A 57671-nucleotide genomic window follows, 5' to 3' on the forward strand; every position below is an offset into this window, starting at 1 on the left:
CTCATTCTCTCCTTAACGGTGGCTCTAGTTTTTCTTGGACCACCGTTCTCATCTTTAGTTAGTCTAAACTACAGTAATATGTTTTGTTGACTTATTCTAACCGATAGTTTACAAAAATTAGATCCCCGATTTCTTCAAAAAGCGGGGATCTAATTTTTCTGTTTGACTCCAGATAGCACCTACCAGGAGTCAAATGCACTACTTCGCAGCTTGACGCTCTTTTGCCGCCTTAATCACTTCTTCAGCGATGTTATTCGGACAAGGAGCATAGTGCGAGAAGGACATTGAGAACTGTCCGCGCCCAGAGGTCATAGTACGCAAATCGCTAATGTAACCAAACATTTCGCTCAACGGTACATCTGCCTTGATCCGTGCTCCTGTCTGGCTTGTTTCCTGAGATTTCATCATCCCCCGGCGGCGGTTGAGGTCGCCGATCACGTCGCCCATGTAGTCATCTGGAGTGAATACATCGACATTCATAATCGGTTCGAGCAACTGAGGCCCTGCTTTAGGCAGAGACTGCCGATAGGCCGCTTTGGCAGCAATTTCAAAAGCCATTGCTGACGAGTCAACGGGGTGGAAACCGCCTTCTAGAAGCGTGAATTTCAAATCTAGGCAGGGGAATCCGGCCAAGACGCCTTTGTCGATGCAGCTTTCAAAGCCTTTTTCGACCGCTGGCCAATATTCTCTCGGCACGCTACCACCAGTCACTTTTGACTCAAACTGGAAGCCGCTTCCAACCTCACCAGGCTCGATCACATAGCCGATTTTGGCAAATTGACCGGAACCACCTGATTGCTTTTTGTGGGTGTATTCGTCTTCGAGGCGCTTGGTAATCGACTCGCGGTAGGCTACCTGTGGTTCGCCGACTTCTACTTCGATGCCGTGGGTGCGCTTGAGAATGTCTACTTTGATGTCGAGGTGTAACTCGCCCATCCCCTTGAGAATCATTTCGCCGCTTTCTTGATCCGTCACCATGTGGAAGGATGGGTCTTCTTGTACCATCTTGGTGAGGGCTGCTCCCATTTTTTCTTCGCCGCCTTTTTGTTTCGGTTTGACCGAAATCGAAATAACGGGATCGGGGAATACCATCGGCTCTAGGGTGGCGGGATTTTTGGGGTCGCAGATGGTGTGTCCGGTGCGGACGTTTTTCATCCCGACGATCGCCACGATGTCCCCGGCTTGGGCCGATTCAATTTCTTCGCGAGAGTTGGCGTGCATTTCCACCAAACGGCTGATGCGCTCGGTCTTGCCTGTGGCGGTGTTGAGTACGGTGTCGCCCTTGGACAGAGTACCGGAGTACAAGCGCGTGAAGGTTAGAGCACCGTAACGATCGTCCATGATCTTAAACGCGAGTGCCCGCAATGGTCGGTTGGGATCGACGATCGCAAACTCGCCGGTTTCCTCGCCATCGAGATCGACTTCTGGCTGCGGTGTGACTTCCATCGGGTTTGGCAGGTAGTCAACTACGGCATCTAGAACCAACTGCACGCCTTTGTTTTTAAACGATGAGCCGCAGTAGGTGGGGAAAAATGCCCGATCGCGAGTACCTTTGCGAATGCAGCGCTTGAGGTCGTCGATGCTCGGCTCGTTGCCTTCGAGATATTGTTCCATCAGAGTGTCGTCTTGCTCGACGGCCAGTTCGATCAACTGTTCGCGCCAAGTTTCGACATCATCGACCATATCGGCGGGGACATCTTTAATTTGATAGTTCATCGGATCGCCGGAATCATCCCAGATCCAGGCTTTGCGGGTCAGCAAATCGACTACGCCGCAAAACTTTTCTTCTATACCGATCGGCAATACCATCACCATCGGTTTAGCTCCGAGGATTTTATCAACTTGCTTGACAACGCGGTAAAAATCTGCACCGGTGCGATCGAGCTTGTTGATGTAGATGACGCGAGCCACTTTGGAATCATTAGCGTAGCGCCAGTTGGTTTCAGATTGCGGTTCAACTCCACCCGAACCGCAGAATACACCAATGCCACCATCGAGAACCTTCAAAGAACGGTAAACCTCGATCGTAAAATCGACGTGTCCCGGAGTATCAATGATGTTGAGCTGATGCTCGTTCCAGAAGCAGGTGGTAGCAGCGGACTGAATCGTAATCCCGCGCTCTTGCTCCTGTTCCATGAAGTCAGTAGTCGCCGCGCCTTCGTGAACTTCACCAATTTTGTGGATTTTACCTGTCAGTTTCAGGATTCTTTCTGTTGTGGTGGTCTTGCCAGCATCTACGTGGGCGAAGATGCCGATATTTCGATAACGAGTGAGATCTTTCATAATTACTGTTGAGATTAAATGCGACGAACCGTCGGCGACCACCTGCAAGCGTGACAAGCGAGGAATCAATGTTGCCCGGTAAGGCCAGTACAGGCCGGATTTCCTTTTCCCTGTTTCTGGCAGGACTATCTTAATTTTGACACTTTCTCGTCATTCCTGCGAAGGATTCTTGCTTCAATAAGTGCTGCAAGCCTGACAACTCATTAAAATAACCCAGACAAAGGGCAAAATCTTCTCAGAAATTAGGTTCGGTTGAGGAACTCATTGAGCAAATAGTCCTGGACGCACGGGTGGTCAGAAACCGGGTTTTTCTACCAAAATATTAGATAAGATTGCATAAATCTTTGATTAATACGGAACCGCAGATGTAAGGCAGATTACGCAGATAAACGCAGATAATTTCAAGATAGCTATAAAAAAACCAAATTGCTGCGTCCAGGAATATCTAAGTCAAAATCGACCCGCTCATCATCCGCTGATATCTCCGCTCCAACTCATCCCGCACCACCGGCCACTGATTCAAACTTTCATCATTCTCAATTACCATTTGAGCTGCGGCCCTCGCCAACTCCAAAACTTCCTGATCCTCCACCAAACTCGCCAAAGCAAAATCTGGCAAACCTGACTGCCGAGTTCCCAAAACCTGGCCCGGCCCGCGCAGTCTCATGTCCATTTCTGCAATAAAAAAGCCATCTTGAGATTGTTCTAAAACCTTCATTCTTTGCATAGCTTCCGCTGTTTTGGAACCAGGCATTAACAAACAATAAGAACGATTGCTGCCTCGACCGACTCTACCCCGCAACTGGTGTAGTTGCGACAGTCCAAAACGCTCGGAATTTTCAATCAGCATTACCGTGGCATTCGGCACGTCCACCCCTACTTCGACCACAGTAGTAGATACTAAAATATCGGTTTCTTTGTCCCGAAACTTAGAAATTGCTTCATCTTTGTCGGCACTGCTCATTCTACCGTGCAGCAAACCCACCTTAAACTCAGGAAATACACTTTTTTCAAGTTTCTCTTTTTCCTCAATTGCTGATCGCACGTCCAACTTTTCCGACTCTTCCACCAGCGGCAGCACCACATAAACTTGACGCCCGCTAGCCACTTCCCGCCGAATCAAATCGTAAGCTTGGATGCGTTCTTTGGCAGACAGTACAGTTGTTTGAATCGCCTGCCTGCCGGGGGGAAGTTCATCAATTTGACTCACATCTAAATCCCCGTGCAGCGTCAGTGCCAGCGTCCGGGGAATGGGAGTTGCCGTCATCGTCAAAACGTGGGGAGCTTCGCCTTTTTGCTGCAATTTAGCGCGCTGCTGCACACCGAATCTGTGCTGTTCATCAATTACCGCCAAACCCAATTTATGGAAATTCACCGTATCTTGAATCAGCGCGTGAGTTCCCACTAAAACAGGCAATTCTCCGGTTTCTAATTGGTTGTGAATTTCGCGGCGCTTGGCTACTTTTGTGGAACCAGTTAACAGTTCAACAGACAAGTGCATCAAGTTAAACCAACCTACCAATTTGCGATAGTGCTGTTCTGCTAAAACTTCTGTCGGTGCCATTAAAGCGGCTTGATAGCCGGATTGAATTGCTGCTAGCATTGCCACGACGGCTACTACGGTTTTGCCGGCGCCGACATCGCCTTGCACCAATCTGTTCATCGGTTGGGACGAAGCTAAATCGTTGAGGATGTCGTTAATTACTCTTTCCTGAGCATTAGTCAACGCAAAAGGCAAGATTTCATAAAAATGTTCGATCAATTTACCGCTAGGAATGATGACTGCGCTAGCTTGAGCTTTCCTTTGGGTTTGGCGGCGCTTTAAAAGTCCTAATTGCAGGTAGAAAAATTCGTCAAAAACTAAGCGGCGGCGGGCGGCGGCCAAACAATCTCGATCGAGGGGAAAGTGAATATTAGTCACGGCATCCGCTAAACCCATTAAACCGTAACGCTCGCGCAAATCCTCTGGTAGCGATTCGGGCAACATTTTCGCCGCCGGCATTGCAGCCAAAATCGATCGCCTCACCGAACCAGCATCCACCCCCTCCGTCAGCGGATAAACTGGTATCAGGCGGCCGACTTTCATTGATTCGATCGCACCGCCGGAGTCGTCTAATACTTCTAACTCAGGATTTTCTAAAGTAATTCCATATTTACCCTGCTTCACCAACCCGGAAGCTGCTAGCACCGCACCAGTACAATACTCGCGCTTTTTGAATTCTTGCCAGCCGCGATTGCTGTAGCGAGGGCCTGCAAAAAAACGACTTATTTTTATTTCTCCGGTGCGGTCTTTTAAAATTACTTCTAATATGGTTAACTTCTTATTCTTCGGACTAGAAAAGCAATTGCAGCGCTTTACTTCGGCGATTAAAGTGACTGTTTCCCCGGCTATTAGCTCGCGAATTTGTACTTGCTTTGCATAGTCGATGTGGTTGCGTGGATAGTAGTAAAGCAAGTCATATACAGTGTATAAACCCAGTTTTACCAGGCGGTTGCCGTTGGCGGGGCCAATGCCGGTGACGCGGGTTAACTGTTGGTCGAGAGTCAGGCTTGGTGGGGCGGGTGCTGTATTCAGGGGTGCAGTTCGGGGAACGGAAAGTGCTGGGGCGCTAGGTTCAGAAGCGTTAGCGTTTGCGGGTCTGACTTGTCCTGCGGGTTCTTCCTGGTGGCGAGTTTCTTGTTCCCAAACTTGCTCCATTTGCCTGAGAAAACTGACCGTAATGGCGATCAAATGTTGGCGCTGTTCGAGATCTTTCTGAGGGTAGATGTCAAATTCAGCGGCTAGTTGTCTGGATCGATCGCGCGCAGAAGCGGCCACAGAACCTGCAAGTTGTCTCAAACTCAGGCCCAGAAACTCGCTGAAGCGGTATTGACTGCCTTGGATGTCGTTAAATCCGCGATCGGCTTCTACTGAAAGAGCTTTTTGCAATCGCTGCCATTCTGGTTGGTTATTAGTCATCAGTCATTAGTAATTAGTCATCAGTCATTAGTAATTAGTCATTAGTCATTAGTCATTAGTTATTAATCATAGCTCAAGAATTCCAGACAACTGACAACTGACAACTGTCAACTGACAACTGTCAATTGACAACTGACTAATCTTCAAACCAACTCGATCGCCAAGCCGACTCAGCCTCCACCACAGCGAGCTCCCGCTGCTTTTTCTGATAATCGCGGCCCAGCGAGTTCAACTTTACAGACAGGTTACGAATTTGCTGTCGCCAAGCCGAGGTTCCCGCATCGGCAAACTCTATTTCCGACAGTCGCAGTTTAATCGCTGTAATGTGCAGCGCCCTACTACCAAAGGTTGCTGCCAATTTTCGCGATGCTGGTGAGGCGTCGGTTTCAATGATTAAGTTTAATAAGTTAGGAGGCCCAGCAACACTATCGCCGGAGGATTCAGCACCAGAAGCAGCTTCTAGAACGGGTTCTGGCAATTGACTCGGCAAGATTCCCGACTGTTGCAGCAAGCGGTTGGTGTCGCGAGAAAGCAGCTTGAGTATATGAACGATCGACTTTTCAATACTATTTTGCCAGCGTGCCAAACTTTCTGGGGAATTGGCACTTGGCAATTGATAATTTGCCAATGAAAATAGATAGTTAATCGCCGAAACTTGGTTTTTTTCCTTTTCGTCTTCTTCCTTTTCGTCTTCTTCCTTTTCGTCTTCTTCGTCTTCCTCTTTTTCCTCTTCCTCTTCGTCTTTGTCGAAGTCGTCTTCGTCTTCCTCTTCGTCTTCGTCTTCCTCTTCCTCTATTTCTTCCTCTGTTTCTGATTCACTCACCAGCGATCGCAATTTTTCCTCCGACGCCGCAGCCAAAGCCCTTACAGACTGCTGCATTTTTTGCCGCCCATCGAAGGACAACTTGAGAAACGAATCCGGTACTGCTTGAGTGCAAAGGTGATAGCAAGCCAAAATTAACTGCTGCCGCACCGCTTGTCCCAACGCATTTAAATAACCTTCATAGGTATTGCTATACTCCAACTTCAAGGCTGCTAAAGCCTCTTCGAGTCCTGCCAAATCTTGCTCTATTCGCTCTCTTGGTCGCACCATATCTCTCGTATAAAATTAAAATAGGACTTACGCAGGTTTTAAATCCTTACGCTATCTGTAGTAAGGTGTGCACTGCAGGCCCTACAAATATAGTCTGTCCATAAGTCTTGTAAAAATTAAAAATTAAAAATGCAAAAAATTGATTTTTCACATTTTTAATTTTTAATTCTAAATCTTAATTTGGGATTATTGAGCACCCATTTGGGCTGCCACTTCATCGGCAAAGTTAGCTTCTACCTTTTCAATGCCTTCGCCCAAGACAAAACGCACGAAGCGGCGCACTTGGACATTTTCTCCAATTTGGGCGATCGTTTGTTTCACCAACTCTTCCACCGAGATATTCTGATCTTTAATAAAAGGCTGATCCATCAAAGATAACTCTTTCATGCGCTTTTCAATCCGCCCTAGAACAATCTTTTCTTTGATATTGTCCGGCTTGTTGCCCAAGTCATCTTTGCCCATTTCAATTGCCTTTTCTCTTTCGACAACTTCGGCGGGGATATCTTCAACTTTCACGTATTCCACATTCGGGCAAGCTGCAATTTGCATCGCAATATCCCGCACCAACTTTTGGAATTCTTCGCGACGTGCCACAAAATCTGTTTCGCAGTTAACTTCCACCAGCACGCCGACGCGGCCGCCCGTGTGAATGTAGCTGCCTACAAGCCCTTCTGAGGCAACTCGTCCACCTTTTTTACCTGCCGAAGCCAGACCTTTTTTCCGCAGCCACTCAATGGATGTTTCCATATTGCCTTCGTTTTCAACGAGGGCTTTTTTGCAGTCCATCATGCCCGCGCCAGTTTTTTCGCGCAGTTCTTTAACAAGTTTTGCAGATATGTCCGCCATCTTCTTTAAGTTCCCAATCAAAATTAGTTATTAGTCATTAGTCATCAGTCATTAGTCATCAGTCATTAGTCACTAATTTTAATGTTAATGATTAGACCAGAGTGAAGAAATACCCAGTCGATATTAGTACCGACTTTGTAGGTGTAGGGCCAGAATTAATTCTGGCCCTGACACAATGAATGCTTTTGCCAGAGCTCTACTAATGACTTAGACTCGTGCTATGTACAATTAAAAATTAAAAATATCCAACTAAAAATAATAATTATTTTTAATTTTCAATCTTTAATTTTTAATTTCCTGGTGTCAGATTCCGAGGGCCATACTAGCTCTCGGTTTCTTCGCCCTCGGCCTCAGCGGCGTCGTCGGGATCTACATAATCGGGGTCATCCAATTCTTCGATTTCGACATCATATTCAGCGCCTTCGTAGCCACCTTCGTAGTCGTAGTCTTCCTCAGAGTCGCCGCCCTGCTGACCGTGACGACCTTCGTAGATGGCATCAGCCAACTTGCCGACAATCAGCTTGATCGATCGAATAGCATCGTCGTTAGCCGGAATCGCAATGTCAACCAAATCCGGGTCGCAGTTGGTGTCCAACAGAGAGACGATCGGAATTCCCAACTTTTGGCATTCCAACACCGCATTATACTCGCGGCGTTGGTCTACCAGCACCACTCCGTCGGGAATCTTCCGCATAGATTTAATCCCGCCCAGATATTTCTGGAGTTTGGTCATTTCTCGGCGCAGCACCGAAGCTTCTTTTTTCGGCAGCAAATCTAGGGCGCCGATTTCCTCGCGGCGCTCCAAATCCTTGAGGCGCTCCACGCGGGACTTAATCGTGGTCCAGTTGGTGAGCATTCCCCCCAGCCAGCGCTGGTTGACGTAATAAGCACCGCAGCGTTGAGCTTCTTGGGCTACAATCCCGGCAGCTTGGCGCTTCGTACCAACGAACAAAAACTTTTTACCTTTTTCCGAGGCCACTCTCATGTACTCGTAGGCGTCTTCCATAAGCTGAGCGGTTTGCACGAGGTCGATGATGTGAACCCCGTTGCGCTCTGTGAAAATGTAGGGAGCCATTTTCGGGTTCCACCGGCGGGTTTGGTGTCCGAAGTGAACCCCTGACTCTAACATTTGAGCCAAACTGACTACTGGCATTGTATTTTTAACTCCTGATTCGGGTTAATCCTCCACCCGGTCGTATTTCTGAAGGTTTGCGCCCTCGAAACACCCGAAAACCCGGATGTGCGAATTTAAACAACTTTTCTAGTTTATCACAGCGCGCGCTACTTTTTCTGACAATCTGATATCCGTAGGGTTGGCGTGGCACCCGGATGTGAGATTTAATGGGCGGGTTGGGTGCGGGGTGTGCACGATGCGGTTAGAGTTACTCGCAAGCGCTTCTTAAAAACGAAAAATCTAGGTGGGAGGTGGCCAAAGCCTTTGTTCGCTTGTGAGAGAATGGCGTTGTTGGTGCGCCTCTTGTGCCTTCTACCTTCGATCGAGCTGGTATCCATTTTTTTCGCTCGCCAATTCTGTCGGCTTTACTGCTGTGCCCTCTCGATCCGCAAAAATCCCAAAGCTAAAAATGCCATGCCCATCCCCATTCTCGTCCTGCTTGAAGTTCTAATTGTCATCGCACTTTCGAGACTTGTCGGTTTAGGATTTCGATCTATTAAACAACCTCAAGTCATTGGAGAAATTGTAGCAGGAATTATGCTCGGGCCTTCTCTGTTTGGCTTAGTTGCACCCGATCTAGCAACAGCACTTTTTCCAGCCGAAGCCGTTCCCTTCCTCAACGTGCTGTCTGAGGTGGGGCTGATATTTTTCATGTTCTTGGTTGGTTTGGAACTGAATCCGAAGTATCTCAAAAGCAATTTAGATATCGCGATTTTAACTTCCCACGTCAGCATTTTAGTGCCGTTTTCTCTGGGAAGCTTGCTAGCGCTGCTGCTGTATCCCATCGTTTCAAATAATAGCGTTTCCTTTACTGCCTTTGCTTTGTTTTTAGGCGCTGCGATGTCAATTACTGCTTTTCCGGTGCTGGCAAGAATTATTACAGAGCACAACTTGCAGAATACAAAATTGGGGACGCTTGCCTTGACTTGCGCTGCGGTAGATGACGTAACGGCGTGGTGTTTGTTAGCGGTGGCGATCGCCGTTACTCGAACTAACTCCATGATCGGCGCTTTGCCGACCATTTTTGCATCTTTAATTTACATCGCTTTCATGCTGATTGTAGTCCGCTGGTTGTTGCAGCACATTTCCCAGCACTACAACCGCACCGGCAGATTAACACAGTTAGTGCTGTCGGGAATTTACATGGGAGTTGTAGCTTCTGCCTTAATTACTGAATTGATCGGCATTCATTTAATTTTCGGTGCATTTTTGCTGGGTGTCGCCATGCCGAAAAATGCGGGATTAACCCGAGAACTAGCTGAGAAAACCGAAGATTTTGTCCTGATATTTCTGCTGCCAGTCTTTTTTGCTTACAGCGGTTTGCGTACTCAAATCGGCCTGCTCAATAGTCCCGAATTGTGGCTGCTGTGCGCCGCAGTTTTGGGAGTGGCAATTGTCGGCAAATACGTCGGCACTTACGTTGCTGCCAGAGTTTGTGGCATCAGCAACCGCGAAGCTTCAGCGCTGGGATGGCTGATGAATACTCGTGGTTTGACTGAACTAATTGTGCTGAATATCGGTCTTTCCTTGGGCGTAATTTCGCCGCTGCTATTTACGATGTTAGTCATCATGGCTTTAGTCACAACTTTTATGACTTCGCCTCTGTTGGAGTGGACTTATCCCAAACGGTTAATTCGGTTAGATATTTCAGAAGTTAGCTCTGAGGATTCAGAATTAGAAGATTCACCAATTGCCCGTAGCAGGGAAGAAACAGGTCAAAAATTGCTGCCCACTTATCGAATTTTATTACCAGTTGCCAATCCCAGCACGCAGAAAGGTTTACTGCAACTAGCGGTAGCGCTGGCGCAGCCGGCCGCTGGTATGGGTGGTGACGATTTACAGTCGGCGGCGGTTCATCCTCTGAGTTTGATAGAATTAAATGAGGACTATGCCTTTAAAAGTACCCCTGCGGAAGCCGATCGCATTATTCAAGAGCGCCGCTCGCAATTATCACAATTGATCGAGAGTTTGGAACTCCCGGAGGCGCGCAAATTTGTACATCCTATCATTCGGATTACTAATGATGTAGCGCGGGAAACGGCACAAATTGCGGAGCTCGATCGCGCGGATTTGATTTTAGTAGGATGGCACAGGCCTACTTTTAGCAGCAACCGTTTGGGAGGACGTGTCGGTCAAATTCTCAGCAACGCAAAGGTGGATGTAGCAATTTTTGTTGATAGAGGCCGAGAAAGGTTGAATAACTTGTTAGTACCTTACGCGGCAAACATTCACGATGATTTGGGGTTAGAATTGGCGCTGAGATTGTTAGTTAATAGCGAGGAACGCCGTTTGACGGTGCTGCGGGTGGCGGTTGACGGGGAAGCTGGAAACGAGCTGAGTTATGATTTTCAGCGAGTGATGGATCAGTTGCCGGTTGAGGTGCGATCGCGCATTGAAACTCCGATTGTGGAGGCTGCTGAGCCAATTCAAGCAGTGATTGCGGCTTCTGCTAATGCTGATTTGACGATTGCGGGTACGAGTCGGGAGTGGGGAATTGAGCGCCAAACTTTGGGACAGTATACTGATGAATTGGCTGTGCAGTGTCATTCTTCGCTGCTGATTGCCCGGTGCTACGTTAAAGTGCGATCGCACTTGGCGTCGGTACTTCCTCAAAGGTAGTCAGTTGATGGTTGACTGTTGACTGTTGACTGTTGGCAGTTGTTATTGGTTATTTGTGAGTTAGTACCAATGCCCAATGCCCAATGCCCAATGCCCAATGCCCAATTATTAATTACCAAGATGATGAATCATTTAAGGCTCAAATCGCTGACATTTTACGGGATTACGATCGGCTTAGTTGCGCTGCTGTTTAAAGTAGTGAGTGCTTACGGCGAAACAAATTTAAAGGCAGCCCCGGCAATTGCGGGAAATTATCGCTTCGATGCTAAAAGTTTGCCCGAATGTCTGAAATCTGATTCCTTGGTATTGACAATCGAGCAATCGGGTGTTTATCTGAGCGGTAATTTGCGATCGGGCAGCAGAGAGGGCAGGGAAAAAACAGCCGAGGAGAAACCTTCTCTATTTGGTAAGTGGGAAACTCAAGGATTGAACTTGTCGGGTGCGGTTCCTAATTTAGCCGGTTGCAGCGACTCCACAGCAACCGGTCAAAACAGTTCTGTTAAAATGCGCGGAATTGTCGAGCAAGAAAGCCTCAGGGGAAAAATTAGTCTTACCGCTGGGGCAGCGGCTAGTGATTTTACGGCTCAAAGAGCAGCAGTGGCGAAACCCCAGAAGGCGGAACATTGATCGATCCCGATAGGAAATAAGAGATGGGAAATGGGTAATTCTTTGTCGCTTTCCGACTCTCCCCTTCTCCCCTCATGAAGCAAGGAATCACAAAGCGGCGGCGGGGTGGGGGAGTGGGCGATCGAAGTCCCGCCACCGGAACTCGCCCGCGACGGTCGGTTGCTGCTAAATTGAAAATATACCTAAAAGTTAATGATAAAAATAAAGTATCCCAGAGAAGTTCTTGGTTGAGAATTTGTCTTGCTCAAGACCCCCCGTGCCCGTATAGTTTGTTTGGAATGGATGTTGCCGTGATATTAATGCCGTCAGAAACTTCGCTTACCCAGTCAAACCCGTTAATTTTAGACAGTTTGCCAGACTTATCGCCCTCCGATGGGGGATGTCCCCGCCGAGCCAGATTGCAAATTGACTTGATGTTGCTGGCGATCGAAGCCTTGTATCTCGGAGGTGCCGAAGAAATGCTGGCCGTGTCAAAGGACCTGGAATTGGAATCAATTATCAAAAATCGGGTTGCCCTTTGGCTGATGCGTAATACTAACCCGCTAAGACGCTACACCCAGCGCCGCTCGCTTACCATTGTGGAGGCAAAAGCGCTGGTGGCGATCGCCTGCAATATGGCGCGTAAGTTAACCGCGACAATTCGGCAGTTGCTGCTAGACTCGCAGCAGTTGCGATCGAGAAATATCCCCCTCAACCAGCACTTGCCACTGGCGGAGTATTTAGAACGCTTTCGAGCTCACTTTCGATCACGCATGAACCCCAAGCGATCGCTAGTTGCAGCTTACGATTCCGACGACAAGCTCAACGAACTAGCTTTGAACTTGTTGAGCAAACTGCTATTTTGTACAGGCACAGCCGGAATGCAGCGCTTCTGGGTTAGCCTGTTTGATGGAGAACTTGAATAAAAAATGACTATTAGGCGTCAGTACAGTCTGCCAAATTGCACCCTGGTTCTAGAAGGGTTAAGCGATGGATCGGCAGCCAGCCAGTTAGATATACGGCCGGTGCTTTCCATACTAATGAGCGCTGAATGCTATGTGAAAGATCTCGGCGAGCCCCTGACGGGGGGACGGGAATTTTTTGAAAGCTTGGTGAGGGCCGTCAGCAGCTACGCTCAAGAATTTATGAGCGGAGTGCATTATCCCGATCGCTACGGCCCGAATGTGGGTATGGTGCAGTTACACAGAATTGACGGGAATTTGCACCGGTTGACCGTTCTACCCGCCTCCACAGGCAGCGCAACCCAAATCGATCAAAAAACAGAACAGTCGGCAAAATTTGATTTGACGACGGTACAGCTATTTGACTTGGTAGAGGCGATAGATCAGTTTTTTGCCGACACGCAGACGCTGCCGGAATTGTCACTGCAATTAACCCCAATTTCCAAGCGTTACGTCAAGTCTGCCGAACCTTTGGCGAAGCGGAGTTTGCCTGCTGTCGTGGGGGTGTCGAGTTTGGCTTTGGCGGCGATGGCGTTTTTCTTGGTGCCAGTGCCCGAAGTCCAGCGTCCGCGAGATCCGGTGCGGCAGCCCAATCCAGTGGGCCAGAATCAGGGAACGCCGAATCCGGGCGGATCTGGCTCGCCGAATCCCAATCCCAGGCCTGCGCCTGACGGTTTGCTGCCTGCGGATAAAACTCCGAACGCTGAATCGAGTTCGCCGACTCCGAGCCCCGCGCCGCAGTCGGACGCTTCACCTAGCGCCACACCGCAGTCGAACACTTCGCCGGAAAGCACGCCCAGTCCTGTTGCTACAGGTTTGGCAAGCCCTGATTTAGCAGCCGTGCCAATTACCGATCCAGGGCAAATTGAGCTGTTGAGGGGCAAACTTTCCCAGCAAATTGGCGGAGTTGTGAAGAATCAGCCTCCGGTTGATGCGGAGTTGGTTTATCGGGTGAGTGTGGCCCAAGACGGGGCAATTGTCGGTTACAAGTCCGAGAATTCGGCAGCAGTTGATCGATCCGAAACGCCGTTGTCGGAGTTGCTTTACAAGCCGGTTGGCAGCAGGCCGCCTGCGGAACCGCTGGCTGATTTCCGAGTAGTTTTTGCACAAGACGGCACTGTTCAAGTCACTCCTTGGTAATGGTTGATTGTTGACTGTTAACGGTTGATTGTTGACTGTTAACGGTTAACGGTTAACGGTTGACTGATACCAAATCCCGCTTAAATACTCCCTCAATCTCTTAGTCTGCGGAGGCAGACTTGGTTTTTCTAGTAGCGATTTCAAGATCCGAATCATCTACAAACCGATTGCTGATTCAAAGGCCTGTTGGTGCGATCGGCTCAATGTCGGGGTCAAATCCTCCGACTTGATTTGTGCGAATTATCCACAAAAATGCTCCCTGTTTTAAGAAAATTTTGGCTATTTCATCTTGGGTGCGCCTGGGCAGCATTGTTCGGTAACTAATAGCAGCTTTTATCAGGTTCACTATACCGACAAAAAAGGTTTTTTTCAGTTCCGCATCAATCCCCGCCAACCTTGCATTTTTCCGCCAATCTGGACGGACAATGCCGAGGGGCATTAATACTTTTTCTAAACTCTCTCCTAAAGCTACTAACTGGTGAAACCTTTGGGTTTGTGCGTCGGTGGGATGTGTTTTCAACCAGTCTTGAATCTGAGGATTTGACTCTATTTCGGAAGTGATTTTTTTAATTGTCGCGTAAATTGCCTGACTTGAATCTTGCACGCAAGAAGTTGCTGGCGTGACTAAACTTGCGCCGGTGCCGTCTCCGCTGCGGTAGCGGGCCATCATGATATCTAGTTGCTGGTTTAATTCGGTTAAAGGCGACAAGGTGATGCCGTCAAAATCGTAGTCGCAACACACGCAGTCTAATTTACAGATAATATCGCAAACCGGGCGATCGCCCAACCAGCCGCGCTGCAAGTCTCCCATGTAACTTTGCCATTTGCTGGAACCGGCAACAATTCCATCGGGATTATGGGCGTAAACTTGTTTGTATTCTATGTCAAAACGCAGTTCGCTGGTAAAGCGATCGCGCACCACTTTTGCTACTCCCAAAGCAAAATGTCCCGTGACAATTCCCAGCGGTGGCCGTTCGCCTTTTTTGCCGCCGATACCGCCGAAACTGTGAATCACTATCCCGATATCTCCTTCTTGCCAAGGAGAGATTAAAGCGTTTTCTGTAGCATCATTTGGGGTTAACAATACTCTTTTTGCTTGCCCTTTTTGGGCGGGTGTATTTTCCCAATTTTTGTTGCTTAAATAAGCGAGAGATTTTTTAATTCCTAAATGTGTTTCATCTGGGATTAATTGAGCAATTTTACGGGGTTCTATTGCCTGCACTACAAACATACTGTCTTCGTCTCTGTCGCCGTAAATGTACCAGCCATCTGGATTTAATGGGGATTGCTCAATCAGATGATTGGTAGACCTCGCTACGCCAGTTTTGTCTGGCGGTAGTTGCGGAATCCGAATGATTTCGGCTGCGCCGTCAAATTGTTGAGATGTTTTGTTGAAATGCCGGACAATAAATTTGTCGCTGTCGGGTTCTTTTCGCTGTAAAATTGATACTAAGGCGCACAAACGTCCGATAATTTGTACTGGCTCGCGATCGATCGTGAGTTCCTGGCGATCGCTGCTGCTATAATTAATCGCAATCACCGGCCTGCGTAGCATTACAGTAACGCTGTCTTCGAGTCTGCTGCCTGCTAGAGTTTCTAAAGGGCCGACATTTCGCAAGCCGTTCAATCTATCTGGATGGATATTGCCAGATTTTTGACTTTTTTTAGTTTCTTGTGTGAAGTTTATATCTTGACTGACTGCGTGGACAAAAAACTGTACTTCCCGATTTGTACTCCATTTCAAAAATGCTGTTTTGCCAATAAAGTTTTTATACTTTTTGGGGGCATTTATTACTTCAATAAACACTGTACCGTAGGGCTGGCGCTGCTCGTTGGACGGCAAAATCAAGCGCCCGTGCCAAAGGGCTATCGGCTTGTAGAGATAGGCAACCGCTGCTGAATTTTCGCAGATTCTCTCCGGCTTAAGCGCTGCTGAAATATCGCTTTGACCTCCAAAAATAGTAGCAGTTAACTGGCCGTCACTTTCTACGAAAACAGGTTCTAAAAAAACCTTTTCAGGTTCTGAAATGTGAACCGATGAATAGTCAGTCTTTCTTTTAAACAAGCGTCTAAAAGATATGCTATTTTTTTCCAATGTCGCCTGCAACCAAGTGATAAAAAGGCGAATAAAAATAAAAGCTGTTAAACCGAAAACCACAGCTAAAATTATCATCCCCAGAGTTAAAATAAATTGGTCTAAAAACCGACCGGAAAGTAAAAAAATGGTTGGCCCGATCCAAGGAAATGCCGCCATAATATCTAAAAACGAGTTTTAGGTTCGATCCAGTCTGTGCTGGCTTGACTGCCGAAAACTAGGGGTTTGTCCTCGGTGACAGGTACCGTTTGCCCTGTCATATCCACTGCACAAAGAGGCCAAGATCGATCGCCCAAATTGCCGGCGCGGAACAAAACTTTTCCGGGACAAACTTGACTCCAACCCAACAATACAGCATGAGTGTAAAGACTGCGAGCCGGAGCAACGGTATAAGTGTAATTATCATTTTTGTCCCAAATGACACCGTAGTCGGACATATCCGAAGAGTTGAAAAGTGCTTCAAATTCGCGGGCGAGAACGCGGGAACTGTCTTGATTCCAAGAAACAGGCACTAAAATGGCGATCGTCCCGGACATATCTGTATCATCGCTAGCATACATCCCACTTTCGGCCAGTGGCGAAGCAGCAGCCACTGTTTGCAGTTCGCCGGTTTTGAGATTTTCCACAAACATGACGCTGCTAACCCGACACCGGGAAAATTCCGGCTGCACTTGCAACTCAATTCGACTGTAAGCTGCGTATTGGCCGTTAGTTGAAACTAGGGATGGACTGCGATAGTAGCGGAGGCCTGTGCCGGCAGTGGAGCTCACTTTAGCATGAGTGGCACTAATCCATTCCCAAGGAACGGGATAAGGGCTATTTAAAGGGTCAGTCATCGGTTTTTTTTCCAAAACTTTTACTGAATTATCCAACAGATTCAGGCTGGCACGCAACAAACTAGAAACCAGGTTTCTGCCTCGATGCTTGGCCACTAAACGCCAGATTTATAGAAACCGGGTTTCTTTTTGAGATTTAAGATTGGAGGATAAATCTCAAATCTTAAATCTCAAATCTCAAATCGGATAGGTAAGATAGTATCGAAATTAATCTGGTATGTACACCGAGAGGGATGAAATATGACGCGATCTTTTAACCAAAAACCTTCAATCCCCCCGACTCGCGTCTCCAAGTCGCGGGGAAAAGGTTTGCTTGTACTGTCGCTGATTTTTCGACTGCTGCTGCTAGGGGTGGGCAGCGGTTTTGCGTGGGTTTTGGGGATGGCGATCGCTCAAATTCATCCGTCAGGCGCGACGGAGATGCCGCTGGCAGAGAGATTGCTGCGTGTAACTCCAAATTTGACCTCCAGCCCGAAACGCGCCCCAGTAACGCCAATTCCGGCGCTCCCGCCACCAACGGCTACACCGACTCCCCAGTCAAAAGTCAGTCCTGCCCAGAGAGAGAAATTGCAGTCGGATTTGAGACAGTTGCAGGGCCAACTCAACGCGCTGATTGGTCGCACGGCGGCTTTGGAGAGTCAGTTGGGCAGCAGCCGACCGACGGAAACTTTGGAAAAGCGTTTGCAGTTGATGTCGCGGGAATTGGCTGCGCCGGAAACCGCGGCAAGTCTTGCCCCTGCTTTACCTGCGATCGGCAGCAGCCCGAGTCTGAACCCTGAAACGGTGAATACTGCGCCCCAGAATGCCAATAATCCGGTGTTTGGGGGGGATGGGCTGATGGTGACTCTACCCAGCGATGTTTTGTTTGATACTGGCAGCATTTCTTTGCGCGCGGGAACTAATGCGATTTTGGACAATTTGGTGGCGGAGTTGGGCAATCACGAGGGGGCAACTGTGCGGGTTGCGGGCCACACTGACGACGCGGGGGAAGCGGCGGACAATCGCAATGTGTCGTTTGCGCGGGCTCAGGCTGTGGTGCAGTATTTGTCGGGTGTGCTGGGTCAGAAGTATCATTGGGTGGCGATCGGCTATGGAGAAAGTAGCCCTTCGGTGGATAATAGTTCTGATACTAATCGGCAGCGCAACCGCCGCATTGAAGTGGCAATTAGTCCTTAGTCAGCGGACTTGTGGATACTAGATTTATTGCATGAATCTTTGATTGATAGTCAACCGCTGATGTAAGGCAGATAAACACGGATAAACGCAGATAATTTCCACAGAGGTGAGCGAATGCTTGCAATTGGAGTCTACTGTGTTGAATTCTCAAGGCGTAAGCTGCTATCACGCTGAAGGTGTAAGAGGTGGCAAGTCAGAATTATTTTTAGCCTGATCTATTGCCTCTCGATGTTCGCTTCTCAGCTTCGGTTTTAAATACAAGTTCTCAATCAAAGCTGCCACTCCCGCAAACCAAGGCGGTACGATTACAGCTCCAATAATTCCTAATACTTGAACGCCTCCCAATACAGAAAGCAATTGATATAAAGGATGCACACCAACCGATGAACCAACCAGCAAAGGATCGAGGACGTAAGTTTCTAAATTCTGGATGATTACAAATAACAGTAATACCCACAAAAGTACCCAGCCACCTTTAGCTAATGCTACGATTAATGCTGGTACTGCTCCCAACACTGGACCGATGAAGGGAATCAAGTTGGTAACACCTGCGATCGCACCCAAGCCTAAAGCAAATTCCGGCATTCCCAAAATGCTCAAACCTGTGGTAATAAATATCCCTAAAATGCCCGAAACTAACACTCGCCCGCGAATATAACTCCCCATTCTTTGACCGATTGGCGCCGCTTGTGAGGCTAATTTTGCATCCCAGGGTTTCGGGAAAAACTGCACCAAACTTTTGATTAATGTGTCGCTGTCCGCAACCATGTAACCGGAAATAAATAATGCTAAAACTAAGCTGAAGAAACCGCCGAGAATGCCTCTAGTTAAACTGTACGATCGCAAAACCAGTTGTTGGCTCGATCGAATCAGCCAATTAGTCAGCGATTGAGTGTCCACCAACTGACCCACCAAGGCAGGGGCATCGTCGGTTAGGCGACTCAATAAATTAGTTGCTAAGGTTTCCAGACTTTCGACATAAACTGGTAACTGCCGCAGCAGTAACTCTATTTGTTCGATTACCGTGGGCCCGATTAACACTACCGTCCCGCTAAATCCGCCGATGAGAGTTAAATAAACCATAATCACCGCCAGCCAGCGGGGAACCCGCATCGTTTGGGCCCAATTAACGATCGGGACGATCGATGCGGCCAGCACAACTGATATCATCAGAATTACTAGCAGGCTCCGCAATTGCCACAGCAGCACTAGCAGCAAGGACGATGCTACAATTAGCAGCAAGTTAGGTAAAGAAATGGTTATCCGCTGTTCTGACATGATTAAGTAATTATATTTTTGGCGCTCGTCTCACCCTTGATGTTATAATAATTTTTATAATATAAACAATATAATTAAGAATATGAATTCGGTATTAAAACCCGTTGAATGGATCGGCAGTTCTCGCGACGACTTGCGCGAGTTTCCCGAAGATGTCCAGCAAATCATGGGTTTCGCCTTATACCGCGCTCAAGTGGGTAAAAAGCATCCTGATGCTAAACCACTCAAAGGATTTAAAGGTGCTGGTGTTCTAGAAATTGTTGATAATTTTGATGGAGACACTTACAGAGCTGTCTACACGGTGAAGTTTGAAGGAATAGTCTATGTTCTCCATGCTTTTCAAAAGAAATCCAAGCAGGGAATTTCTACTCCCAAGCAAGATATAGAGCTGATTGAAGCTCGGCTTAAGCGTGCCCAAGAACATTATCAAACATCAGGGCTGTTTAATTCTCAGTAGGGTCAATCCCCCGTGGTTGCCCCGATACCTGAAACGCCTAGTGGATGGGGCAGGGTAGGCACGGGGGACGCCCCTACAAAATCCCGATTTTCCTGAGAATGAAACAGCCCTGTATAAAACATATTTAGAACAGAAAGACTTGGAGGAATAAAATGGCTGAAGAAATGAAAGTACATTCAAGCAGTGGGAATGTCTTTGCTGACTTAGGGCTCCCCAATCCTGATGAACTATTGATTAAGGCAGAACTAGCTCATCAAATCAGTGAGTTAATCTCGGAACGCCAACTAAGCCAGACTGAAGCAGAAAAGCTCTTAGGAATCGATCGACCCAAGATATTAGCACTGATGCGCGGTAAATTATCCGACTTCTCTACAGAACGCCTATTTAGTTTTCTCAACGCACTCGGCAGCAATGTAGAGATTCGTATTGCCCACTCCCAACCAAATGTCCAAGCTCAAACTCGCATTGTCGTAGCATAGTACATTAAAAATCAAAAGATTAATATGCAGTCGCAATATTCAACCCAAGATTTGTCCGCCATTTCGTCTATAAAATCCCCAATGCTGTTTTACGAATGGCAAAATTATCGCTGTGCTTACGAGATTTACCACCCAACTACTGCGACAGAAGATAGCATCCCTTTGTTATTAATTCATCCGATAGGAGTTGGTTTGTCAAGAATCTTTTGGCAGAGATTTTGTGAGAGTTGGTACAAAGCAGGGAACACTAATCCGATTTATAATCCCGACCTTTTGGGCTGCGGCGATTGCGAAATGCCGGCTGTGGCTTGCTATCCAGACGATTGGGCTGCACAGTTGCAGTATTTCTTGGAAACTGTAGTCAAAAAACCTGCGATCGTACTTGTACAAGGTGCATTACTGTCTGTAGCCTTGGCTTTAGCAAAAATGCAGCAGGAAAGCGGTTCAAATTTAATTCGCGGCTTAGTCCTCGCGGGGCCTCCCGCTTGGGCTGTGATGAACAAACATTCGACAGAAAGACAGCAAAGAATTGTCTGGAATTTGTTAGATTCTCCCTTGGGAAATGCTTTTTATCGCTACGCCAGACGCGCTGAGTTTTTGCGTTCTTTTTCAGTAAAACAACTGTTTGGCGATGCGGCAAAAGTTGACAGCGAATGGTTGGATGCTTTGCAGGCTGGGGCGGCAAATCCTGACAGCAGACACGCGGTTTTCTCGTTTTTAGCGGGGTTTTGGCGGCAGGATTATAGCGGTACGATTCAAAAGTTCGATCGCCCCGCACTGATTGTGATGGGAGAAAAAGCCTCAAGCATCAGTCAAGCGGGTAAGGAAGAGAAACCGGATGAAAGATTAGCGCAATACTTAGCCCATTTTCCCAATGGGGAAGGTTTATTAATGCCGGGGCGCAATGTTTTGCCCTACGAATCAACCGCAGAATTTGTCGCGGCTGTTGCCGAATTTGTGAACAAGTTAAATAAAAATTAAATCTCTTTCTGAAGTTGCGGTCTAATAATAACTTACTTACACAGTTAATAGACCTCATCATGTGTCCCGATGTCTAGTAAAACAATGACTTCACTATTTGTTTCCGTATCCTCTTCAATCGAGAACACGATACGACAATCATAGCCACAAGAGCAGGACTGAAGACCATCAAGTTTGCCACCTAGTTTATGAGTACCTAGGTTGGGAAAAAATACATCTGCTTCCATTTGTTGAAGAGATTCTTCAATACGTTGCTGGATCTCAGGATTTCGTTTAACAAACTTGCGAAATGCTCGTTTGAATTTGGGAGTCAGAACCAGTTGTCTCATGCTTCCGGCTCGTCCAAAGACTCCCGTAATGTTGCAATAACATCCTCGGCTGACTGCTGTCGGAATTTGCCTTTACGGAAATCAGCTAAGGTTTGTTGAGCATCCGCAGCTATTTCGGCGCGGATACTCTCGCGGTGACGATTTTGCAGGATTTTTATCAGCATTTCCTGCTGTTCGTAGGACAGTTGCAAAGCAGTTTCTAGCACTTGGTCGAGGGTATTCATAGAGCTAGGCTATTACCTCTAAGGTTGAACAACGTGCGAAGTTTAGTAAATTGTATCGCTTATTCCAAAACTTGGCTAAAGTTAAACAAAAGTGTACTCAACTCGGTCTTGTCATGAGCTATCGCAACATCATTACGACCGAACCAGGTAAACGTGGTGGAAAGCCTTGCATCAAGCGAATGCGAATTAGCGTGTATGATGTGTTGGGTTGGCTGGCTGCGGGAATGTCTCACGCAGAGATTCTAGACGATTTTCCTGAGTTGACAGAGGAAGACATTAGAGCATATTTAGAATTCGGCGCTTGAAACCGCTTCTTGTCAAACAAAGTCTGCCTCCGCAGACTATGAATTTAGTTTCAACTCCGGTGCCAGATGGTTGTACCATCCTTTTGATCGATTAGAGTAATGCCTTTATCCTTAAGTTCATTGCGAATGCGATCGCCCTCAGCGAAATTCTTAGCTTTCCGGGCATCTTTCCGCTGCTGAATCATCACCTCAATTTCCCCATCCGTCAAACCATCAACAGCATCATTGCTATCACTTTCCGGCTGAAGTTCTAAACCCAAAACCCCCGCCAAATTCACCAAAGTTACCCATTTTTGCTGCAACAAATCCGGCGAAGTTTCTGTTTTGCCTTGATGGACTAAAACATTGCCTTCCTTGGCCAATTCCTTAGCCAATTCAAACAAAACCGTCACCGCGCCGGGAGTATTGAAATCATTGTCCATTGCTGATTGGAATTCCTGCACAGCTTTGCTATCCTGTCCAGTTTTCTCAACGTCCCAACTCAGTTGAGAACCATATCGTAGACCAAACAGCAAACCTTCATTGATGGTATTCCAGCCATTTCGAGCGCTAGCGATCGCCTCTTCGGTAAAATCAATTTGACTGCGATACTGCGCCATGAATACAAACAGCCTCACCGCCATCGGTTCCACCGCTTTTGACTTCTGGCTTCCTTCCAAAGCTGTATCGCCCGACCAATTTCCATCCAACAAATCGCGAATTGTAATAAAATTGTGCAAAGATTTCGACATCTTTTTGCCATTGACAGTCACAAAAGCATTGTGCATCCAATAATTAGCAAGTGACTTGCCAGTGGCGGCTTCAGATTGAGCAATTTCGTTTTCGTGGTGCGGAAAAGTTAAATCGGAACCGCCGCAGTGAATGTCAATAGTTTCGCCCAAGCAATCGCGCACCATAGCCGAACATTCAATGTGCCATCCGGGGCGACCTTTTCCCCAAGATGAATCCCAAGCAGGTTCACCGGGTTTAGCGCTTTTCCATAGGGCAAAATCAGAGGAATCTTGCTTTTTTTGAGCTTCTATTTCTGCGGTTTCCAATCTACCGCTAGCCCCGGCCTGCATTTCTTCCAACTTGCGGCCCGAAAGTTTTCCGTAATCGGCAAACTGCCTGACGTTGTAGTAAACGTCGCCGCCGGAAGCATAGGCATAACCTTTATTTTCTAATTCGTGAATCAGCCGTTTAATGCCGTCGATTGTATGGGTGGCGCGGGGATATTCATCGGCCCTGAGAATATTCAGCTTGTCCATATCTACGAAATATTCATCGATGAAGCGTTGCGCCACGGCTTCCATTGTGGAATTGGTTTCGCGGGCGCGATCGAGAATTTTGTCGTCAATATCTGTAAAATTCTGCACGTAGCGCACATCGTATCCCCGCCACATCAGATAACGCCGCACCATGTCCCAAACAATGTAAGCGCGGGCGTGGCCGACGTGGCAGTAATCGTATACCGTAACGCCGCAGCAATACATCCGCACCTTTCCTGGTTCGAGGGGCTCAAAAGGTGATTCGCGACGGGTCAAGCTGTTGTAAAGCGTTAGAGTCATTCGATTTTAGATTTTAGATTTTAGATTTTAGATTTTACAAGATTTACGCAGAACTTCTATGTGTAGGGTGTGCAGTGCCCACCTCATCTTTATCAGTAGCGCGTCAAACCATTTTTGCGTTCAGGAATGTTGGTTTGTAGTTGCGATCGCCCGTTAACGAAGCTTGCACAAGAGTATCGCCCAACAGCCAGCCTAGCAAATTTTGTACTAAATCTCCTCTATCCATAGTACCGCCCCGGCAGACTCAATCTCACATCTAATTCATGTCAGGGAATCTTGACAATAGTTGCCGTGACGATCCCCATAAGCGCTTAATTGTCAAGATTCCCTGACATATTGATCCCCAAAATCACGAAAATGCGTATAAGTACCCAGGATTCAGGGCAAAGACCCCTTGACCCGATCGCAACTTGTCTGCAACATTAAGTCATGACAAAGCGATCCCAAAGAAATGCTTCGATTAAGCAGCCCTGGGAGTCGAATAGCGCGCGTGCTGCCAGCACAGCGTTGCTAGCAGCACCGGTCGCACTCACAAAATCGATCTTGTCAATCAAGAATCGACAGATAAAGCTTTATTTAGATCGGACGGTGCGCGCAGAAGCCAATAAGTCCAAACCCCCGATCGCATAGGGGAAAAGACAAGCTACAAACAAGCCAGGCTTCAAAGGTTGGAGAGATTTGGAAGCTCGATAATATGTGGATTTAAAAGAGTTTCTAACTCAAAAAGTCAACACACTTACTTGTGTTGAAAGGAAAAATCTAACCCGCCATCCTAAATTAGTGGAGAACCAACTCATGGCAAAAGAACGCCCACCATTAGAAGAGATGACTTTGCGACAACTCCGCAGAGTTGCTAGCGAATGTGGAGTCTCTCGCTACAGCCGGATGCGGAAATCGCAACTTCTGGCATCAATTCAAGAAATTCAACGCACCAAATTTTCCTACAGCCCATCTCGCAAACTAGAGGCACAAGAAGCAGTGGAAGCAGCAAAGTTTGAACTCGGTCAAGAAGATAGAACAGGCGGTTCTTTGTCGTCTGTAGATGAAGGTTTAGCAGATTTGCCCAACGGCTACGGCGAAAGCCGGGTGGTTTTAATGCCCCGCGACCCAGAATGGGCCTACACTTACTGGGACATTCCCAACGATCGCAAAGAAGAATTGCGTCGCCAAGGAGGACAGCAACTGGCCCTGCGGATCTACGACGTTACAGATGTTAACCTCGACATCCAAAGCCCGCACAGTATTCAAGAATATCCCTGCGACGAACTGGCACGTGAATGGTATGTGCCAATCCCCGTGAGCGATCGGGACTACGCGATCGACATCGGCTACCGCTGTGCAGATGGCCGCTGGCTGGTATTAGCTCGATCCGCCCAAGTCCGCGTTCCTCCCGTCTATCCCAGCGACTGGATTGAAGATCAATTCATCACCCTCGATTGGGAAGAAGAGTTGCAAGGCAAAACCTTCGCCGAACTGGTTCCTCCGGCCAAGAAAATGGCACAAGCAGCCAATGGCTTCGGTTACAGCACCGAAAATGCTATCTACGAACAAATTTTCGGCATGGCAGAATCTGCCGAATCCCTGCGCGTAGCGGGTTCTATCTTCGGTTCCATGCAGCACGTCGCCGGTTCCGTCCAGCAAGTCGGCATCCACGAACAAGCTCTCAGTTCCTACGTGTTCCCCTCCGGCGTCGGAATGTGGGCGGCTCCCACCATGTCCGGCCTCACCGCGTCGGGTGTCGGTATGTCCGGCCTCACCGCGTCGGGTGTCGGTATGTCCGGCCTCACCATGTCGGGTGTCGGTATGTCTGGCCTCACGATGTCCGGTTTCGGTATGTCAGGTGTTGGTATGTCGGGAGTTGGCTTCGCCGCCCCGATGCGCCCCCGCCAGTTCTGGTTAGTTGCTGATGCCGAACTGATCGTCTACGGCGCCACCGAACCCGACGCTACCGTCTACGTAGGCGGACAGCCGATTAAACTCAATGCTGACGGCACTTTCCGCTTCCAGATGTCCTTCCAAGACGGCTTAATCGACTATCCGATTTTTGCAGTAGCAGCAGACGGCGAACAAAACCGCGCCATCCACTTGAAATTCAACCGCGAAACTCCAGAACGGCGCACCAATACCAAGCAGGATGCCGTTGTGGAATGGTTGGGCTAATCCCAAAGGTAGAAAGGTCGATCGAGCGGCGGGCGCTCATGCAGGTTTGTGCCAATTTTTGAACCATCACAAGGTATAGACTCAGCCGATCGTGATTTGTTAAGGTTAATCCCAGACAACAACCCATAACACCCCCTATACACCGTTCTCCTGTTTTGAGGAGCGGTGTTTTTTGTGTTTAGAAGGAAGAAGGAAGAATTATTTATTTAAATGTTCTCAATAGACTTGAATTGCATAAATCTTTGATTGAAGGATCAACCGCAGATTACAGGCAGATAAACACAGATAAACGCAGATAATCTCAAGATAGTGGATGATTTTTGTAATAGGTTTAATATCTATCTGTAGATAGATGTTTACTTAAATCACGTTATAGCTAGTTAAATCAAAATTTGCACTCTTCACTCAAGCATTATTAAGTAAGCTAAAGTTTACTTAAACTTTTATTGCATAAACTCGGTAAATCCAGCGAAACAAAAGAAAGCGAGTTATGAGAGAAAGAAGGCGATCGCACAGCCACTTCTCAAAAGCAAATGCAAAAAATAAATTCCCCGCCGCAACGAAGGCAGAAGCCTCGCCTTTTAGCCTTATTCGCTGTCACATTAGCCACCGTCTTGCTTTTATTTATTCTGCCGGCACTGACTCAACAGCCAGTCGTGCTCACCATGTTAATGCAAGGTCAAGACCTTGTTAACTGGAAACCCTTTGTCAAAGAATTTGAACAGAAAAACCCCGACATTCGCATTAACCTCATAGAAGGGCCTTTTGACAGCAACCTCATAGAAAATCTGTACACATCGGCCTTTCTTTTAGGCGAATCGCCCTACGACATCATCAACATGGATATTGTCTGGGTTCCCAAATTTGCAGCCGCAGGTTGGGTAAGCGATTTGACAGACAGAATTCCCCCGGAACAACTATCAAAATTCATCCAAGGTAACGTCGAAGGCGGGCGTTATCGGGGCAAACTTTACCGAATTCCCCACGCTTCCGATGCCGGAATGCTTTATTATCGCAAAGACATTTTAGAACAAGCGGGAATTCCCGCCCCGAAAACCTTTGAAGAGATGGTAAAAATCTCTCAAAACTTGCAGAAACAGGGAAAAGCAACTTGGGGCTATCTGTGGCAAGGCAAACAATACGAGGGAGTATCTGCGATGTTTGTCGAAGTGCTCTCCGGTTTCGGCGGCTTTTGGGCTAACCCTCAAACTTTTGAAGTTGGGTTAGATAAACCCGAGGCAATTAAAGCAGTGGAATTTCTCAAAAATACGATCGCCTCCGGCATTTCTCCTCCGGGTGTCACCACCTACGGTGAAGAAGAAACCAGGCTTTTGTTTCAAAACGGCAAAGCGCTTTTTTTGCGAAACTGGCCGTATGTTTGGAAGCTGGCAAATGCCGAAGGATCGAATGTTAGAGGCAAAATAGCGATCGAGCCAATGCTCAGCAGTATCGGTAAAACAGGCGGTTCCTGCTTGGGTGGCTGGGGCTGGGGAATCGCCAAAACCTCAAAACATCCAGACCAAGCCTGGAAAGCAATTCAGTACCTTACCAGCGAGGAAACCCAGCGCAAATTTATTTTAGAAACCGGTTTAGTTCCCAGTTACAAATCCCTCTTTACCAACAAAGAAATAGTCGCCAAATATCCCCACTACCCCCAACTGCTAAAGGTAGTGGAACGGTCAGCGTTGCGCCCGCCCCTGGCACAATACGCTCAAGCTTCTGATATTTTGCAGCGTTATTTGAGTTCAGCTTTTACCGGGAGAATGAGTGCAGAACAAGCAATGAAAGCAGCAGCTAGCGAAACTCGTAATTTATTAGGCAGTTTGAAACAACCCAAAGCTTCGTAAGTTCTGGCTTTCAGATCGATCCCCCCTAGCCCCCCTTAATAAGAGGGGGACTGGAACCTTCAAAGTCTTTTTTAAAAAGGGAAGAACTGCAACGTTCAAAGTCCCCCTTATTAAGGGGGATTTAGGGGGATCGAGACTCTGCTACAAGCGAGAGATACAAAGTCATTCTTATTAATATCAAACGAGAAAAAGGTGAACAATATGCAATTAGACAAGATGCGACAGCGCGAACAAAAAACCGGGTGGATATTAGTAGCGCCAGCTTTAATAATTCTGCTGCTAGTATTTGCTTACCCAATATTGCGCGCTTTTTGGCTGAGTTTATTCACCCAAAACCTCGGTACAGAATTAAAACTGGTTTTTTCCGGTTTTGCTAACTACAGTCGAATGTTAGGGGACGGGCGTTTCTGGCAAACTTTAGGCAACACCACTGTATTTACAGTCGTCTCTGTTTTGCTGGAATTAATTCTCGGTATGGGCATTGCCTTAGTCTTAAATCAATCCTTCGCAGGGCGCGGCATCGTGCGGACAATTTCCCTGCTACCTTGGGCGCTGCCGACTGCATTGATGGGAGTAGCTTGGGCGTGGATTTTTAACGACCAATACGGCGTAATTAACGACATTTTAAGGCGTTTGGGATTGATTCAAAATAGCATTAGCTGGCTGGGAGATCCGACCTTGGCAATGATGGCAGTGATTACAGCGGATGTGTGGAAAACTACGCCCTTTGTCAGCTTGCTTTTGCTAGCGGGATTGCAATCAATTCCCGGTGATTTGTACGAAGCCCACGCGATTGACGGCGCGAGTAGCTGGCAGAGTTTCCGTCAAGTTACCGTGCCCCTGCTGATGCCCCAAATTGTGATTGCTTTGCTGTTTCGATTTGCCCAATCTTTCGGCATTTTTGACTTGATTCAGGTGATGACGGGAGGGGGGCCGGCGGGGGCAACGGAGACGGTTTCTATCTACATTTACAGCACGGTAATGAGGTATTTAGACTTTGGGTACGGGGCGGCTTTGGTGGTGTGTACTTTTTTGCTGTTAGTGGCAGCAGTTGCGATCGCCGCTTACCTGTTATCGAGAGCCCGCGTCAATGCAGCCGGAGGAAAATAACAAGATTTTATATTTTAAATTTTGGATTCCCAACAGTTGCACGTTCCTTTCATTGGTATAAATTATGTCGATCGCGCGCGAACAACCTACCAAAAAAACCTTTAACATCCGGCAATTAATCTTGCCAATCTCGGCGATATTAATCGTCGCATATTTTCTCGCACCCATTATCTGGCAAGTGTTAACTTCTTTCAAAGTAAATGCGGATATTTCGGCGATTCCCAACGTCTACCTTCCCAAACGAATTACTTTCGAGCATTACCTGTCGCTGTTCCAGCGCCGCCCGTTTGCACTTTACATTTTAAATAGCGCTTTTGTTTCCATTACTTCAACATTGCTGTGTTTAGCAGTAGGCGCTCCCGCAGCTTACGCTTTAGCCAGGTTGCGGCTGTGGGGCGAGAGAATCATCCTGGCAACTGTGACGATTGTAACGCTATTTCCGGCAGTTCTGCTATTTTTGGGACTGCTGGAAATTGTCAAAGCTTTAGATTTAGGAAATAATTATTTAGCATTAATTATTCCTTACACCGCGATCAATCTGCCGCTGACCATCTTGGTAATGCGGAGTTTCTTTCAACAGTTGCCAAAAGATTTGGAAGATGCGGCTAAAGTTGACGGATACAACACTTTTCAAATGCTGTGGCAAATCGTGCTACCGATGACATTTCCCGCGTTAGTCACAACGGGAATTCTAACATTTATTTCAGCTTGGAACGAGTTTATATTTGCACTAACATTTATGACTCGCGAATCTCTAAAAACAATTCCCGTCGCCACTGCTCAACTCAGCGGGGTGTCAGTATTTGAGATTCCTTACGGCCCGATCGCCGCAGCTACCGTTTTGGGAACTTTACCCTTGGTTTTGCTGGTTTTGGTGTTCCAGCGGCGCATCGTTCAAGGTTTAACTGCGGGGGCGGTAAAAGGATAAATCGATTTTAGATTTTAGATTTTAGATTTTAGATTGAACTGGTTCCTAGGCTCTGGCTGGGAACGAGTCAAACAACACAGTCAACAGTCAACAGTCAACAGCCAACAGTCAACAGTCAACAGTCAACACTTTAAAAATCATGGCCAAATTGCAACTAAAAAACCTCAATAAAACCTACAGCGCTAAAGTTGTTCCCGTAAAAGACATTAGTTTGGATGTCAGCGAAGGGGAATTTCTGACTTTGCTGGGGCCGTCGGGGTGCGGTAAATCTACGACACTGCGGTTAATTGCAGGGTTGGAACAGCCGACTAGAGGCGAGATTAGAATTGGCGATCGCAATGTCACTTATCTCAGACCAGGCGATCGCGATATTGCAATGGTTTTTCAAAGTTACGCGCTTTATCCGCACATGACAGTCTACGAGAATATGGCATCGAGCCTCAAACTTCGCAAAATCCCCTCCGGCGAAATCAATCGGTTAGTGACGGAAGTTGCAACATCCCTCGGATTGACGGAATTAATCGATCGCAAACCAGGAAAACTATCAGGCGGACAGCGGCAGCGAGTCGCCCTCGGCCGCGCATTAGTGCGCCAACCAGAAGTATTTTTGCTCGACGAACCTTTGAGCAATCTCGACGCATTATTACGGGAAAAAGTTAGGGCAGAACTCAAACAATTATTTTCCTCCCAAAAAGCTCCTGTGGTGTATGTAACTCACGACCAAACCGAAGCAATGACGCTTTCTACAAAAGTCGCAGTTCTCAACAGCGGCAGCGTGCAGCAGTTAGACCCGCCACACTTAATTTATACCCGTCCTGCAAATCAGTTTGTAGCGGGTTTTGTGGGTAGCCCGCAAATGAATTTGCTAGTGCTTAAATGCCAGGGAAATTGTGCTAAGTTGGGGGATTTTCGAGTTCCACTCCCAAATATGCCGACTGTGCCCCCAGAAATTGTGTTAGGAATTCGTCCGGAACACGTCGGCTTTGCAGATGCAGAGGCCGGCAATATGGCGGGCCCAGACGCCATTAAAGGTGAGGTTTATTTAGTGGAAAACTTGGGAATGCAAAATTTAGTTAGTGTCCGAGTTAAAGGTTTGGAGCCAGTAACGGTGCGGGCTTTGCTGCCAAATGACCGCCACTGGAATTCTGAAATTGTAGAGCTGGTTTTTCCGCCTCAGTTGCTGCACTGGTTTGACGTGAAAACGGGCGATCGCTTGCAATAAGAATTTGCCCTGCATAGCATGATTGATTAAAAATTGTCTAACCCTGTGCTGAAAAATATTTTTTTTGCTTATAACTAACTTATGACTTTAGTTAGAGGTAGAAGTATTATGGGGCTGTTAAGGTGATATTCATGTGTGAAAAAGCTAATTGGCTGACACAGAGGTTGCGTGTTTACCAGATTTTATCGCTAACCTATAACTCTATTTAGGTGGTTAATCGGAAGTTAAAGCTAAGTTGGCTTTATCTCGCATTAGCTGCTGGTTTTGGAGCGAGTCAATTAGATAAAAAAATGTTGAAAATTATCACCAATCAACTTAGGGAGTATTATCCAGATGAATTTGATTTCCACAGCCATTGCTCGCATCAGTTCCCTGCTTAAGGGCTTTCAAATCAAGAGTTTTTTGAGTGTTGTCCTAGTCGGTTTTCTGCTTCTGACCACAAACGTTGATTCGGGAAGCAGTAACAAAGGTTTTGGCGCGCAAGCTAGCTCAAAAGCGGATCTAAACAATTCTGAAAGACCCCAAACAACGCGGGAATGGAGGCAAGAAGCTCGCGAAACGTCAGACTCTCGCGGCGAACGAGCTCAGAAGATTGGGCAAGAAGCAGGAGCAGCCGTGAAAGAATTCGGGCAGATGTACCAAGACACTGCTAAGAGAAGTATCCGCGAATTAAAGGATCAATAGCTCCACCTAAAAAAATATAACACTGAGAAACCTGATTGCTTTAGGGGCGCCGCCAAGAGTGATCGCCCTTGCGGGTTTCTGAACACCTGAAAAGTTTGACGTTTAAAATAGGTTGAGCTACTTAATACAGCCGACGCAATCAAGTAGACGAGCATAAATAAACTAGGACAGACGCTCATAAACCCGGTTTCTCATGTGAAACTGGGTTTTTGAATTGGAAGCGCTTTATATTAAATTATATCAAATTTGGGTGACAAACCCCGTTTATAAAACTCGGCCGTTGAAACCGCTCAAGACTCAAACGAAGTCCTATGAACTCATATGTTGCACCATTCTCAATTAGCCTTTTATGAACAGGCTTTCCGACCTGTTCCACAAGAAAATTTATCTTTTGTGGAACGGGCCGGAAAGCCCGTTCTTGAGAATGGTGTAAGATGTGAGATGAATAAACATCTTAACAGTCTTTGCTTGACCGACCTGCTGTTCATCCTGTTTTTCCGGCAACACTTGCCCGCACTCAACTTCCCGAAACTTCAGATACTAATGCCAAGCAAACAAATCTCCTCAAAGATGAACTGTATTTTGGCTTAACAAAACCAGGAGGTGAGACAATTTCTGAATCCGAATGGCAGGAGTTTGTCAAGGCAGTTATTACCCCTTGTTTTCGAGAAGGGCTAACCCTATTAGACGGCTCCGGGCAGTTTCTCAACAGATCGGGAATTCTGATTAGAGAAAACTCTAAAAGAGTTATTTTAATTTATGAAAGTAGTCGTGAAAAAAATCAAGCTATTAATGAAATTATCGAAACTTATAAGCGCACTTTCCTGCAAGAGTCAGTGCTGCGGGCAACCAGCGAAGTTAAGGTTTCTTTCTGATGTGGTCATCCAATCAGCGTATTTATGATATTATTCGTGGTAATCAAGGTCATATCCTCAAAGATAAGTAGGGTGCGGGTGCAAGAAAAATCATAATTTGTGGGTATCGATCGCAGACTGCAAAAAATCGCTAGAAAAACCTGCCCGGGAGAAAACAAAAATATGATGAACGACGGCAACCAAAAAGCTGAAGCGCCTGAAAGCGAGGATGCACAAAATTTGTCCGCCATGGCGAAAGCTTTTCTTGTGAACGTGGCTTGGTCTTACGCAGAGGCATTGGAGCGCATGAAACGATCGCAAAATCCACAGGAATCAGCGCCGGAATCTTCGACAGAACAAGTAGAACGCGATCCTGAAAAAAATTAATGAAAGACTATTAATGCGATCGATTTGCCAAACTATCTGTGCGATCGAACCCAATAGTCAATTAGCTGTTTTGAGTTAAGAACAATCAACTCAGAACAGCGAACTGTGCAGATTAAGCCGGATTTGTATTAGATTTTACAATAAAAAAAATGAAAGCCCCGTGACCCTTCAACAAGCTCAGGAAAAGCTTTAGTCCGGGGATGACAACGGCGTTGCAGGTGCGAACCTCAACTTATATCTATGCCTAAAAGAAATTTAAACTAAACAAAGTACGGTTTTACCGCTACAGTGTACAAAACAAATAACCAATTTTTAGATCGGTCTCATGTCTAATTCAAAAATGATTGGTAAAGCGATCGCAGGTAGCCTTTGCTTGGGCATCCTCATTAGCTTCAACGCCTCACTCAGCCCAGCATCCGCAGCAACACCAACAATTGCCCCAGAAACAGCAGCCCCGGCCGCCAGCAACATCGACACGCAACTCCTAGGCCAATGGCAAGGCACAGTCCCCTCCGGTCAGTCTTTCACCTTCGTCTTTGCCCCAGAAGGCAAATTGTTTCTCATGGCTAAAGGCCCCGACGGAGCCGCCCGCGCCAAAGAAATGAGGTACAAAGTTAATCTCGGTGAAAAACCGATGCACCTTGATGTCGGCCTCAGCAGCACAGAAACCGTTCAAACTGTTTTTGAATTGACTCCCGAAGGTCAAATGCGCCTTCAGTTGCAAGGCACCAATCCCGGACAGGCTAGACCTAATTCCTTAAACGAGCAGGCAACTGTGTTTAAAAAGGTCTCCGAGGCCACTACACTGCCTGCTGACACTCAAGTCATCGGTTTTTGAGGAAAATTACTCGCAGGCAGAAGGCACTCCAGTAGTTCTGAGTTTTGAGTTTTAAGTTATAAACCATTTAAAATTCAAAACTCCTCCACGGCGAAGCGTTGCGAGGAATGTTAGCTTTCGCCATCTGTTATGCAAAGCAATCTTAAAATCTTCGTACTGCCTTCTGCCTTCAACAGGCCCTGCTACAATCCACTTAATCTCCATTTAACTGCCATAGACCTCCATGAGTGAAACCGTCCTAGAAGTTCGCAACCTGCGGGTTCAATTTCAATCTGCGGACGCAGGCGATGCGTCTGCAACCGTCAAAGCGGTTGACGGCATTTCGTTTGAGGTCAAGCGAGGGCAAACTCTGGGAATCGTGGGAGAGTCGGGGTCGGGAAAATCGGTAACATCCCTCGCTGTTATGGGTTTGCTTTCGAGTTCGTCAACGAAAATCGATGGCGAAATTTGGTTTTATTCGACAAAAGACGGCGCTAACAATGGGTCTGTGAATCTCCTGGAAATGCCAGACAGGGAAAAACAAACATACCGGGGCAGCCAGATTGCGACGATTTTTCAAGAGCCGATGAGTTCGCTGAATCCCGTTTATACGATCGGATTTCAACTCACAGAAGCCATTTGTTTGCACCAAAAGGTGTCGCAGACAGAAGCGCGGCGCAAAGCTGCTTCTCTGCTGCAAGAGGTGAAGCTGCTACCAGGTGACGATGAGATCAGGCAGCGATGTTTGGCTTTGCAGCAAGAAGCAGGTGGGGAGGACGATCGCGATTTGATGCAGCTCGTTAACGGTCACAAACAAGCTATGCTCGATCGCTATCCCCACGAACTCTCAGGCGGTCAAATCCAGCGCGTGATGATTGCAATGGCCATTTCTTGCAATCCGACTTTATTAATTGCTGATGAACCTACCACGGCTTTGGACGTAACCGTGCAGGCAACAATCTTAGCTTTGCTGCGGGAGTTGCGGGACTCTAGAGGCATGGCAATGATTTTTATTACCCACGATTTGGGCGTCATTGCGGAAATTGGCGATACCGTGGCGGTGATGTACCGAGGCAAGATTGTTGAGTGCGGTGCGATCGAACAAATTTTCAGTAATCCCCAACATCCTTACACGAAAGGTCTGTTAGCTTGCCGCCCAACTCTCGATCGGCAACTGCGCCGCTTACCGACAGTTTCCGATTTTATGGATGTCACCACAAATGCTAGCGGCGAATTAGTAATTGTCGAGAAAAATGCCGATTTAGATGGCGACAGCAGCGGGGGAAATCCCGCTTTTGCAACAGGAAAACCGCCTCGGCTGCCGCATATTTCCGGCCCTTTGCTAGCTGTTAATAACTTGCGCGTCGGTTTTCCGGTGCAGGGAATGTTTGGCGAAACTAAACGCTTGTTTATGGCGGTAAACGATATTTCTTTTGAGGTTTACCCGGGCGAGACTTTGGGTTTAGTGGGCGAGTCTGGCTGCGGCAAATCAACTTTGGCGAGAGCTTTGCTGCAATTAATTCCCGTGGCCAGCGGTAAAGTGTTTTTTGAAGGTCAAGAAATTACGCCTCCTGCGAAAAGTAGTTCGGCATCGCAGTGGATGGCTAATTATCGGCTGAAAAAAGAGTACGATCGCAAATTGCGGTGGCTGCGGCGCGATCTGCAAATTATTTTTCAAGACCCTTTTAGTTCTCTCGATCCGCGCCTAAATGTTGGGGATGCGGTGATGGAACCGATGGTGATTCACCGTTTTGGTAAGAACCAGAAAGAACAGCGCGATCGTGCGGCTTATTTGTTGGAGAGAGTGGGTTTAAATCCCGATTTTATGCGGCGCTACCCTCACGAGTTTTCGGGTGGACAGAGACAGCGAATTTGTATTGCTAGAGCTTTGGCTTTGAATCCTAAGTTTATTATTTGCGATGAGTCGGTTTCGGCATTAGATGTGTCGGTGCAGGCGCAAGTTTTAAATTTGCTGAAGGAGTTGCAAACAGAGTTTGGACTGACTTATATTTTTATTTCTCACGATTTGAGCGTGGTCAAGTTTATGAGCGATCGCGCGATCGTCATGAACAAAGGTAAAATCGAAGAAATTGGCACTGCTGAGCGTATTTACCGCCAACCGCAGCAAGCTTATACGCGACAACTTATAGCTGCTATTCCTGCGGGGAATTTGGAGCGAATTCGGCAACAGCAACTAGGTCGCCAAGCTGCTTGGGCTCCATCGCCTGCGGATGAATCGAACACGTTTGAGCTTTAGTGTTTTAAACTGAGTTGACTGTTGACGGTTGACAGTGAACAGTGAACAGTCAACCGTTAACAGTCAACATCATTCCGGTGTAACCGGAAATGATATCAGCAGTTTATCTTTATTTTAACTTCATAATTTATAGTCAAATTGAACCTGCTTGAACTTTACTAATATTGCGGGTTTTTCAACCCACGAGCAGAGCGCTCCACGCAGTATTTTCCTATATCAAACCCGGTCATTCCAGGAGCCAAAAAGTGGTATAACACGCTACTATAACGTGGTAAGCGGCTTCAGGCGAACCCTACATAATTAGGTTATTCGTCCAAGAGTCCCAATTTCTGCGTCCAATTAGCTAGATTAGGCCAAATGTCCAATGACTAACAGCAATATGTAGCCTAGTATTATAGATAAACTCTCTCAATGAGTCGGAAAAAGTAAAAAATGCACATCCCAGCTAAGAAAAGATTGCTCGCTAATTCCGTAAATACACTTAATTCTCTAGCTAGCGTGGGTAAATATACGCAAATTTTAAAATGCTAGATTTCGCAAGCTAGCAAAGTTTTACAATATTTAAAAAATTTTATTGTAATTTTGAGTCACCACAAGTAAAACGGAATCAACAGTAAAAAAATGAAGTATTCTGTTCCTATCGAAGAATCCAAAAACACTAAATTATTGAACTTACTCCAACTGTTGTTGAGAAAATTCACGGCAGCAGTCACCAGAATAGAAAAGGCAGAAGGCAGCAAGGAGTATGAAAAAAAAATCAGCGTAGCGACGATCGCCCCTGGCAGTGTATTCTCAATTTTGATAATTGTACTGCTTGTCTTAAACGGGTGGCTCGTAGCTGGCAGCGGTGATAATTTCTACGATAGCCAACTCGCCCTGGGATTTTTGGCAATAGCAAATATTGTCTTTTTGGCGGTATCGGGGCGCTCAAAAGCTTCTGCTGTCGTAGCCCAAAACGATCGCCCATCCAGCGAACCCAACGAGTGCGATCGCTTTTTTAGCCTATCGCTAGATCTGCTGTGCGTCCTTAGTTTTGACGGTTATGTAAAACGCATCAACCCAGCAGGAGAAAAAATACTCGGTTATTCCCTAGGAGAAATGGTTGGCCAACTCTTCATTGAATTCGTGCATCCAGACGATCGCGAAACTACTTTAAAAGAAGCTGAAAGTATTGCTGCGGGGAATAATACCGTTGGGTTTGAAAACCGCTGGCGCTGTCGCAACGGTTCTTACAAGTGGATAGCCTGGACTGCTACCCGTTTCTACGAGGAAGAATTGATCTATGGTGTCGGCCGCGACATTACCGCTCACAAACAAGCAGAAGCAGCGCTGCAAGAGAGTCAGCGTTTTGTTGAGCGAATTGCCAATACCAGTCCGAATCTTCTCTTTGTTTACGACGAAAGCGAGCAGCGAAATGTCTACAGCAACCGCGAAATCAGTGACACCCTCGGCTATACGAGCGCAGAAGTTGAAAACATGGGCAGCAATCTGCTGCCCACCATCATTCACCCTGACGATTTAGCTAAATTTCCCGGATATTTTCAGCAATTAGAAAATGCTCCCGACGGCGAAGTTATTGAGTACGAATATCGGGTACGCAACAAACAGAATTGTTGGCACTGGTTAGTCAGCCGGAATATTGTATTTAGCAGAACAGAGGAGGGGAAAATTAAGCAGCGTCTCGGTGCTGCTACGGACATTACAGAGCGCAAAATAGCAGAACAAGCTTTAGCAGAACAATTGAAACTTTCTTTATTGACAGCAGATGTGGGAATTGCTCTGACTCAAAACCAGACTTTGCTTGCAACTTTGCAATATTGCGCCGATGCAGTTGTGCGCCATTTGGATGCTGCCTTTGCTCGGATTTGGACGCTGAATGAAGAGGAAAATGTATTGGAACTGGAAGCAAGCGGGGGGATATATACTGGCGTTGACGGCGCTTACACCCGCATTCCTGTCGGCGAGTTCAAGATTGGTTTAATCGCCCTGGAGCGAAAACCTCACATCACTAATTCTGTGCAAGAAGATCCCAGACTCCACGACAAAGAATGGGCCTCACGAGAAGGAATGGTGGCTTTTGCTGGATATCCGTTAATTGTTGACAATCAGTTGCTGGGAGTAATCGCGATGTTTTCTCGCCACGAGTTGAATGAATCAACGCTGATTGCTTTAGCCTCAAGTGCGGATGCGATCGCCCTGGGAATTAAGCGCAAACAAACAGAAGAAGCTCTCGCCAGACAAAAGCAAACTTTGAGGGCAATTATTGACAACGCTCCCATTTGGGTGTGGATGGCAAATGCTAGCGGGCGGATGTTATTAGTTAACAAAACTTTCTGCGAAGATGTGGCTATACCTGAATCAAGATTTTTAGCAGCATCTCACTATTCCGAAGTTTTGGGCTTAGAACAATCTGCTAACTGCATGGCATCTGACGCGCAAGCGTGGAGCCAAGATATTCCCTATTATTCTGAAGAAATTTTCCAGCTTACTGATGGTAAATATCACGAACTGGACACAATTAAAACTCAGGTCAAAGATGATTGTGGTAACGCGATCGGCTTAATCGGTTTGGGTTTGGACGTTACAAAACAAAAAGAAGCTCAAAGACAGTTGCAACAGTCGGAAGCGAGATTCCGTAAATTAGCGGAGCAGGAAGCGCTGGTGAACCAGCTAGCTAGCAATATCCGCGAATCTCTGGATTTAGATACTATTTTAGCAACAACTGTGCAGCAAATTCGCGACTTGCTGCAAGTCGATCGCTGTGTCTTTATCTGGTATTTGCCCGATGCTTCGCCACCTGCTTGGGATGTTGTCCACGAAGCTAAGAATGATGACTTGTTCTCGCTTTTGGGTTATTTTCCTGCTGAAATAACAGGTATGCTGCCACAAAAAATCGGTAATTTGGAAGTTTATCAAATAGATGATGTTGCAACTGTAAGCGATCCCCTAGAACAAAAATTCTTTTTGGAGGTTGGTTGCAAGTCTGTCTTGGATTTGCCGATTAAAAGTGCCGGGGGTTTAACTGGTGTTGTTAGCTGCATTTCTTGCAGCGAGGTGCGTAAGTGGACAAAAGAGGAAGTGGAGTTAATGGAGGCAATTGGTGATCAATTGGCGATCGCCATCAGTCAATCTGAACTTTACACTAAAAGCGTCGATTCCGCTCGGATAGCCCAAGAACAAGCTGCAAAACTTGAAGTAACTCTGTGCGAACTCCAGCAAGCTCAAACTCAACTCGTACAGGCAGAAAAAATGTCGAGTCTCGGTCAGATGGTAGCAGGAATCGCCCACGAAATCAATAACCCGGTCACATTTATTTTCGGCAATCTTACCTACACAGAAGAATACGCCAGAAATCTGATGAAACTGGTGCAAATGTATCGAGATGAATACCCGGAACCTTCTCCAGCTCTTCAGGAAGAAATAGAGGTGTTAGAGCTGGATTTTGTGCTAGACGACTTGCCCAAAATGCTGTCTTCTATGCAGATGGGAGCTACTCGCATCCGGGATATCGTGCGGAGTTTGCGGAATTTCTCTCGCCTCGATGAATCTGACATGAAAAAGGTTAACATTCACGAAGGCATCGACAGCACATTGATGATTTTAGAACACCGTCTGAAAGTTCAGCCCGATCGCCCAGCAATTCAACTCGTTAAAGAATACGGGCAATTGCCACTGGTGGAGTGCTACGCTGGACTGTTGAATCAGGTGTTTATGAATATTATTGCTAACGCTATTGACGTTTTACAAGAATCGCTCGAAAACCCGGGAATTATCCGCATTCGTACAGAGGTAGAAGGTCCTCTCGCTGTGATTAGAATTTCTGATAACGGTGCAGGTATGACCGATCAAGTCAAGCAGCGGATATTTGACCCGTTCTATACTACAAAACGGGTCGGTTCGGGAACGGGGATGGGTTTAGCGATTTCCCATTCAATTATTGTCGAAAAACATAAAGGTGAAATCAAGTGTTTCTCGGTGGTGGGGAAAGGCACTGAATTTATAATCGAGATTCCGATTAAAAGGACAGAAAATTAAATTGGTTGGTCGCCAAAAATACTAAGGTGCGTCAGTGGGAAAAACCAAATTTTTTTGTACAAACCTTAAGACTGACCCACCCTACAGGCTACAAACAGAGAAAAGTTCTTTTACCAGAAATTTGTCGGGTGCGTATTGCCCAGCAGACAACTAAAATTGATATGATATTAAAAATCAAAAATCAAAAATCAAAAATCACATATGGCATTACCTCCGGGCAGTTTAGGTTTACCCCTAATTGGCGATACCCTCAACTTTTTGCAAGATTCCCAATTTGCCAAAAAACGCCACCAGCAGTACGGGCCCATTTTCAAAACCAGCCTTTTCGGACAGCCTACCGTGTTTATGCGTGGCCAAGAGGCTAGTTTGTTTGTTTTAAGCAATGACAACCAATATTTTGTTGTGAGTTTTCCTGCGAGTACGAAAGCGCTTTTAGGGCCGCTTTCCTTGTCGGTGCAAACGGGTGCTAACCACATAAATCAGCGCAAGTTGATGTACCAAGCGTTTCAGCCGCGAGCTTTGGTTGGCTACATCGGCGCGATGGAAAATATCACTCAGCGCTATTTGGAAAAATGGGAAAAAATGGAAACCCTGACTTGGTATCCTGAACTGATAAATTATACTTTTGATGTGGCGGCTAAGTTGTTAGTTGGGATTGATAATGGTTCGGAAACGGCGCTCGGACATAATTTTGAAACTTGGGGCAATGGTTTATTTTCGATTCCTTTAGATGTGCCTTGGACAAAGTTTGGCAAAGCGAAAAATAGCAGAAAGTTACTGTTAGCAGAACTGGAAAAGATTATTCGCGATCGCCAGCAAGGAACCCCTAGTGGCAAGGATGCTTTGAGTTTGCTGATTTCGGGTCGCGATGAGGAGGGAAATAGTTTGAGTTTGGATGAGTTAAAAGATCAAGTGCTGGTGCTGCTGTTTGCGGGACACGGAACTTTAACTTCGGCGATCGCCTCTTTTTGCCTTCTCCTAGCTCAAAATCCCGATGTGATGGCAAAAGTGCGGGCCGAACAGCAGCAGTTCCCCGCAACTGAACCCCTAACATTGGAACAACTCAAACAAATGACCTATTTAGAACAGGTGCTGCGAGAAGTGCTGCGTTTAATTCCACCGGTGGGAAGTGTTTTCCGGACAGTAATTAATGCTTGTGAGTTCGGCGGCTATGAAATTCCCAAGGGTTGGAGCGTGCTTTCTGGGATTACTCAAACCCATCAGGATAGTCAACTTTATCCTGAACCCGATCGCTTCGATCCCGATCGATTTAGCTCCGAGCGATCGGCTAAACCCTTTAGTTACGTGCCCTTTGGCGGCGGTTTGCGAGAATGTTTGGGCAAAGAATTTGCCCGATTAGAGATGAAGTTGTTTGCAGCAAAGATTGTTCGGGAGTTGGAATGGGAGCTTTTACCCGATCAAGATTTGAATTTAATCACAGTACCGACTCCCCGTCCCCGCGACGGTTTGCGAGTTAAATTTCGGCGAACAACTATCAATAGCTAGAAAATCCACCTCCCCGACTTCTTAAAGAAGTCGGGGAGCTAATATCAAATCCGGCTCTATACCCTCGGGATTGATCTTCCTCTTCTTCTGTGTGTCATAAGCGTCTTCGCGGTTTATCAAAAAAGACTAAGGCAAGCGTGTCACAATTAGTAAAGTGCGTCAGATGCCAAAACCCTCGATCGGCCGATAGCATCTCAATCAACATCCAATTGCATCGGTCCCAAATATTTAGTTAAATAAGGGGAAAACACCTCATAAATCAGCGTCAGTGGCTTCCCGTGATGCCAAAACAAATAGTGTCGCCCCCAAAAAGGCCCCGACTGTTCAAAAGCTGACTCCAAAGCCACTGAATCACCGTAATAAATGCCCTGCACATCGCGATACAATTCTGTCCGCAGCCTCGCTAAACTGGCCCAAATTGGCAAAGATTTATTTTGTAAATATTCGTCTACGTGGCTCGCTTCCCACCAAGAAGTCGCATAGGCTAAACGCTGTCCAGAAGCTGTTCGCAGCCACACTTGGCGGCGTAGGCGCGGCCCCGGAACGGCGACAATTTGCTGGGGCGCGCCGTCTGCGCCTTCACCCACTAAAGACATATCGATCACATCTACTTCTGTCGGTTCCCCTGTCAGCAGTTGCAGGTGACGGGTGGGGGAACCGTCGCCCAGGAGCAGTATTTGCCACGCCGGTGCTAGTTTGGTGTGGGGCAAACCCTTCTGTACTGCGTCTTCGGCTCCTTGCCACAGGGGGGTGAGAGCGTGCCAGGTGCGGCTGTTTTTGGGTGTGAATGTTGCAGTCAAGGGTCTTTACAAAACTTAATTTTTTGTTTATTATAACGCTTCTTCAATTATCCACTCAAAAATTAAAAATTGATCGACCGAAGACGATCGCCCATAGGATGTCCGGTTAAATAGTTATAATACTTCTGTGCGGGATTTTTATTCTTTCTTCTTCCTTCTTCCCTCTTCCTTCTTCCTTCTTCCTTCTTCCTTCCACTATATGTTACGAATAACCGAAATAAAACTCCCCCTCGATCATCCTCAAGATGCGATCGCCGATGCCCTTCTCAAAAAGCTGCAAATTCCCCCCGAAGAATTGCTCGGCTATTCCATCTTCAAGCGCAGCTACGATGCTCGTAAAAAAGCAGAAATCCTCCTTGTCTATATTGTGGATGTAGAGACGACACAGGAAAAGCAACTTCTCCAACGCTTCAAAAAAGATCCTCATGTGATGGTGACACCAGACACTAATTATCGCTATGTAGCCCAAGCCCCCAAAAATTTGACGATTCGCCCCATTGTGATTGGTACAGGCCCGTGCGGTATGTTTGCAGGGCTAATGCTGGCACAAATGGGGTTTCGTCCCATCCTTTTAGAACGCGGAAAAGCAGTGCGCGATCGCACGGTTGATACCTTTGGATTTTGGAAGAAAAAAGCAGAATTTAACCCAGAATCTAACGCCCAGTTTGGCGAAGGTGGTGCGGGTACTTTTTCCGATGGCAAACTCTACAGCCAAGTTAAAGATCCTCAGCATTATGGACGGAAGGTACTGACGGAACTTGTGAATGCGGGAGCTTCACCGGAAATTTTATATATTAATAAACCGCATATTGGCACGTTCAAACTGGTGGGAATTGTCCAAAGTATTCGCGCCCAAATAGAATCATTAGGCGGAGAGATTAGGTTTCAAACTCGTGTGGAAGATATCCACATCGAAAATGGAAAAGTGCAGGGACTTACCCTCGCCAGCGGAGAATATATTGCTAGTAATTATATAGTTCTGGCGGTGGGACACAGCGCCCGCGATACTTTTGAAATGTTGTTTTCGCGCGGGGTTTACATCGAACCTAAACCTTTTTCCATTGGTTTTCGGGTGGAACATCCGCAGACTACGATCGATCGCTGTCGTTTTGGCGATCGGGCAGGCCATAAGCTTTTGGGTGCCGCCGATTACAAACTGGTTCACCATTGCCAAAACGGCCGTTCTGTATATAGTTTCTGTATGTGTCCCGGTGGTTTGGTCGTGGCGGCTGCGTCAGAACCGGGGCGACTTGTCACTAATGGGATGAGTCAATATTCTCGCAATGAACGCAATGCTAACAGCGGGATTGTGGTGGGTATCACGCCGGAGGATTATCCCGGTCATCCCTTAGCGGGAATTGAGTTTCAACGTCGCCTAGAAGAACGGGCATTTGAGTTAGGAGGTGGCACTTACAACGCCCCTGGGCAGCTTGTGGGTGATTTTTTGGCAAATCGCCCTTCCACGGCGCTAGGTGCTGTGCAGCCGTCTTATACGCCGGGAGTTGTGATGACTGATTTGAGCGAAAGTTTGCCAGATTATGCGATCGCAGCCATCCGCGAAGCACTTCCGGCTTTTGACAAACAAATTAAAGGATTTGCGATGGATGATGCGGTTTTAACTGGTGTGGAAACGCGCACTTCTTCACCAATTCGGATTAAACGCAAGGAAGATTATCAGAGTTTGAATACAGAAGGCCTTTATCCTGCTGGGGAAGGTGCAGGATATGCGGGTGGAATCCTGTCGGCGGGAATTGATGGGATTAAGGTGGCGGAGGCGGTTGCTTTGAGCATATTGCGATCTTCAAACCACAAAATTTGAGGCTGGATTTGAGGATTTTTAGATGGTTTGAAGAGTGCCGTCAACTGTCAACTGTCAACCGTCAACTCTGTTCAAACAGCAGCTAAACGCGATCGAATTTCGGTATCGGTATACTCAGGCGTCCAGCCTTCTTTAGTGGTAAAATAGCGCACCGCTTTAACTTTCCGGGCTGCTGTCAAATAAAACCAGTGTTCTGTATTCGCCGGCACGTTGATAAATTCTTCCGGCTGCACTGTGAGTTCGACTTGGCTGCCGTCGGGCCGCACGAAGCCGAAAATGCCCTCGCCTGCTACGATATACCGCACTTCATCATCGGCGTGGATGTGGCACTTGTTGAATTTGGACAGCATGGTGTCGAGGTTGGGAATGTCTGGGTGCAGTACAATTAAGTCGCGATCCTGATAGCCTGCACTTTCCGACAACTGTTGAAAGTAGCCGTCGAGGGCTTGCAACACTTGCTCTTTTTGAGTGTCGTCAAGAGCATCTTTAGCTAACAAATTTTGAATTTCAGCGCTGTCACCCACGGGCCAGCGGTTGAGTTGAATGTTTAAGGAAGCGAGTTCTCGGGTAATGTCGCTTTGTTGAGTGTAGGTTGTACCGTTTTCGAGTCGCAGGATAGCCATTTTTGCACGTTCCAATTTTTGGGTGAGGCGATACACAGGCACTGTGAAAGATGTTTGTCGATCGCGCCTGTACCAGAACCACAATTTTAACGCTAATTTGAACAGGCTTTTCGGTCTGTTCCACAACAGTTGAATATTTGTCGCGATAATATTGATAAGTCAGGCGCCAGCTAGCACCAGCAGCGATGGCATGACTGGTATCTTAAATGTAACTTTTGCAACAACTATGCCTACTTATACTGGAATTTCTAGCGAAGCATTTCAGCATCCCCTCGATCGCCAAGCCGAGGCAGCATTGCGGAGCGTACCTGGATTTGACTTAATTGCCAGCAAATTTGTAGAATTTGTCTACGAACGACCGCAATTCGTTTACCTAATGGGAAATAGCATTCAAGTCGGCCCACGCCAATATGCCAGCATTTATCATATATTTCGGGAGTGCGTGCAGGCTTTAGATGTTTTTCCAGAACCGGGTTTGTTTGTTTCTCAGAATCCCTCAGTTAACAGCTATGCCCTGGGGAAAAACCAGCCTTATGTAGTATTAAACACTGGTCTTTTAGACTTGTTGGACGAGGCGGAACTGCGGGTAGTCTTGGCTCACGAGTTGGGACACATTAAATGCGGTCATCCAATTTTAAATCAAATGGCGAGTTGGGCAGTGAGCGTTGCATCGACAATTGGCGAGATGACTTTCGGGCTGGGAAATATGGTCGGTAGCGGTTTAATTTTCGCTTTTTACGAGTGGCGGCGCAAGGCTGAATTGTCGGCAGATCGGGCGGCTTTGTTAGTAACTGATGACTTGAACAGTGTGATGAAAACGATGATGCAACTTGCGGGAGTTAGCAGTAAATATGCTGACCAATGCAGTTTGCAAGAATTTATCCGCCAGTCTGACAACTATCAAGAGCTCGATCGGGACAACCTCAACCAAGTGTATAAATTTTTACTTTACAACGGCGGCCAGGGCGTGATGCTGAGTCACCCTTTCCCGGTGGAACGCCTGCGGTATTTGCGAGACTGGGCAAGTTCCGAGGAATACCGCCAAATTAAGCTAGGGAACTACAAGCGGGCGGTATCCGAGGGTGCGGTTGATGTCAAGTCGCAAACGCCTAACAGCGAGACGGAGGCTTTGCGCCGTCAAATTGAAGAGTTGCAGCGGGAGATCGATCGGCAAAAATCACAGCGAAACTAAGTTTAAATTCCTCGTTCCCAGGCAGAGCCTGGGAACCAGCTAAATGTTTTGTTGAAGATTTACCGGATTTGAGGGAGGGGGAAACGTAAAAGGAAGGTAAACCAGTGAGAGACTTACTCGCAACTGGCCTCCAATCTAAAAACTGTCCCCTCCTTTCGGAAATCTGTTTCTGAGGAGGTGTAGTTTAAATCAAGAGAAGCTTATAAATCAACGGGGCTAAAAAAAATGAATATTGATAACGCAATGAATACTAACAAGCCAACTTCTAATTTTTTCGGCAATGTGGGAAAAGTCGCGATCGCCCTGACTCTTGTGGCCGTCGGCATGGCATTTACAAATCCTGGGAGAGACAAATACCTAACTTATGCTTCCGGCGAACTCCAAACCGAGTTGGAAAGCACTGTGTGCAAAGATTCTCGCGTTCCGAAAGCTTTGAGCGGCATTACAGATACTTTGATCGGCAGTTGTAAGAATTTGCTGACTTCGCAGCGGAACTCGATCGAAAGCTTGCTCGACAATACAACGCAGCGTCAAAATTTAGGTGTGGCCAGCATTTATACAACTGAACTGGGCAAAAAAAGCTATCAAACGGTTGGAGCTTTTGGTAATTTCGTGACTCTGCCACCTAGTTCTGAAAATGCTCAAAAGTAGATTCAAATTAAGTTCCATTGTAGAAACCGGGTTTTGTAAAAAGCCCGGTTTTTAGTTACACAATTCTCTCTAAGACAATCTAAATAAATTCGGATACAGGCAGCACATATTTTTAATCAAGCCCGCTGATAAAAGCCAAAAATTAAGTTTTATTAAAAATAAAAAGTTATAGGGTCACTTAATATTAACATGAACACTATAAAGTTGTATGTTTAACAAATAAGCAGATGGCAATGCAATTAAGTAAGGGTGAGAGATTTAATATCTCTAAAGAAGCGCCGGATTTAAAAAAAATGGCGATCGCCCTAGGTTGGCAGGTGACAGAGGCAGGACAAAGCTACGAGATTGATGTCTCTGCCTTTATGCTAGGTGCTGACGGCAAAATACCTAACGATAAATATTTGATCTTTTACAATAATCTGCAATCCTATGACAGTTCGGTACTGCAAGTGATTCGGGATAAAAACAACCGAAGTCAAGAGAATAAAACGATTTACGGCGTTATCTTAAAAAGAGTTAATCCTGAAATTGAGGAAATAACTTTTGTTGTCACTATTCACGAAGCAGATAAAATTAATGGAAATTTTAGCAATATCAAAAATGCTTTTATCAAGATTTACAGTTTGGATACAGAAAACGAACTTGTTCGGTATGAATTAAAAGAGAATTTTTCGCGAGAGACTGCTGTAGAATTTGGTCGCTTGTATAGAAAGAATGGAGAGTGGAGATTTCAGGCGGTAGGAGCAGGATATCAGGCCGGATTGCAGAGTTTTGTGGATAAGTATTGCAGCTAAAATAGTAGCGAGCGAAAAAAATCGCCGGAAAATTATCATAGCAGCAGTACCAGAACTCGCAGCAGGCGAAGAAGCAGAAGGTAAACCGCTGTGGCATTAGTTAGTAGACGACAAAATGTGCTGGTAAGCATCGATGGTTTGCTGGGCGATCGCATCCCAGTTATAATGCTTTCTTGCGTACTCTTTGCCGTTCAATCCCCGCCGTTGGCGCTCTTGTGGATTCAGAAGTGCTGATTTAATTGAATTGGCGATCGCCCCTACTTCCAAAGGCCCCACCCAACCAGCTTCTGCTTGCTGTATGTCTTCCGCAATATGTATGCGATCGGAAATGGCGACAGGTACACCCGCGGCCATCGCTTCTGCTACAGCCATGCCAAAGTTTTCGTAATAAGAAGGCAAGACAAATAAGTCGGCGTTTGTCAACAGTTCAATTTTTAAATTGCCGCTCACAAAGCCAGTTATTGTTGTGTATTTTCCTAAGCTTGAGTTGTGTATTTTACTTTTAATTTGTGTTTCATAATCAGCATCTTGGGGATTGGAACCAGCTAAAATAAAGTGAAACTCTATCCCAGATCCTAAAATACTTTCTAATGCTGGAATTAGCAAATCAAGCCCTTTTTTAGGTTCAATTCGCGACATAAATAAGATGATTGGCACTTGAGATTCTCGCAATCTCTTAGGAAACAAACCTGCTGTCACCCCCAAGGGAATCACCAAATCCCGTCCCACGGGTATCTTCCCTGTGCAGTCCAAACCAAATCTTTCGGAGATTTTAGCCTCTTCTTTACTTGTAAAATGAATGGCGGCTGCGCCTGCTAAATTAGGGCGTTCTAAAACTGCTGCATAAATCTGTTTTAAGCGCTTTTTTTTCTGCAAATCGGCGGGGTCAAGCATACCGCAGGGACGGATAATATACGGTAAGTGGCGATATCTAGCAATGGTGGCAGCAAAGGTAGTTACTGGTGAGAAAATAGCGTGAATGTGAGCCAGGTCAAATTGTCGCGCATTTTCATTTAACCACTGCAATAACGAGAATGAAAACTTATATCTGCGCCAGGGATAACAGCGGAAATAAATAATCTGATAGCCGTTTTGTTGTATTGGTTGATTTAAGGGGACATCTAAGGGATGTTGACCGATATCTCCGTTAGAATCTGTGGTGATAATTGTGAGATTAATACCCCGGGAAGCGAGGGCTGCAGAAAGTCCCAGCACCATTTGACTTGGCCCGCCGTAGACGAGCGAAATCGAGGGGATAATTTGGAGAATTCGCATGGGGGATAGTTCTTTCAATCAAAATATCAACATCTCCCATGACAAATTTAATTATCTGGAAAAGGCTGCCCGTCTAGCTGTTCCGCTTCTTCTCTCTTTGTGGCTGTAATTTGGGTATTGTGAGCCATTGTCTTGGAAAATTCATACATTTCACTGGCTTTTGCTTCCGCAGCTTTCACCATTTCAAGGATTTCCAGCAGTAGGCTTTCATCTGGTAATTGTTTCATTGCAATGCTTCTAATCTCTCAACTACTTTGTCTATCATAATTTTCGATTCAGGAGCCATGTGTAGCAACGCTGCTAAATAATCTCCTGCTTTTTGAACATCTTCATCGGGCACACCAGCCATCAATACATTGCCCACAATGTGCTCTGCTTGTAAGCGAACACCTGATACGCAGAATTGAAAATTACTGATGGAAGAAAAGTATTGCATCAGTATTTCATTCTGGGGAAAAAGAGACATTGCTCTTCTAAGTGCAAAAAGTCCCTGCGTTGCTTGGCGATCGGTATCGTCTAGTACCTGATATAGTTCGTCAACCAAAGGTCGTATGTCGGAAGGAATAGACATTTACCACAGTTTTTATTTAACACTTGCATTATACTGCCAAAAGTTACAACAATTCTTTGTAAAATTCCAACAACTGCTCAGCTAAAGCTTTATTTGTATAATTGCTCATCGCTCTCTGATAACCCCGATCGCCCAAATCAGCAGCCAACTGCCGCCGCTCCATCAATTGCTGCAAACACTGGCGTAAAACCCCTGCATTTCCCTCGGGGAATACTAACCCCGCATCCCCGATGACGTGGGGAATTTCCCCGCAGTCGGAACCGATAACCGGAATTTTACAGGCCATCGCTTCGATTAAAACGTGACCGAATTGTTCTTTCCAGCCCACCGTGGTCAAAGTTTTGAATTTATAGCTCGTTTGCGAGGGCAATACCAAACAGTTCATTAAGTTAATGTAGGGGGGAATCTCTTCGTGGGAAACGCTTTCTACCCAAATTATTCGGTCGCTGATTCCCCATTCAATACATTTTTCGGCGAGGTGCGCCCGCAATTTTCCTTGTCCTACTAACAGCCACTTCCAAGAGCTTTTTTTCAACCCGGCTAAGGCTTCAGCTAAAGTTAACAATCCTTTTTCTTCGACAAATCGCCCTACAAATCCTACCACAAAATCGGTCTGTTCAATGGCGAACCTGCGCGATAAATCAGCGTCTTTACCAGTGCGGCGAAACAAAGTTTCATCTACTCCGAGTTGTGGCATTACTTTCACCGCACCTTGATAGCCCCGCTGCTGCAAAATTTTAGCTCCATCTAGATTGCCTGCAATAATTCCGTCGGTGTGCTGAAGATTGTAATTTTCTAATAGTGAAACAGGCCACTTCAATTTATAAGGCAGATTCCACCAGGTAAATAATATATTTTTTGCTTTCAGTTTGAGCCGTTTATTTAGTAATATTAATTGAGCGCCAGCCAGAGACTTTGAACCTTGTTCAACTTGGATTATCTGGGGTCTAAAGTTTTGCAAAATTTTAATTAAATCAAAACCAAAACTTAGCAATCCTTGATTGTTTTGACTAAAGTTGGAGACCGGGATTACTTTAAATGAACCCTTTTGATAAAATTGAGTTTCTATAATTTTATTTTGAACCCCTCCGGGTTTCCAACGCTGCGGCACTACAACAGTTACTTCAATATCAGGTTCTAGGCTTGCTAATATCTTGAATTTTTCCCGGTTAATGTCCACAATATAGGTGTGACTGGCAACGAGAATTCTCATTTAGGGGGAAGGGGGAAGGAATAGGGAATTATTGAGCGTTAATGTTGTCTTGATGGCTGTAAATTTGTCCATCATTCCACAGAGATTGAACTACTGTATTTATAGCACTGATAAAACCCAGGATATAAAAAGCAAATCTAGTTATAATTTTAATGGGCGAGTGGCTTTTATAACAAGGCGGATTTCCCAAAACGTGGCAATCAAAGAGTTTGGCAAAAAATCGCAGGCATTGAAAAGCTGTTAAATTTTTCAATCCCATGAGGAAATGGTTGTGATAAAATGTGACTTGATACTCGATCGATCGCGTACTGACATCATGACATCCGCCGCTCTCTTCCCCCAAGTGAACTAAACACGCATTGGGATCGTACCAAATTTTCATGCCAGTCGATCGCAATCTCAAACAAAAATCCGACTCCTCCCGCACCGCACTGCCTGCAAACCGCTCGTCAAACCTCAGCCCGCATTCGGCAAAAACCTGCCGACGAAATGACATATTGCAGCCTCTAGCCGAAAGCACCTGCTGCGGTTTTACTGTATGCACCAAATCGATAAAATACCAGGCAATGCCCGCATCCATCGCTTCAGAGGGCAAATATTCGATCGCCAAATCGCCTCCAGAATTATCCAGTTTCATTCTGTCAAAAACCCTGCCCGCCACACATCCCACATCTGGTTTTTCTAAATAATTGCCAGCGTGAGTCGCCAAAAAACCATCTGGCAATTGTACATCATCATCAATAAATAAAATAATCTCTCCCACTGCGCGCCGCACTGCATAATTTCGAGCTGCTGGCAAACTGGCCCAATCTACTCGAAACCACCGAATTTTGCCAGCATTTGCCAATTCCTCTAAATAAACTTGAGTTTCCGACTCGTGGTTGCAAGTTTGATCGATTACTAGAACTTCAAAATTCGGGTAATTTTGCCGAATCGCATCAGCCAATGTCTCTCGCAGAGGTTGCTCGCGGTTGTAGGTGGGTATCACCACAGAAATCATCATCACACAATTGAGTGAAAATAAAGTTAAGGGCAGGCATCCTGCCTGCCCCACTGGTTATTTTTGGAGAAGTTGATTAAAACTCGAAATTAATAGTTAGAAATTTTGATTTCTGAATTTTGAATTAAAGGATTTCAACTCAAAACTCAAAATTCAAAACTCAAAATTCAAAATTTTTAGCAATTCCCCATTTCCATCAGATGGCTATGTGTTGCTGAACGGCTAAAACTAAATTTTCAGTCCAGAAATTAGCCAATTCGGCGGTGGCAGCTTCCACCATAACTCGCATTAGCGGTTCAGTGCCAGAAGCGCGAACCAAAACCCGTCCCTGTTCTCCCATTGCCGTTGTAGCACGTTCGATCGCACTTTGCATTGCCTCGCACTCGTGCCATTTTAGGCGTTTTTCGCGATCGTCCACCCGAATATTTCGCAGCAACTGCGGATAAGTTTGGAAACTGCCACTTACCAATTGTGCCAAAGATTGCCCGGACTGGCGCACCAGCGAAGCCATATGCAAAGCTGTCAGCAAACCGTCGCCGCTAATACCGTAATGCGGACAAAGAATGTGTCCCGATTGTTCGCCGCCCAACATCGCACCAGTGCGCTGCATTTCAGCGTGAACGTACTGATCTCCCACGTCGGTTCTAGTTAGTTTGCCGCCCAATTCTTCCCAAGCTCGCTCGAAGCCGAGGTTAGCCATTACAGTAGAAATAATTAAATTGGATGGTAACTGTTGGGAGTCGCGCAACTGTCGGCCCCACAGATAAAGAATGTAATCGCCGTCAATCGTTCGACCTTCGTTGTCAACACACAAAACTCGATCGGCATCGCCGTCAAAAGCAAATCCCAGATCAGCATTGTGTTCCAAAACTGCCGCTTGCAAACTGTCGAGATGAGTAGAACCGCAGTTAACATTAATGCGATCCCCATCAGGAGAGTCGTGCAAACAGATGACATCCCCCCCCATTTGCGCGAACACCGCCGGCGCCAAACCCGCGGCCGCCCCCCAAGCCAAATCCAAAACAATCCGCATTCCCTCCAAATTCATCTGTTGTAGGGAATCACAGAGCGAAGTGGCATAATCTTTAACCAACTCAGATCGATGGTAGTGGTGTCCCCAACCCAAGCTAGCAATCGGAACCTTTGCTCCCCGGATTCCCGCTTCGATTTGTTCCTGCAACTGCTGCGACAGCTTCGAGCCGTTTGAGCCGAAAAACTTAATGCCGTTGTCTTCTGGGGGATTGTGAGAAGCCGAAATCATCACTCCGCCGACCGACTCCGAAATGCTTGCCAGATAAGCAACGCAGGGAGTGGGACACAATCCCAAATTCCACACTTCCAAACCGGCGGCCGTCAAACCTGCTGACAGTGCCATTGCCAGCATATCGCTGGAATTCCTGCTGTCTTGCCCCAAAATCACAGGCCCCTGGTTGGGGGAATGTTGCCGTAGAACTTGTCCCGCCCAGAAGCCCACTTGCAGGGCTAGGGGTGCATTCAGCAATTCTCCAACTTTCCCGCGAATGCCGTCTGTGCCGAAGAGTTTGGTATTTGGCAGGGGGAGGCTATCTCCCACCAGAATCGTATCGCGTTTGACTGGCTGTACCGAGTTAGCAGCCGGAAACTCGCTGCCACGAGGGCGCGAAGGTGTCTGAACCATATTCACTCCTTTAGGAATATTCACACTCACACTTTGGGTTCATGTTACAACTGAAAGCTTTATTTTCAGCCTAAACTCCATTTATTTCGTCGATTGCTGAAGCAACTTGCTCTGACAACCTACGCACAAAGCTTAGCTTCATCGGAAAAATTTGTATTGTATCCAAGGGAAAAACTTTTAGTACCGGGGGCGCGCCTACGCTCGGAAACCCGGTTTCTTTCTGTCTTGAGGCGTGACGCTGCTGCGGTGTGAGCCGATCAGGCACTGCGGGTATAGAAGGTTAATGCTGTATTGCCGTATATTTTCTGGCGACAAATTTCTAGACCGGAAATCGGTTGTGTCGATCGCTCCGGGCTGTGTTCGATCGCCATTTCGCCGTTTGGTGCTAGCATTTCTTGGCTGGCGATCGTGTTTAACACAGGTTCGTACAAGTCGCTGGCGTAGGGCGGATCAAAGTAAATGCGATCGAACTGCTGCCCCGCTAGTGTCGCCAATTTCGCCGTCGCGTTTCCTCGCAGTATTTGGAATGTTTGGGACGAGTCTGCTACTTGCTCCCAGTTTTCGCGGATAATCGCACAAGCTTTCGCCGACTGTTCGATGCCAGTGACACTCGCGGCTTGACGACACAAAGCTTCTGCACCCATCGAACCGCTGCCAGTACAAATGTCAAGCCATCTGCAATCTGCGATCGTCCCTTGCCAAATATTAAATAAAGCTTCTCTAACTCGCGAAGGTGTAGGGCGAGTTGCGAGTCCCGGCAGAGTTTTGATTTGGCGATTGCCACTGATTCTCAGGCTCATTTAGGAAGAAGGAAGAAGGAAGAAGGAAGAAGGAAGAAGGAAGAAGGAAGAAGGAAGAAGGAAGAGGGAAGAAGGAAGAAGGAAGAGGGAAGAGGGAAGAAGGAAAGTGACTTTTAAAAATGTCAAACCCGGTTTCGGCAATCTACCGGGTTTTTCAATATTCATGCCACCTAAGCAGCTACTTTTGCCCTCACCTGACTGACAAAATTTGACAGCATTTGCAATCCTGTACTCGAAGACTTTTCCGGGTGAAATTGCACGGCCATCAGATTGTCTTTAGCTATAGCCGCCGTCACGTTTTGACTGCCGTGAGTCACAATTGCCGATCGCACTTCCCAATCAACTGGATCGACATAATAAGAATGCACGAAATAAACCCAAGGATCAGACGGTAAATTTTGCCATAGCGGCAAACCCGCCTGAGTAAATTGCAATTGATTCCATCCCATGTGGGGAATTGTCAAACCCGGTTCCGAGCGAAATCGGCGCACTTTTCCCGCAATAACGCCCAATCCCGGTTCTACGCCTTCTTCGGAACTTTCAAACAGAATTTGCAAACCCAAACAAATGCCTAAAAAAGGTTTCCCCGAGGCGATCGCACTTTTTATCGGTTCTATCAAATTGCGCGAGCGTAAATTCTGCATTGCCGGGTCAAACGAACCCACCCCCGGCAAAACCACTGCATCAGCCTGCTCGATTATAGCAGGAGAATCTGTAATTTTTGGCACTGCACCCACATTTTCCAAGCCTTTACAGACCGAGTGCAGATTGCCCATGTCATAGTCTACTACTGCAATGACAGACATTGACTTACTTGCCTTATATTATCAATATCAGTATTATTGCACAAATATGACGGCGAAAATCCTGCTAACCTCATTTGATACTTGGCTTCCCCATCAGAAATCCAACTCTTCTGACGACTTATTAGCCAAGATTTCCCAAATCAAATCTTGGCCTGATTCCCTGACTTTTTTGAGGAAACTGCCAGTAGATTTTCAGCTAGCACCTAATTTAGCGATCGCCCAAATCAACCAACTCCAACCCGACACTATTATCTGCTGTGGCATGGCCGAAAGCCGGCAAAAATTAACTATAGAATCTTGCGCTTGCTGCGATCGCGACATTCGGAAAACAGCAGTTAATCTCGAACCGCTAGTAGCTGATTTAGCTGCCACAGAAATCAGTCACGAAGCCGGAAAATTTGTATGCGAAGCCCTCTATTATGCAGTTTTAAAACACCTTGCAGATTCTCAACTTAGCACCAAATGTATTTTCGTACACGTACCAATTTTGACTAATGAAAACACCGACAAGATTGTCGCCGATTTTTTATTAATTTTAACTCGCCTCCCTTAACAACTGACAACTGACAACTGACAACTGCCAGTTGCCAACTGCCAAGTCTTTAGCCGCCGTAATTCCAACCGGTGCTTTCTAGCAGCAACGGATTGCCTTCTCGGTGGACGCCTGCGGCCAAAACTTCTCCGACATAAACCGTGTGATCCCCGTGTTCCACAGCACCAACAACTTTGCACTCGATGTAACCCAGAGAATCCGAGATAATCGGACAACCAGTTTCCGCGCCGGGATAAAATTCTACATCCTCAAATTTATTGCCAACGCGGCGCTGCTGTTTAAAGAATTTCTGGGCTAGCTCTTTTTGCCCTGCTTCTAGGAAACTCAAAGCAAAGACACCGCTGGCTTTGATCATGCCGTGGGATTTGGAGTCTTGCTTAACGCAGTTAACAACTAAGGGAGGGGTAAAGGAAGATTGCATCACCCAGCTAGCGGTGAAACCGTTGACTTCCTCCCCGTCTTTGACACCGCAGATGTACAATCCGTGAGGAATTTTCCGCAAGATGGTCTTTTTAGCTTGTTCGTCTAGCACGGGCTTACCTGTTCGATCGATAATTCTACACCGCTCAGTTTACCAATATCGGGATCGCAAACCCACCTGTCTTAAGGGCTATTCGCTAATATTGCCTTTTTCGATCCCAAACTTGACACCAGTTTTAAGTCAGAATTAATAACTCAAAACTATTGTGCAACTCCGTGCTTTTTAAACCAATCTTGCAACCGTTTCCAAGCATCCTCAGCTTCTTTTTCCCGGTAACTGGGACGATAATCAGCGTTAAAACCGTGCGGCGTATCTGGATAAAGCACAATTTCAGAACCGCTGCTGCCAGTTTTGAGAACTTCCCGCATTTTCTCGACTGTATCGTTGGGAATTGACTCGTCTTTGCCACCGTAAAGCCCCAATACAGGCACTTTCAAAGTTGCTGCAAGGTCGATCGGGTGTTTGGGAGTTAAAGCCGTAGAATCGCCAACCAAACGCCCGTACCAAGCCGCGCCAGCTTTAACTTTGGGGTTGTGGGAAGAGTACAGCCAAACAATTCTGCCACCCCAGCAAAATCCTGTAATTCCCAACTTATTAGTATTGCCTTTTCCTGACTTTTGTGCCCACTCTACGGTAGCATCTAAATCCGACATAACTTGAGCGTCAGGAACTTTCGAGACAACTTTACTAATAATTTCTTGGATGTCGGTGATTTTAGAAACATCACCTTGACGGGCAAACATTTCTGGGGCGATCGCTAAATAACCTAATTTAGCAAAACGGCGGCAAATATCTTGAATGTGTGCGTGAACTCCGAAGATTTCTTGAATTACTAAAATAACTGGAAAATTGCTGCCGCTGGCTGGCATTGCTCTGTAGGCTGGAATTGAGCCGTCTTTTACGGGAATTTTTACCTCACCTGCTATTAAACCAGCAGCATCCGTATTGATAACGGCAGCCGCAATAGGATGAACTGCTAAGGCAAATCCGGCGCTTAATGCGGTGACAGTGATAAATTGTCTGCGAGTTAAATCAGTCATGGCGATTTTAGATTTTAGATTTTAGATTTTAGATTGGGGAATTGAGAATTGGTAATTGGTAATTGGTTATTTCATAATTGCTCCTTCTTTCTTTTTCCTGACATCCGTTACATCCGTTACAGAATCCGTTGCCGAACTTTCTTCTTCCTGACATCCGTTACATCCGTTACAAAATCCGTTGCCGAACTTCCTTCGATGGTCGGAAAAGCCGATCGTGCTCTGGATGGTACAAGCGCGATCGCCCTTCTGCTGATTTTCCCAAAGCCGGACTAATGACATACATCGTCGTTCTGATCAAATTATTTTCGCGCGTAGCAACTGCCATTTTGTCAAGGGGAACTAGCACAATTTTTTCATCCGGCCAGCCCAACCGATAACAAATCGCTACAGGCAAATCCGATGGGTAATGTTCCATCAATTTAGCTTGAGCTTGTTCGACATGGCGGGCACTCAAATACAGGCACAAACTAGCTTGATGAGCCGCTAAACTCGCCAATTCTTCGCGTTCCGGTACTTCGGTTCTGCCGCTAATTCGCGTCAAAATAATTGTCTGCACAACTCCGGGAACTGTCAACTCAATTTTAAGTTTAGCCGCCGCAAGTTGGAAAGCGCTAATTCCCGGGATTACCTCAAAAGCAATTCCCTCGGAGGCCAAAGCTTGCATTTGTTCGCCGACGGCCCCGTAGAGACAGGGATCGCCGGAATGGAGACGGACGACGCTTTTTCCGTCGCGCACTCGTTCCACCATCAAAGGTACAATCTCTTCGAGGGTCTTATCCGCAGTTTGGATCACTTCAGCATCCGTGCGTACCCCCTGCAAAATTTGCTCTGGGACTAAGGAATCAGCAAATAATATGACATCAGCCGCAGCGAGTAATTTTTGAGCCTTAACAGTCAACAAATCCGGGTCTCCCGGGCCTGCACCTACAATGTATACCCCTGGAATTAGGGCTTCAATCTGTGTCAAACTCATTGCTGCTAAAAAATTTGCTAAATTTACGGACTCTTCCGGATGTACCTATTTTAGCGGGAAGTAAGGGATGGTAGATGCACCCTGGTTTTGAACCCTAGAGACTAACCTCTCTGGGGTTTTTTATTGATCCTCTGGGAATTTATGAGGTATCTTAGCCCGATCGCTATTGGGGGAGACAACATCGGGTAAAGGTCGATCAAGCAAATAAAGCCAAGCTAACCCGCCCA

53 protein-coding genes (1 of these 53 running past the window's edge) are annotated in these 57671 nt (G+C 46.5%); 27 read left to right on the forward strand and 26 right to left on the reverse strand.

The window, feature by feature from the left end; all coding sequences use genetic code 11:
* Positions 1-198 precede the first annotated feature (198 nt).
* The 5 genes from fusA to rpsB all read right to left on the reverse strand — a co-directional run bounded on the left by fusA (position 199) and on the right by rpsB (position 8334).
* On the reverse strand, positions 199-2283 hold the full coding sequence (fusA, locus tag QT996_RS10475; protein ID WP_333046387.1) for an elongation factor G: 2085 nt from the start codon (positions 2281-2283) through the stop codon (positions 199-201).
* A gap of 445 nt (positions 2284-2728) precedes the next feature.
* A complete protein-coding gene (recG, locus tag QT996_RS10480; RefSeq protein WP_333046389.1) occupies positions 2729-5242 on the reverse strand; it encodes an ATP-dependent DNA helicase RecG in 2514 nt (837 codons plus the stop codon).
* A gap of 136 nt (positions 5243-5378) precedes the next feature.
* The gene (locus tag QT996_RS10485) at positions 5379-6335 is read right to left on the reverse strand and encodes a hypothetical protein (protein ID WP_333046391.1); all 957 of its coding nucleotides are present in this window, start codon (positions 6333-6335) and stop codon (positions 5379-5381) included.
* 186 nt (positions 6336-6521) lie between these two features.
* Positions 6522-7181, reverse strand: a complete 660-nt coding sequence (gene tsf / locus QT996_RS10490; protein ID WP_333046393.1) for a translation elongation factor Ts — start codon at positions 7179-7181, stop codon at positions 6522-6524.
* 322 nt (positions 7182-7503) lie between these two features.
* The gene (gene rpsB, locus QT996_RS10495; RefSeq protein ID WP_333046395.1) at positions 7504-8334 is read right to left on the reverse strand and encodes a 30S ribosomal protein S2; all 831 of its coding nucleotides are present in this window, start codon (positions 8332-8334) and stop codon (positions 7504-7506) included.
* Positions 8335-8769: 435 nt separating this feature from the next.
* Here rpsB and QT996_RS10500 point away from each other — a divergent pair, with 435 nt between their 5' ends.
* From QT996_RS10500 to QT996_RS10515, 4 genes are all read left to right on the forward strand, one after another.
* On the forward strand, positions 8770-10974 hold the full coding sequence (locus tag QT996_RS10500) for a cation:proton antiporter domain-containing protein (protein ID WP_333046396.1): 2205 nt from the start codon (positions 8770-8772) through the stop codon (positions 10972-10974).
* A gap of 90 nt (positions 10975-11064) precedes the next feature.
* Positions 11065-11601 carry a hypothetical protein gene (locus QT996_RS10505; protein WP_333046398.1) on the forward strand — a complete coding sequence of 179 codons (537 nt, stop codon included), beginning with the start codon at positions 11065-11067 and terminating at the stop codon, positions 11599-11601.
* Between the two features lie 278 nt (positions 11602-11879).
* Positions 11880-12506 carry a DUF3038 domain-containing protein gene (locus QT996_RS10510; protein ID WP_333046514.1) on the forward strand — a complete coding sequence of 209 codons (627 nt, stop codon included), beginning with the start codon at positions 11880-11882 and terminating at the stop codon, positions 12504-12506.
* Positions 12507-12509: 3 nt separating this feature from the next.
* Entirely contained in the window at positions 12510-13682 is a 1173-nt protein-coding gene (locus QT996_RS10515) for a DUF4335 domain-containing protein (protein WP_333046400.1), read from the forward strand.
* Positions 13683-13857: 175 nt separating this feature from the next.
* On the opposite strand, the gene QT996_RS10520 is transcribed toward QT996_RS10515, so the two are convergent.
* Both QT996_RS10520 and QT996_RS10525 read right to left on the reverse strand, forming a co-directional pair.
* Positions 13858-15936: an abortive infection protein gene (locus tag QT996_RS10520; protein WP_333046401.1), complete on the reverse strand. Its 2079-nt coding sequence runs from the start codon at positions 15934-15936 to the stop codon at positions 13858-13860.
* Positions 15937-15941: 5 nt separating this feature from the next.
* Positions 15942-16613: a hypothetical protein gene (locus QT996_RS10525; protein ID WP_333046402.1), complete on the reverse strand. Its 672-nt coding sequence runs from the start codon at positions 16611-16613 to the stop codon at positions 15942-15944.
* A gap of 240 nt (positions 16614-16853) precedes the next feature.
* Here QT996_RS10525 and QT996_RS10530 point away from each other — a divergent pair, with 240 nt between their 5' ends.
* Complete coding sequence (locus tag QT996_RS10530) at positions 16854-17789, forward strand: OmpA family protein (RefSeq protein WP_333046404.1); 936 nt, start codon at positions 16854-16856, stop codon at positions 17787-17789.
* A 165-nt stretch (positions 17790-17954) separates the two neighbouring features.
* On the opposite strand, the gene QT996_RS10535 is transcribed toward QT996_RS10530, so the two are convergent.
* Positions 17955-19067: an AI-2E family transporter gene (locus QT996_RS10535; protein ID WP_333046406.1), complete on the reverse strand. Its 1113-nt coding sequence runs from the start codon at positions 19065-19067 to the stop codon at positions 17955-17957.
* An 82-nt stretch (positions 19068-19149) separates the two neighbouring features.
* On the opposite strand from QT996_RS10535, the gene QT996_RS10540 reads away from it, so the two are divergent.
* The 3 genes from QT996_RS10540 (at position 19150) to QT996_RS10550 (ending at position 20984) form a co-directional block, all read left to right on the forward strand.
* Positions 19150-19524: a type II toxin-antitoxin system RelE/ParE family toxin gene (locus QT996_RS10540; RefSeq protein WP_333046408.1), complete on the forward strand. Its 375-nt coding sequence runs from the start codon at positions 19150-19152 to the stop codon at positions 19522-19524.
* A 164-nt stretch (positions 19525-19688) separates the two neighbouring features.
* Positions 19689-20003: a helix-turn-helix transcriptional regulator gene (locus QT996_RS10545; RefSeq protein WP_333046410.1), complete on the forward strand. Its 315-nt coding sequence runs from the start codon at positions 19689-19691 to the stop codon at positions 20001-20003.
* Positions 20004-20027: 24 nt separating this feature from the next.
* A complete protein-coding gene (locus QT996_RS10550) occupies positions 20028-20984 on the forward strand; it encodes an alpha/beta fold hydrolase (RefSeq protein WP_333046411.1) in 957 nt (318 codons plus the stop codon).
* A gap of 44 nt (positions 20985-21028) precedes the next feature.
* On the opposite strand, the gene QT996_RS10555 is transcribed toward QT996_RS10550, so the two are convergent.
* A complete protein-coding gene (locus tag QT996_RS10555) occupies positions 21029-21313 on the reverse strand; it encodes a type II toxin-antitoxin system mRNA interferase toxin, RelE/StbE family (RefSeq protein WP_333046412.1) in 285 nt (94 codons plus the stop codon).
* Positions 21310-21537 (reverse strand): hypothetical protein, encoded by a 228-nt coding sequence (locus QT996_RS10560; RefSeq protein WP_333046413.1) that lies wholly within the window; start codon positions 21535-21537, stop codon positions 21310-21312. Before QT996_RS10560 ends, QT996_RS10555 begins: the two co-directional genes overlap by 4 nt.
* 113 nt (positions 21538-21650) lie before the next feature.
* Between QT996_RS10560 and QT996_RS10565 the strand changes: the two genes are divergently transcribed.
* Positions 21651-21842, forward strand: coding sequence for a DUF433 domain-containing protein (locus tag QT996_RS10565; RefSeq protein ID WP_333046415.1), 192 nt, complete (start codon positions 21651-21653; stop codon positions 21840-21842).
* Positions 21843-21892: 50 nt separating this feature from the next.
* Here QT996_RS10565 and cysS read toward each other — a convergent pair whose 3' ends face one another.
* Complete coding sequence (cysS, locus tag QT996_RS10570) at positions 21893-23389, reverse strand: cysteine--tRNA ligase (RefSeq protein ID WP_333046416.1); 1497 nt, start codon at positions 23387-23389, stop codon at positions 21893-21895.
* A gap of 103 nt (positions 23390-23492) precedes the next feature.
* Positions 23493-23615: a hypothetical protein gene (locus QT996_RS10575; RefSeq protein WP_333046417.1), complete on the reverse strand. Its 123-nt coding sequence runs from the start codon at positions 23613-23615 to the stop codon at positions 23493-23495.
* Between the two features lie 569 nt (positions 23616-24184).
* Here QT996_RS10575 and QT996_RS10580 point away from each other — a divergent pair.
* From QT996_RS10580 to QT996_RS10635, 12 genes are all read left to right on the forward strand, one after another.
* Positions 24185-25549, forward strand: a complete 1365-nt coding sequence (locus tag QT996_RS10580) for a DUF4912 domain-containing protein (RefSeq protein ID WP_333046420.1) — start codon at positions 24185-24187, stop codon at positions 25547-25549.
* A gap of 533 nt (positions 25550-26082) precedes the next feature.
* Positions 26083-27396, forward strand: a complete 1314-nt coding sequence (locus tag QT996_RS10585; protein WP_333046421.1) for an ABC transporter substrate-binding protein — start codon at positions 26083-26085, stop codon at positions 27394-27396.
* Between the two features lie 201 nt (positions 27397-27597).
* Positions 27598-28506, forward strand: a complete 909-nt coding sequence (locus QT996_RS10590; RefSeq protein ID WP_333046422.1) for a sugar ABC transporter permease — start codon at positions 27598-27600, stop codon at positions 28504-28506.
* 64 nt (positions 28507-28570) lie between these two features.
* Complete coding sequence (locus QT996_RS10595) at positions 28571-29434, forward strand: carbohydrate ABC transporter permease (protein WP_333046423.1); 864 nt, start codon at positions 28571-28573, stop codon at positions 29432-29434.
* Positions 29435-29573: 139 nt separating this feature from the next.
* The gene (locus QT996_RS10600; protein WP_333046424.1) at positions 29574-30656 is read left to right on the forward strand and encodes an ABC transporter ATP-binding protein; all 1083 of its coding nucleotides are present in this window, start codon (positions 29574-29576) and stop codon (positions 30654-30656) included.
* A gap of 333 nt (positions 30657-30989) precedes the next feature.
* Positions 30990-31340 carry a hypothetical protein gene (locus tag QT996_RS10605; protein WP_333046425.1) on the forward strand — a complete coding sequence of 117 codons (351 nt, stop codon included), beginning with the start codon at positions 30990-30992 and terminating at the stop codon, positions 31338-31340.
* A 464-nt stretch (positions 31341-31804) separates the two neighbouring features.
* Positions 31805-32215 carry a DUF3574 domain-containing protein gene (locus QT996_RS10610; RefSeq protein WP_333046427.1) on the forward strand — a complete coding sequence of 137 codons (411 nt, stop codon included), beginning with the start codon at positions 31805-31807 and terminating at the stop codon, positions 32213-32215.
* Between the two features lie 162 nt (positions 32216-32377).
* The gene (locus tag QT996_RS10615) at positions 32378-32581 is read left to right on the forward strand and encodes a hypothetical protein (RefSeq protein ID WP_333046429.1); all 204 of its coding nucleotides are present in this window, start codon (positions 32378-32380) and stop codon (positions 32579-32581) included.
* Between the two features lie 325 nt (positions 32582-32906).
* Complete coding sequence (locus QT996_RS10620; RefSeq protein ID WP_333046430.1) at positions 32907-33419, forward strand: hypothetical protein; 513 nt, start codon at positions 32907-32909, stop codon at positions 33417-33419.
* Positions 33420-33642: 223 nt separating this feature from the next.
* A complete protein-coding gene (locus tag QT996_RS10625; RefSeq protein WP_333046431.1) occupies positions 33643-35655 on the forward strand; it encodes an ABC transporter ATP-binding protein in 2013 nt (670 codons plus the stop codon).
* Between the two features lie 621 nt (positions 35656-36276).
* A complete protein-coding gene (locus QT996_RS10630; protein WP_333046433.1) occupies positions 36277-39690 on the forward strand; it encodes a PAS domain S-box protein in 3414 nt (1137 codons plus the stop codon).
* A gap of 201 nt (positions 39691-39891) precedes the next feature.
* Positions 39892-41196 carry a cytochrome P450 gene (locus tag QT996_RS10635; RefSeq protein ID WP_333046434.1) on the forward strand — a complete coding sequence of 435 codons (1305 nt, stop codon included), beginning with the start codon at positions 39892-39894 and terminating at the stop codon, positions 41194-41196.
* A gap of 194 nt (positions 41197-41390) precedes the next feature.
* Here the strand turns inward: QT996_RS10635 and QT996_RS10640 are convergent, their stop codons facing one another.
* A complete protein-coding gene (locus QT996_RS10640) occupies positions 41391-41996 on the reverse strand; it encodes a chorismate lyase (RefSeq protein ID WP_333046435.1) in 606 nt (201 codons plus the stop codon).
* 199 nt (positions 41997-42195) lie between these two features.
* Between QT996_RS10640 and QT996_RS10645 the strand changes: the two genes are divergently transcribed.
* Entirely contained in the window at positions 42196-43815 is a 1620-nt protein-coding gene (locus QT996_RS10645; protein ID WP_333046437.1) for an NAD(P)/FAD-dependent oxidoreductase, read from the forward strand.
* Between the two features lie 71 nt (positions 43816-43886).
* Here the strand turns inward: QT996_RS10645 and QT996_RS10650 are convergent, their stop codons facing one another.
* Positions 43887-44438, reverse strand: a complete 552-nt coding sequence (locus QT996_RS10650) for an acireductone dioxygenase (RefSeq protein WP_333046515.1) — start codon at positions 44436-44438, stop codon at positions 43887-43889.
* A 226-nt stretch (positions 44439-44664) separates the two neighbouring features.
* Between QT996_RS10650 and QT996_RS10655 the strand changes: the two genes are divergently transcribed.
* The 3 genes from QT996_RS10655 (at position 44665) to QT996_RS10665 (ending at position 47075) form a co-directional block, all read left to right on the forward strand.
* Complete coding sequence (locus tag QT996_RS10655) at positions 44665-45630, forward strand: M48 family metallopeptidase (RefSeq protein WP_333046440.1); 966 nt, start codon at positions 44665-44667, stop codon at positions 45628-45630.
* Between the two features lie 225 nt (positions 45631-45855).
* Positions 45856-46281 (forward strand): DUF4359 domain-containing protein, encoded by a 426-nt coding sequence (locus QT996_RS10660; RefSeq protein ID WP_333046442.1) that lies wholly within the window; start codon positions 45856-45858, stop codon positions 46279-46281.
* 233 nt (positions 46282-46514) lie between these two features.
* The gene (locus QT996_RS10665; protein WP_333046443.1) at positions 46515-47075 is read left to right on the forward strand and encodes a TerD family protein; all 561 of its coding nucleotides are present in this window, start codon (positions 46515-46517) and stop codon (positions 47073-47075) included.
* 96 nt (positions 47076-47171) lie between these two features.
* On the opposite strand, the gene hpsP is transcribed toward QT996_RS10665, so the two are convergent.
* The 7 genes from hpsP to rsmD all read right to left on the reverse strand — a co-directional run bounded on the left by hpsP (position 47172) and on the right by rsmD (position 53591).
* A complete protein-coding gene (hpsP, locus tag QT996_RS10670; protein WP_333046516.1) occupies positions 47172-48350 on the reverse strand; it encodes a hormogonium polysaccharide biosynthesis glycosyltransferase HpsP in 1179 nt (392 codons plus the stop codon).
* Positions 48351-48397: 47 nt separating this feature from the next.
* Complete coding sequence (locus QT996_RS10675) at positions 48398-48577, reverse strand: hypothetical protein (RefSeq protein ID WP_333046444.1); 180 nt, start codon at positions 48575-48577, stop codon at positions 48398-48400.
* Positions 48574-48921, reverse strand: a complete 348-nt coding sequence (locus QT996_RS10680) for a hypothetical protein (RefSeq protein ID WP_333046446.1) — start codon at positions 48919-48921, stop codon at positions 48574-48576. Before QT996_RS10680 ends, QT996_RS10675 begins: the two co-directional genes overlap by 4 nt.
* Before the next feature lie 43 nt (positions 48922-48964).
* Positions 48965-50134: a hormogonium polysaccharide biosynthesis glycosyltransferase HpsO gene (gene hpsO / locus QT996_RS10685; RefSeq protein WP_333046447.1), complete on the reverse strand. Its 1170-nt coding sequence runs from the start codon at positions 50132-50134 to the stop codon at positions 48965-48967.
* A 28-nt stretch (positions 50135-50162) separates the two neighbouring features.
* Positions 50163-51137: a hormogonium polysaccharide biosynthesis glycosyltransferase HpsN gene (hpsN, locus tag QT996_RS10690; protein ID WP_333046449.1), complete on the reverse strand. Its 975-nt coding sequence runs from the start codon at positions 51135-51137 to the stop codon at positions 50163-50165.
* A gap of 193 nt (positions 51138-51330) precedes the next feature.
* Entirely contained in the window at positions 51331-52791 is a 1461-nt protein-coding gene (glmM, locus tag QT996_RS10695; protein WP_333046451.1) for a phosphoglucosamine mutase, read from the reverse strand.
* A gap of 257 nt (positions 52792-53048) precedes the next feature.
* Complete coding sequence (rsmD, locus tag QT996_RS10700; RefSeq protein WP_333046452.1) at positions 53049-53591, reverse strand: 16S rRNA (guanine(966)-N(2))-methyltransferase RsmD; 543 nt, start codon at positions 53589-53591, stop codon at positions 53049-53051.
* On the opposite strand from rsmD, the gene QT996_RS10705 reads away from it, so the two are divergent.
* On the forward strand, positions 53562-53708 hold the full coding sequence (locus QT996_RS10705; protein ID WP_333046454.1) for a hypothetical protein: 147 nt from the start codon (positions 53562-53564) through the stop codon (positions 53706-53708). The two genes, rsmD and QT996_RS10705, sit on opposite strands and share 30 nt — an antisense overlap.
* 53 nt (positions 53709-53761) lie before the next feature.
* Here QT996_RS10705 and hisH read toward each other — a convergent pair whose 3' ends face one another.
* Positions 53762-54397: an imidazole glycerol phosphate synthase subunit HisH gene (gene hisH, locus QT996_RS10710; protein WP_333046456.1), complete on the reverse strand. Its 636-nt coding sequence runs from the start codon at positions 54395-54397 to the stop codon at positions 53762-53764.
* A 46-nt stretch (positions 54398-54443) separates the two neighbouring features.
* Between hisH and QT996_RS10715 the strand changes: the two genes are divergently transcribed.
* Positions 54444-54950 (forward strand): pyroglutamyl-peptidase I family protein, encoded by a 507-nt coding sequence (locus QT996_RS10715; protein WP_333046457.1) that lies wholly within the window; start codon positions 54444-54446, stop codon positions 54948-54950.
* 49 nt (positions 54951-54999) lie between these two features.
* Here the strand turns inward: QT996_RS10715 and QT996_RS10720 are convergent, their stop codons facing one another.
* The 4 genes from QT996_RS10720 to lgt form a co-directional block, all read right to left on the reverse strand.
* Positions 55000-55482: a flavin reductase family protein gene (locus QT996_RS10720; protein ID WP_333046458.1), complete on the reverse strand. Its 483-nt coding sequence runs from the start codon at positions 55480-55482 to the stop codon at positions 55000-55002.
* A gap of 149 nt (positions 55483-55631) precedes the next feature.
* Entirely contained in the window at positions 55632-56471 is an 840-nt protein-coding gene (locus QT996_RS10725) for a dienelactone hydrolase family protein (protein WP_333046459.1), read from the reverse strand.
* Positions 56472-56637: 166 nt separating this feature from the next.
* Positions 56638-57444, reverse strand: a complete 807-nt coding sequence (gene cobM / locus QT996_RS10730) for a precorrin-4 C(11)-methyltransferase (RefSeq protein ID WP_333046461.1) — start codon at positions 57442-57444, stop codon at positions 56638-56640.
* A gap of 120 nt (positions 57445-57564) precedes the next feature.
* Positions 57565-57671: the final stretch of a prolipoprotein diacylglyceryl transferase gene (gene lgt / locus QT996_RS10735; protein WP_333046462.1), read on the reverse strand. It continues 787 nt past the right edge of the window; only the last 107 of its 894 coding nucleotides appear in the window; its start codon lies off the right edge, out of view; its stop codon occupies positions 57565-57567.

This window comes from Microcoleus sp. S13C4, from assembly GCF_036700865.1.
Lineage (GTDB): Bacteria > Cyanobacteriota > Cyanobacteriia > Cyanobacteriales > Microcoleaceae > Microcoleus.

Excerpts from the sequence above, each read along its gene's own strand:
- QT996_RS10585 (WP_333046421.1), top strand. The coding sequence starts at position 26,083 with ATGCAAAAAATAAATTCCCCGCCGCAACGAAGGCAGAAGCCTCGCCTT.
- QT996_RS10560 (WP_333046413.1), bottom strand. The coding sequence starts at position 21,537 with ATGAATACCCTCGACCAAGTGCTAGAAACTGCTTTGCAACTGTCCTAC.
- QT996_RS10680 (WP_333046446.1), bottom strand. The coding sequence starts at position 48,921 with ATGTCTATTCCTTCCGACATACGACCTTTGGTTGACGAACTATATCAG.
- QT996_RS10620 (WP_333046430.1), top strand. The coding sequence starts at position 32,907 with ATGTCTAATTCAAAAATGATTGGTAAAGCGATCGCAGGTAGCCTTTGC.
- QT996_RS10510 (WP_333046514.1), top strand. The coding sequence starts at position 11,880 with ATGGATGTTGCCGTGATATTAATGCCGTCAGAAACTTCGCTTACCCAG.
- QT996_RS10625 (WP_333046431.1), top strand. The coding sequence starts at position 33,643 with ATGAGTGAAACCGTCCTAGAAGTTCGCAACCTGCGGGTTCAATTTCAA.
- QT996_RS10645 (WP_333046437.1), top strand. The coding sequence starts at position 42,196 with ATGTTACGAATAACCGAAATAAAACTCCCCCTCGATCATCCTCAAGAT.
- QT996_RS10590 (WP_333046422.1), top strand. The coding sequence starts at position 27,598 with ATGCAATTAGACAAGATGCGACAGCGCGAACAAAAAACCGGGTGGATA.
- QT996_RS10500 (WP_333046396.1), top strand. The coding sequence starts at position 8,770 with ATGCCCATCCCCATTCTCGTCCTGCTTGAAGTTCTAATTGTCATCGCA.
- QT996_RS10565 (WP_333046415.1), top strand. The coding sequence starts at position 21,651 with ATGAGCTATCGCAACATCATTACGACCGAACCAGGTAAACGTGGTGGA.
- QT996_RS10530 (WP_333046404.1), top strand. The coding sequence starts at position 16,854 with ATGACGCGATCTTTTAACCAAAAACCTTCAATCCCCCCGACTCGCGTC.
- QT996_RS10545 (WP_333046410.1), top strand. The coding sequence starts at position 19,689 with ATGAAAGTACATTCAAGCAGTGGGAATGTCTTTGCTGACTTAGGGCTC.
- cobM (WP_333046461.1), bottom strand. The coding sequence starts at position 57,444 with ATGAGTTTGACACAGATTGAAGCCCTAATTCCAGGGGTATACATTGTA.
- QT996_RS10605 (WP_333046425.1), top strand. The coding sequence starts at position 30,990 with ATGAATTTGATTTCCACAGCCATTGCTCGCATCAGTTCCCTGCTTAAG.
- QT996_RS10520 (WP_333046401.1), bottom strand. The coding sequence starts at position 15,936 with ATGGCGGCATTTCCTTGGATCGGGCCAACCATTTTTTTACTTTCCGGT.
- QT996_RS10665 (WP_333046443.1), top strand. The coding sequence starts at position 46,515 with ATGCAATTAAGTAAGGGTGAGAGATTTAATATCTCTAAAGAAGCGCCG.
- rsmD (WP_333046452.1), bottom strand. The coding sequence starts at position 53,591 with ATGAGCCTGAGAATCAGTGGCAATCGCCAAATCAAAACTCTGCCGGGA.
- hisH (WP_333046456.1), bottom strand. The coding sequence starts at position 54,397 with ATGTCTGTCATTGCAGTAGTAGACTATGACATGGGCAATCTGCACTCG.
- QT996_RS10630 (WP_333046433.1), top strand. The coding sequence starts at position 36,277 with ATGAAGTATTCTGTTCCTATCGAAGAATCCAAAAACACTAAATTATTG.
- QT996_RS10655 (WP_333046440.1), top strand. The coding sequence starts at position 44,665 with ATGCCTACTTATACTGGAATTTCTAGCGAAGCATTTCAGCATCCCCTC.
- hpsO (WP_333046447.1), bottom strand. The coding sequence starts at position 50,134 with ATGAGAATTCTCGTTGCCAGTCACACCTATATTGTGGACATTAACCGG.
- QT996_RS10675 (WP_333046444.1), bottom strand. The coding sequence starts at position 48,577 with ATGAAACAATTACCAGATGAAAGCCTACTGCTGGAAATCCTTGAAATG.
- fusA (WP_333046387.1), bottom strand. The coding sequence starts at position 2,283 with ATGAAAGATCTCACTCGTTATCGAAATATCGGCATCTTCGCCCACGTA.
- QT996_RS10535 (WP_333046406.1), bottom strand. The coding sequence starts at position 19,067 with ATGTCAGAACAGCGGATAACCATTTCTTTACCTAACTTGCTGCTAATT.
- recG (WP_333046389.1), bottom strand. The coding sequence starts at position 5,242 with ATGACTAATAACCAACCAGAATGGCAGCGATTGCAAAAAGCTCTTTCA.
- QT996_RS10550 (WP_333046411.1), top strand. The coding sequence starts at position 20,028 with ATGCAGTCGCAATATTCAACCCAAGATTTGTCCGCCATTTCGTCTATA.
- QT996_RS10725 (WP_333046459.1), bottom strand. The coding sequence starts at position 56,471 with ATGACTGATTTAACTCGCAGACAATTTATCACTGTCACCGCATTAAGC.
- QT996_RS10615 (WP_333046429.1), top strand. The coding sequence starts at position 32,378 with ATGATGAACGACGGCAACCAAAAAGCTGAAGCGCCTGAAAGCGAGGAT.
- cysS (WP_333046416.1), bottom strand. The coding sequence starts at position 23,389 with ATGACTCTAACGCTTTACAACAGCTTGACCCGTCGCGAATCACCTTTT.
- QT996_RS10575 (WP_333046417.1), bottom strand. The coding sequence starts at position 23,615 with ATGGATAGAGGAGATTTAGTACAAAATTTGCTAGGCTGGCTGTTGGGC.
- glmM (WP_333046451.1), bottom strand. The coding sequence starts at position 52,791 with ATGGTTCAGACACCTTCGCGCCCTCGTGGCAGCGAGTTTCCGGCTGCT.
- QT996_RS10650 (WP_333046515.1), bottom strand. The coding sequence starts at position 44,438 with ATGGCTATCCTGCGACTCGAAAACGGTACAACCTACACTCAACAAAGC.
- tsf (WP_333046393.1), bottom strand. The coding sequence starts at position 7,181 with ATGGCGGACATATCTGCAAAACTTGTTAAAGAACTGCGCGAAAAAACT.
- hpsN (WP_333046449.1), bottom strand. The coding sequence starts at position 51,137 with ATGATGATTTCTGTGGTGATACCCACCTACAACCGCGAGCAACCTCTG.
- QT996_RS10580 (WP_333046420.1), top strand. The coding sequence starts at position 24,185 with ATGGCAAAAGAACGCCCACCATTAGAAGAGATGACTTTGCGACAACTC.
- hpsP (WP_333046516.1), bottom strand. The coding sequence starts at position 48,350 with ATGCGAATTCTCCAAATTATCCCCTCGATTTCGCTCGTCTACGGCGGG.
- QT996_RS10525 (WP_333046402.1), bottom strand. The coding sequence starts at position 16,613 with ATGACTGACCCTTTAAATAGCCCTTATCCCGTTCCTTGGGAATGGATT.
- QT996_RS10635 (WP_333046434.1), top strand. The coding sequence starts at position 39,892 with ATGGCATTACCTCCGGGCAGTTTAGGTTTACCCCTAATTGGCGATACC.
- QT996_RS10715 (WP_333046457.1), top strand. The coding sequence starts at position 54,444 with ATGACGGCGAAAATCCTGCTAACCTCATTTGATACTTGGCTTCCCCAT.
- rpsB (WP_333046395.1), bottom strand. The coding sequence starts at position 8,334 with ATGCCAGTAGTCAGTTTGGCTCAAATGTTAGAGTCAGGGGTTCACTTC.
- QT996_RS10485 (WP_333046391.1), bottom strand. The coding sequence starts at position 6,335 with ATGGTGCGACCAAGAGAGCGAATAGAGCAAGATTTGGCAGGACTCGAA.
- QT996_RS10660 (WP_333046442.1), top strand. The coding sequence starts at position 45,856 with ATGAATATTGATAACGCAATGAATACTAACAAGCCAACTTCTAATTTT.
- QT996_RS10540 (WP_333046408.1), top strand. The coding sequence starts at position 19,150 with ATGAATTCGGTATTAAAACCCGTTGAATGGATCGGCAGTTCTCGCGAC.
- QT996_RS10515 (WP_333046400.1), top strand. The coding sequence starts at position 12,510 with ATGACTATTAGGCGTCAGTACAGTCTGCCAAATTGCACCCTGGTTCTA.
- QT996_RS10555 (WP_333046412.1), bottom strand. The coding sequence starts at position 21,313 with ATGAGACAACTGGTTCTGACTCCCAAATTCAAACGAGCATTTCGCAAG.
- QT996_RS10600 (WP_333046424.1), top strand. The coding sequence starts at position 29,574 with ATGGCCAAATTGCAACTAAAAAACCTCAATAAAACCTACAGCGCTAAA.
- QT996_RS10595 (WP_333046423.1), top strand. The coding sequence starts at position 28,571 with ATGTCGATCGCGCGCGAACAACCTACCAAAAAAACCTTTAACATCCGG.
- QT996_RS10505 (WP_333046398.1), top strand. The coding sequence starts at position 11,065 with ATGCCCAATGCCCAATTATTAATTACCAAGATGATGAATCATTTAAGG.